Source organism: Bacillus kalamii (assembly GCF_047238185.1).
GTDB lineage: Bacteria > Bacillota > Bacilli > Bacillales > DSM-1321 > Bacillus_AD.
Window position 1 is genome coordinate 1,267,284 of sequence record NZ_JBDFMI010000001.1, and the last position, 57,671, is coordinate 1,324,954.

Here is a 57,671-nt window from a genome sequence, read left to right on the forward strand (position 1 = left end):
TCGACCGATCTCGCCAAAGCCATCATGCAGGCAAATCCAGATTTGAAAGGGTTTTTCGGAGCAAATGAAGGATCTGCTATAGGAATTGTAAATGCCATCAAAGAAATGAAGAAAGAAGGGGAAATAACTGTTGTCGGTTTTGATTCAGGCAAGCAGCAAATTGATGCTATTGAAGATGGTTCCATGTCAGGGGCAATTACTCAAAATCCTGTAAGTATCGGCTATGAAACAGTGAAAGCCGCAGTCCAAGCCATTAAAGGAGAAAAAGTGGAAAAACAATTGGATACAGGTTTTTATTGGTATGATAAATCAAATATTGACAGTGATGAAATCAAAGCAGCCATATACGAATAAATAAAATCGGCAGGCTGCCTTTAAATGGCAGCCTCCAGTTTGTAATAGATAAAGGGAGGGGAAAATCTATGTCCATGGTGATCAAAGAACTTAAAAAATATGCAAATAAAGTTGTCGACACAGGGCTAGTTGTCGGTGCAGGAGGCAATTTAAGTATGCGCGAAGGGGATACCATGTATATTTCGCCTAGCGGCTATGATTTAAAGGAAATTGAAGATCATGAATGGGTAAAGGTTTCTATAGAAACAGGAAAGGTTTTAGATGAATTGAAACCATCTTCGGAAATCCTTATGCATTTAGAGTGCTATCGGACCCGACCAGGAATTGAAGCCGTTCTACATGCTCATCCTAGCTATTCTGTTGGAGTAACGAGTACAGGAAAGGATATTCCGATGTTGTTTCCTGATATGGCTGCAATGGTAAGAAAAGTTGCCTATTTAGATTACATAATCCCCACAACAGATATATTATCTGATGCTGTAGCCGAAGTAATTGCAGACTGTGATGTGGTCGTCATGCGCAATCATGGGGTACTGACCATCGGAAGGACGATGAAGGAGGCATATTTCTTTATGCAATTAATTGAAGAGTCAGCCAAAGTATTTACTATAGCTTCCACTGTTGGAACTCCTAGAAATCTGACTGATCAGGAATGCAGAGATTTGCGCAATTTATCATCAGAAAAATATCGTTCTAAATTATTGACTGATTCGTAAATATACTCAATAGCCTATTGAAGGAGGTATAGTATATATGAGAAAATTGTGGGCTTTCGATCTCGGTGCATCTAATGGGAGGTTAATGGTCTGTAAATTTGATGGAGAGCGCATGGACTTGGAAGAAACACATCGTTTTGAAAATTCAGCTATACATAAGAATAAAGATTTACATTGGAATATCCCTAAAATAATCCAAGAAATGAAATATGGGATGGAAAAAAGCAAAGGAATGGGGCATTCCAAAATTGACAGTATGGGTATTGATACGTGGGGAGTTGATTTCGGGTTACTTTCCAATAAAGGAGTGTTGTTAGGAAATCCATATTGTTATCGTGATCCCTCATTTTCTGAGGGAATGAAGAGGATGTTATCTAAGAAATCAAAAGAAGAATTATTTTTCAGAACCGGAATTGAACCTTCACACATAAATACCTTAACACAATTGTTTACATTGAATGCAGACAATCCTTCATTGATGGAAAAGGCTAAAACACTTTTATTTATTCCTAATCTATTGAACTATCTATTTACAGGAATTGCTGTAAATGAATTTACCATTAGTAGTACTTCTCAGATGCTAGACCTTAGGAACAGGAGGTGGGACTCATCTCTTTTGAATGAATTAAATATACCTTTATCAATTCTGACTGAAGTAGTTGAGTCTTGTTCTATTCTAGGAAAGACCTTACCATCCATTAATAGTGAACTTTTTATGGAAGGCGTTACTGTAATCAATGCGTCCGGTCATGATACTGCATGTGCCGTAGCTGCTTTGCCTATGAAGGAAAAAAGCTCATTATTCATGAGTTGTGGTACCTGGACATTAATGGGCCTGCAAGTTCCGCATCCAATTATAACGAAAGAATCCTTTGAATACGGATTGACAAACGAAGGAACCATGGATGGAGAGTATCGTCTTCAAAAAAATAATATGGGTTTATGGCTTATACAGCAATGTAGATCTATTTGGAAAACAGAAGGGAAGGCACCGACATTTGAGGAAGAAAGGTTGTTATTAAATAATGTATCTCCCTTTCGTAGCTTCATCGACCCAGATGATGATTTGTTTTTTAACCCTGATAATATGGTTGAGGCAATCCGTTTGTATTGCAAAAAGACGAATCAAAAAATCCCTGCAACGAAAGGCGAATTAATTGCCTGTATTATAGAAAGCCTTGTTTTTAAGCATCGTCTTATTGCAGATCAATTGGAGGAAGTTGCGGGGTATGAATGTGAAAAAATTTATATTGGCGGGGGCGGTAGTAATAATCATCTGTATTGCCAATTTATTGCCAACGTTACGAACAAACCTGTTCATGCGGGACCGGTTGAAGCAAGTGCCATAGGAAATTCTATTTCCCAATTGATAGCACTGGGAGAAATAGCGTCACTTCATCAAGCTAGAGAAATTGTAGAGAGTTCTTTCAAAACTGTAATATTCGAGCCGGAAAATCATCAAATGTGGCAAGAGGGTTTTGAAAGATTTTTGCAAGTAATTCAAATGATTAGGGGAGGAAATTAAAATGACAGGAAATAACAGATATTTAGGAATGATGCCTAAAATAGGGATACGGCCAACGATTGACGGAAGAAGAAAGGGAGTCAGGGAGTCTCTAGAGGAAACAACTATGAATCTTGCTAAGGCGGTAGCTTCTTTGCTATCGGAAAACATCCGACATTCGAATGGGGATGCTGTTGAATGTGTGATTGCTGATACATGTATTGGCGGGGTTGCTGAAGCTGCACAGGCTGCTGAGAAATTCGCTAGAGAGGGTGTAGGGGTTTCTATTACTGTTACTCCGTGCTGGTGTTATGGATCTGAGACAATGGATATAAATGCGGAGATACCAAAGGCGATTTGGGGTTTTAATGGCACTGAAAGACCGGGGGCTGTCTATTTAGCTGCTGTCTTAGCTGCACATAACCAAAAAGGGTTGCCGGCATATGGAATTTATGGAAAGGATGTTCAAGATGTAAACGATTCCAAAATTCCACCTGATGTAAAAGAAAAACTAATCCGGTTCACTAAGGCAGGATTAGCGGTAGCTGAGATGAAAGGAAAATCCTATCTTTCTATGGGGTCTGTATCCATGGGAATTGCAGGAAGTATGATTCAAGAAGATTTCTTTCAGACATATCTTGGGATGAGAAATGAATATATTGATCTATCAGAATTCGTAAGGAGGATAGACCAACAAATCTATGATAAATATGAGTTTGATCAAGCTTTAAAATGGGTGAAGGAATTTTGTCTTCAAGGAGAAGACAAAAATCATGAAAATGTAAAACGTACTAAAGAAGAACAAAAAAGTGATTGGGAAATATGTGTAAAAATGACCCTGATTGCCCGTGATTTAATGATTGGCAACCCTATATTGAAAGAATTAGGATATGAGGAAGAAGCTCTTGGACGCAATGCTATCGCTGCCGGATTCCAGGGGCAACGTCAATGGACAGATCATTTTCCAAACGGAGATTTTATGGAGGCAATTCTTAACTCTTCCTTTGATTGGAATGGCATCCGCGAACCGTATATTTTGGCAACAGAGAATGATAGCTTGAATGGTGTAACTATGCTGTTCGGCCATTTATTGACCAATTCGGCTCAGCTATTTGCAGATGTACGGACATATTGGAGTCCTGAAGCTGTTCATAGAGTTACAGGTCATAGATTATCCGGCAGGGCAGAAAATGGAGTTATCCATCTAATAAATTCTGGCCCAGCTGCTCTTGATGGAACAGGGCAGCAGAATCAGGATGGTAAACCAGCGATGAAACCTTTTTGGGATATTTCTGAGAAAGAGGTAAGGGATTGTTTGGAGGCAACATGCTGGAGACCTGCAAACACTGAATATTTTCGAGGTGGAGGGTTTTCAACAGATTTCCTGACAAAAGGGGAAATGCCAGTAACAATCGCTCGATTGAACCTTGTGAAAGGGTTGGGTCCTGTTCTACAAATTGCTGAAGGATATACAGTCGATTTACCGAAGGAAGTTCATGACACATTGGATGAAAGAACTGATTCTACATGGCCGACAACGTGGTTTGTACCGAATCTAACACAAAAAGGTTGTTTTAAGGATGTTTATTCCGTTATGAATAATTGGGGAGCCAACCATTGTGCTATGAGTTATGGCCATATCGGTGCAGACTTAATCACGTTAGCTTCTATGCTCCGTATCCCAGTAAATATGCATAATGTTCCTGAAAAGCAGATTTTTAGGCCAAGTGCTTGGAGTATGTTCGGGACTAATGATCTGGAAGCTGCCGACTTCAGAGCTTGTCAGGCATATGGGGCCCTGTATAAATAATCCGATTGAAATAGAGGGATGCAATTTGGATCGAAAGTATACAATAGGAGTCGATTTTGGTACTGAATCAGCTAGGGCGCTACTCGTGGATGTTATTACGGGGCAAGAAGTTGCATTTTCAGTAGCTTCTTTTGAGCATGGAGTCATGGATAAAAGATTACAGAACGGCATTAAACTTGGTAATGAATGGGCTCTTCAGGATCCGCAGGATTACCTCGATGCTTTATGCCTTTCTATAACGGCACTTGGGAGGAAGGCAAAGATAGACATGGATAAAATTATTGGTATTGGAATCGATTTTACATCAAGTACGATTCTTCCTTTGGACCAATCTGGTAATCCGTTGTGCTTTCAACCTGAGTACCGCGAAAACCCGCATAGTTGGGTGAAATTATGGAAACATCATTCTTCGCAGGCTGAAGCAACGTTTATGACGAAAATAGCGGAGAAAAGAAATGAACCATTCCTTCGTCAATATGGTGGAAAAATCTCTTCTGAATGGATGTTTCCAAAAATATTGGAAATCCTGAAAGATGCCCCAGAAATATTCCTGGCTACAGACATTTTTATGGAAGCAGGAGATTGGTTAACCTATAAACTTACAGGAAATCTAATAAGAAGCGCTAATTCATCGGGATTTAAGGCGCTTTGGAGTAAAAAAGAAGGCTATCCTTCCAACTTGTACTTCAAGTCATTAGATCCATTGTTGGGTAATATAATCGATACAAAAATGAGAGGTAAAATTATGGATATTGGTTCAGAAGCTGGCCTTTTATCTGATGAAATGGCCGTAAAGCTAAATCTTCCTCCCGGGATCAGCGTGGCTGTTGCTTGTATTGACGCTCACGCGGGAGTACCGGCAGTTGGATCAGTTGATGAGGGGCAGCTTGTTATGACTATGGGTACCTCGACTTGCCATATGGTACTTTCTAAAAGAGAAGTAGATATCCAGGGAATCTGTGGAATGGTTGAAGATGGAATCGTTCCTGGATATTATAGTTATGAAACGGGGCAAGCAGCAGTGGGAGATTTATTCAACTGGTTTGTTGAACGGATTACCCCGTTAGAAATAAAGGATGAAGCAGAAAAAAAAGGACAATCAATACACAGTATTTTAGAAGAAAAAGTGGCTCATTATGCACCTGGAGAAACAGGACTTGTTGCGCTTGACTGGTGGAACGGAAACAGATCTGTGTTAGTTGATGCCGATTTGTCTGGAATGATTATTGGTCTTACGCTGGACAGTAAACCGTTAGAAATATTTCGAGCATTGCTAGAATCGACCGCATATGGAACTCGCAGAATTATTGAGGCGTTTATTAAATCCGGTATTGAAATTAAAGAAATTGTTGCGAGTGGAGGAATCCCCCAACGAAACCAAACATTGATGCAAATGTACGCAGATATAACTCAGAAGGAAATAAAAATAGGTGGGTCTGAGCAACCTATGGCACTGGGATCTGCTATATATGCCGCAGTTGCCGCAGGTACAGGCAAAGGAGGATATGGATCATTAGAAGAAGCAAGCAAACAAATGTCTAGTATAAGTGTGCAAAGGTTTGTGCCTAATCCAAATTATGTGCCAGTGTATGATCAAATTTATAAGGTATATTTAAAGTTACATGACTATTTTGGAATAAATCAGAAAGATGTAATGCATACATTAAAAAAATTAAAAGGAATTACAAACCATAATATGTTATTTTAATAGATATTTATAGGTGGAGCCATAATTAGGCTCTATTTTGTTTTTTGCTAAAAACCAATTTTTGCAGTATTGGTAATACTTAAAATTATCTATGTAAGGCTACGAAAGGAACCTATAATTATGGTATTTAAATCGATAAGATGGATAGTTAAAAATCAAAAAATAAAAAATATTATAAATACTAAAGGTAAATTACAATTCCAGTCGATGAATCAAGGATTTGAAGCAGAAGTAGTAAAAATAACAACAGATCAGCATGAGATGGTTTTGAAAATATGGAATAAGGAATCCAAACCGGATATTGCCTGCCAATTTCAATTGCTTACAGCCTTGCAAAAGGCAAGCATGCCGGTATCGATTCCATATGGATGGGGAATTGATCAATATGGTCATTCTGTTTTGCTCACTAGTTATGATGGGGAGCACGCTTCCGTATATTCGAGACAGAGTATGGAAATGTTAGCGGAAACCATGGTTAAATTGCACTTGGCTAATAATGATGCTTTGCTCTTTATCGATATACCTTCATATGATCTTGCTTCTTATTTTTTCCCAGGCATTCAAGAATATCCGGATCTTCATGTTACATTGGAGCAATTAATCGGGTTTTCTGATAAAACAAATACATGTCCAATCCATGGCGATTTACACTGGGGAAATATGGTGCAAAGGAATGGGGAATTGACGATCATCGATTGGACGAATATCCAAATGGGAGATCGCCGTTACGATTTTGCATGGACGTATTTATTGATGCGTGTGTATCCATGCTATTCTTCATATATTGATTGTTTTTCTCAGGCATATTTAGGCTCTTATCCGATTCCAGCAGAAGAATTGGCTATTTTTGAAGCAATTGCTTGCTTAAGATGGATACTCCTATCACGCAGGAAGGGAGTGCCTAGGGAAAAAGATACGTTGTCGAACATCAAACAAATCATTACTAATAATGTTCATATACCCAATGGTTTGATTATATAGCTTCATATGGTTCGGACCATGATAAGATAAGCGAATGGATAATGATTATTTTTTCTACATTTTCTTATTGCCTCAACTGCCTTAATCTGTAAGTAAGCAGTAAGGAAGGATGATGTATATGAGAGCAATCATTGTCAGTAAGCATGGCGGCCCTGAGGTATTAGTATTAAACAGTGACGTTCCGGTGCCGGATATAATGCCAAAGGAGGTGCTGATTCACGTACATAAATGTTCAGTCAATTATGCAGATATCAAAACAAGGAGGGGTACAAAAGGTGACAATCGTTTTCCTTATACGCCAGGAATTGATGCTGCCGGGATTATTGTAAAAAAAGGGTCCGATGTAACGGAATTTGAAGTGGGGCAAGAAGTAATTGCCTTTCCTAAACAGGGATCTTATGCAGAGTATGTGGCAGCAAATGAAGATTTATGCTACGCCATTCCAGATGGGATAAGCATGGAACAGGCCGCCGCGTGCCCTACAGTGGCTTTCCTTGCTTATGCATTGTTGACAGAAGTTGTTAAACTACAAAAGAAATCGACTGTATTGATACATAGTGCTGCCGGAGGGGTTGGTACAACTGCCATTCAAATAGCCCGTTATTTAGGTGCCTCCCAAATTATCGGGACAGTAAGCAGTCCTAGGAAAGAGCAGGTTGTAATTGATGCCGGGGCTGATGCAGTAGTTTGGTCAAGGGATAAAGGATTTGCAGAAACGGTGAAAGAATGTACAAATGGTCTGGGAGTAGATTACGTTCTTGATTCAGTAGGAGGCAGGGTATCTGAAGAAAGTCTTCTTTGTCTGAAAGAGTATGGCACTTTGCTGCAATTCGGCAACAGCAGCGGCCAGGAAGGATTCATTTCTACTAATGATCTACATGCGAGCTGCAGGTCTATACGAGGCTTTTCTCTCGGAACGACACGCAAGAAAAAGCCATCCATGTTAAAGCCTATAGCAAGCAAGGTGTTTTCACTTATGGAAAGCGGAGCCCTCCGCATTCATGTGGGAGCCGAATACAAATTAGAACAGGCAGCAGATGCACATGCTTATTTGGAAAGCAGGCGAAGCACCGGTAAAATCATTTTGGATACCTCAGTGTAAGGGATAAAGGATATTATAGAAAAAAAATATACTCAAGATGTTGGTTTTCTATAGGAATCGCGTGGATTAAGCGTATTTGTGCAAAAACTCCTTATGCACCGCTTGTATATTTATTTAAATTTATTACAATAGAATAGAGAGCTGTTATTGTAGTGAAAATAGGAATGGGACTCTATGAGAATGTATAAAGGTTATTTCTCTTTTATCACTTTTTATATATAATGAAAGAGTTGAAACCGTACACGATATCTGTTTTTACTGCATTTATGCATGATCTGTGAAATTCCATTATGAATTTATATGCAAACAGGGGAGGCAATTAGATGGACAGCGAAATAAAAATTTTAGTGGTGGATGATGAAGAACGCATCCGCAGACTATTAAAAATGTATTTAGAGAGAGAAGATTATGTGATCGACGAAGCTGAAGACGGAACGGAAGCCTTGGCTAAGGCAGTAGCGAATGATTATGATCTCATTCTGCTTGATATTATGATGCCGGGCAAGGATGGCATAGAAGTATGCCGTGAGCTTCGCGAAAAAAAATCGACTCCTGTCATAATGCTTACAGCGAAGGGTGAAGAAATTAACCGTGTCCAAGGTTTTGAAGTGGGGACTGATGATTATATCGTTAAGCCTTTCAGCCCTCGCGAGGTCGTGTTGCGCGTTAAGGCCTTGCTGAGACGCTCATCTAAAACAAGCTATATCCAGGCAGATACGACGACCAAGGACGTTATTGTGCTTCCTCATTTAACGATCGATAATGATGCGCACCGAGTAATGGCCGACCAGAAAGAAGTGTCGTTGACACCTAAGGAATATGAGCTATTATACTTCTTGGCAAAAGCCCCGGATAAAGTATTTGACCGAGAACAGCTTTTGAAAGAGGTGTGGCATTACGAATTTTTCGGAGATCTTCGTACGGTTGATACGCATGTGAAGCGTCTGAGAGAAAAACTGAACCGAGTGTCTGAAGAAGCGGCAAAAATGATTGTGACCGTTTGGGGAGTAGGATACAAATTTGAGGTCGTGAATGAATAATGATATTTCTAAGGAGCGTCGTAGGTAAGCTCTGGCTTACTATTCTGCTGTTAGTATCTTTTGTACTGCTCATTTTGACGGTGCTCCTTCTGGAGTTTTTTCAAAATTTTCAGGTTCATCAAGTGGAGGATGACTTGCTTGTAACGGCCAACCGCATTGTACAGATCCTTGATGATCACGAAGATCCGCGCTATACCTTAGAAATATCATCACAATTATTGGGGCGGTCAAAAAAGATCATGATCGTCGACAATAAAGACCATATCTATTTTTCTGACTCTACTGATAAGCAACTGCAGTTGTCATTACATACGATTAAAAATGATAAACAACTTTCGTCTGTTTTCAAGGGCGGAAAAACCGTAAAAAAAGAAATAGTGCTGAACAAATCAACGGATAAAGAAATGCCGGTCATGATCGTCGGGGTTCCTTTGGAATCTGGCGATAAACAAGAGGGTGTCGTGTTTGTATTCCAATCGCTTGACACGATGAGAGCCACCATACAATCTACGACGAAATTCATTATTCTTGCTGCAGGCGTAGCAATCATACTGACAACCATTTTCGCCTTCTTTTTATCGACGCGTATAACGGCTCCTCTCCGGAAAATGAGGGAGGCTGTTTTCGAAGTGGCTAAGGGTAAATTCGATACAAAAGTACCGAGCCCATCTAATGATGAAATCGGTGAATTGGCGCAGGCATTCAATAAAATGGGTAAGCAGTTGAAGTTCAATATGGATGCCCTCAGCCAGGAAAAGGAAAATCTGTCAAGTATTCTTAGTTCGATGGCGGATGGTGTTTTGACTATACATATAGACGGCACCATTTTGGCTACCAATCCGCCTGCTGATAGCTTTCTGTCCTATTGGGGAAAAAGTGAGTCCAAGTCTGTGCATTCAATCAATGAAGCGCCAGAGGAATTGAAGCTCTTGTTCCAGCAGACTGTCGAGCATGAAACAGAGCAAATTGGGGAAATCAAATTATCCGACCATTATTGGGTTATGATTGTCAGCCCGTTGTATAACAATAGGAATATCCGTGGCGCAGTTGCTGTTCTTCGGGATATGACTGAAGACAGAAAGCTGAATAAAATGAGAAATGATTTCATCGCCAACGTATCTCATGAATTGAGAACACCGATTTCGATGCTTCAAGGGTACAGTGAAGCAATCATTGATGATATTGCCCAGACAGATGATGAAAAGAAAGAGATGGCAAGGGTAATTTATGATGAATCATTGCGGATGGGCCGTCTTGTGAATGATTTATTGGATCTTGCCCGTATGGAAGCCGGTTATATCAATCTGAATTATGAAGAAGTGGAACTTGAAGATTATTTGAACCGGATTGCATCCAAATTTTTTGGCTTGGCTAAAGAAAAAGGGATAACTGTTGCAACGGAGCTGCACGATTCTAATTATGTGTGGGTAATGGATCCTGACCGTATTGAACAGGTCCTTACCAATCTGATTGATAATGCAATCCGCCATACACCGCAATCCGGCAAGGTCACGGTTGAGCAGGATATTGTCAACGACCGATTAATGATTCAGGTAAAAGACACCGGTTCAGGAATTCCTGATGAGGATTTGCCGTTTGTGTTTGAACGTTTCTATAAAGCGGATAAAGCAAGAACAAGGGGACGTTCCGGTACAGGGCTAGGCTTAGCAATCGCCCAAAATATTATCAAAGCACATGACGGGGACATAACTGTCGAAAGCAAGCAAGGCGAGGGTACGACATTTACATTTATTATTCCGCAAAGTATGATCGTTTTAGATAAAGACTGAAAGATTTTGCCGAATAATATTGTTACATGGGGAACTTCGTAATAAGGCAAATAAATAGAGATAGGTCGCCATAGACCTCTTTCATGGAACCAGCATGGAGTCAGAAGAGATCGAGATAACATTTTCTCGATCTCTTCTTTTTTGTGTGAATGTACATAACAAAGCCCAATATTCGTACTATTCAACAATATTTTTAACAGAATTAAGAACATTTCAAATGTAGAGTTTATTATTGATGTATATACTGTATAGTTAAATTGACCTATATCAGACTAGCCGGGAGATGTTCTATGAAAAAACTTAAGATGATGCTAAAAGTTAGGATACTCCGTTATTATAGAACTCTGCTCACTTTATTGTTTGCGGAGGGGCATTTAAAAGAAGATGAAAAAAAGTTGATACAGATAAATATTCAAAATTCCAACTTTGAGAGAAGTCTTCCACTTTTCTTTCTTTTTTTCACTGTACAAATAATCAATATAGTGGATGCACTCGGTATGGCCGCAAAAGGAGAAAATGGCTATTTTTGTCTTGTGCTTGTATTTAGCATTTCCTTTATTAGTGTCCTTTGTTTATGGTTTGCTGGATTGATTTATGTAGTAATCACTGAAAAGAAGGGGATGAACGTAAAAAGAATTCTTTCATCCGTCTTTTGGGGGGCTTCCTTTTTATTTGTTCTTTGTTTTTCAATCAGAGAATTGATGTATTCAGGAGGACTGTTGAACTTTACTACGCTTGTGTTCATATATGCTTTTATTCCCTTGTTATCAAGGACATGTGTTCTTTTGGTTGCCGGTGTAAGCACGATTGTGATGGTCAGTTCCATCATTATGTTAAAATTGCCTGACATGTTGCTATATCAGGTAATAACCTCGAATATTGCGTTTATTATCGTATCCATCATCAAGAGAGCGCAATACATATCTTCTGTTTTATTAGTTGCCAAATTAGAAGCGACTAACCAGGAGCTGAAATCTTTGAATGAAAAATTGGAGCTGTTAAGTGAGTCTGACCCTCTAACCAAATTGCTGAACAGGAGGGGAGCGAGGCATCGGATCGATCAACTATGGGAACAATTTGCCTGCCAGGGAAAACAAATTGGCTTAATTGTATTAGATATTGATTTTTTCAAACATTACAATGATCGGTTCGGGCATGCCCAAGGAGACAATTGCTTAGTTGCTGTAGCTCAATGCCTGCAGGCAGTCACCGAAGAAGGTGATATTGTCGGCAGATATGGAGGGGAAGAGTTCTGTTTAGTCATGCAGGCCGACTTTATTGAACAAGTGTTGAAGAAAGCTATATCCCTTCAAATTGAATTGAAGAAAATGAACCTGGAAGCCGGAACAGATAAGGTGTCAAAGAAGGTTACGGTTAGCCAGGGCCTAGGGTTGATTCAGCCTACTACTAGCAACACGTTCGAATCCTTATTCGAACAGGGTGATGAAAATCTCTATAAAGCTAAATCCTTAGGCCGTAATTGCATTGTCTATGATGGGCAAGTATATACAAGTGATATTTCTTTGTGACTGAATATGTAAAAGAGGCGCTCCGGAATAAATCCGGGGCGTTTGTTCTAGAAAAAGGGAGGGGTTATCGGCTGATTAATTATGGTAAACTGTTAACTGAATAGGTTAGTATTGTAACGTGAAGAGTATTTTAATGGGAAAAATGATTATTTTACATCTCTCACAGAGGAAAGCAAGAGAATTCATTATTTGTCGTAAGTGTAACTTTTTTCATTTGAAATACGACAAAGTAGTGACGGAGGAGGAAGAAGACATGGACTCCGTTTTTCAGGATTTATATGAAAAATATCACCAGGAACTGTTCCAGTTCTTATTCTATATGGTAAAAGACAGGCATACAGCAGAAGACCTTATGCAAGAGGTATATATTAAGGTTCTGCAGTCTTATCATCGATTTGAAAAAAAGAGCAGCGAAAAGACATGGCTTTATTCGATTGCCAGGAATACAGCCATCGATTATTTCAGAAAACAAAAAAGCTGGAAACAGCGATTGCTGGAAAATTTCGATTGGAGCAGAGACAGCATCGCTGATGATCAGCCATTGCCCGAAGAATTGGCAGAGGCTAATGAAGATACACAGCTGATCTATTCCTGTTTAGGCCATTGTACAAATGATCAACGGCTCGTTATTGTTCTGCGCTATATTCAGGGGCTATCCATCGCTGAAAGTGCGGAAGCGCTCGGGTGGACTGCTGCCAAGGTTAAAACAACGCAGCATAGAGCGCTTAAAATGCTGAAAAAGGTGATGGAGCAAGAACGGAGAAAGGAGGTAGAAGAGGATGGGAAATCAACAATGGAGTGAGTCTGATATTGAAGACAGCTTGGCCAATATGCCAAAAATCAGCGATAAGCGCGATCCTGAATGGATCTATGCAAAAGTGAAGCGTGTTAGCATTAAAAAAAAGAAACGCCGGAAATGGATTCCGGTTACCATTTCTTCAATGACCTTCATTTGCATCGCCACTCTTGCAACTGTTTCGTTCATACAAAATTCTCCTTCTGAATCGAAAATGGAAAACAGCTCGGGAAAACAATTGGCAACAGAACAAAGAACAGATCGTCCGGCGACGAAAAAAAGGGAAGCCGCCCAAACTGAACAGTCAACCTCCAATCAATCTAATCCTCCTATTAACGAAAAGGTTGAAAAAAAGCCCGCAGACCCCGGAAATAAAGTAGCGATCGCAGGGGAAAACGATGTGTCTAAGGACAAAGACATATCTGGTTCAAGTAGGGAGGGATATGTGACGATTGCATTCCCATTAAAAGAACAAGGTCTGGTTGTTCCGATTACAGTTCCGGTTGAAGAAAATACGATTGAGGCCAAATTGAAGGCTTTTTTGAATAAGCCAACAGAAGGAGAGTGGAGTTCTTTCGGTTTGAATAACGAAGGCATTTCTATCTCTTCATTGTCTTATGTGCCTTCTGAGCAGGCAGTAGAATGGCAACAGGAAAAAACGGATAATGAAAATCTTGAACAGCAGCAATTATGGAAGGATTCATTGGTTGAAACACTCAGGTATTTGGGCATACCAAAATTGATTATTAATCAAGAGGATGGACGCCAGGGCGAAACGATTCCGGTTGATCCGCATCCCAAAAGGGCAATCATGGTCTATGATAAAGGAATGACGTCATCTTCTTTATTTGTACCGACCAGTGAAAGTTATCCTGATTTGAAAAGCGCGGTTGAAACAATGAAAATAAGCAGCTCTGTTGATGGTATTTCTCCTAGTATCCCAGAAGATGCCCAACTTCGAATCAGCGAGGAAGGGAAAACAGCTGTCGTCACATATTTGAACGATTATCAATTTCAAAATGATGAGCAGGGAATGACAGCAGTAGATGCCATTTTGATGGCCGCACATGAATTTGGATTCGATTTTGTGCAATTCCGCAATAGTACGGTGGATCAAATGGGAGAGTACCGTTTAAACGAAAAAATAGAAGTTCCCGATTCCCCAAATGTAATCAATTAAATCAGCTGCCCTTATTTCAATAAATGAATCTTTTTTTGCCATGCATCCTCTCCTTTTGGAGAGGATGAAACGCTTTTCACAAGAAAATTAGCCTAAAAGGCAGAACGGTCTTTTTGTATATTTTTACTGATATTGAGAACGATAGTAAACATGGTTAATCAGTTGCAAAGTTTTCCAATTGGTGAATGAGCAGTTCTATTTCATTTCCCGCGTGCATACGATAGGGAGGAATGATTTCGGTAGGAGGCACACGTATTTTATGCTTGATTATGGAAAAAGATTGTTGATTGTTTTGATCGTTGCCGCTTTTATCGGCATGTTGTTTATTGGAGGCACAGCCAGCAGAGCGGCGGGAATCGACATGCCAAAAGATTGGATTTGGCCTGCCAATGGTGAAATCAGTGACCATTTTGGTTCCAGGGACGGGGCACATAAAGGAGTGGACATAGCCGGTGAATATCTTTCACCGGTCGTGGCTGCAGAGGCAGGCATTGTATCGAAATCCTATAGTTCGGATACTTATGGACAGGTCATTTTTATTCGGCATACAGGAGAAGCTTATGAAACGGTTTATGCCCATCTCCAAAATCGATTAGTCGGAGAAGGGCAGAAGATTAAGAAGGGGCAATTGATTGGGAAAATGGGCAATACTGGTGATTCGGATGGAGTGCATTTGCATTTTGAACTCCATAAAAAACAATGGACCTTTGATAAGAAAAATGCGGTGGATCCTTTGCTCGTATTGGATACAGGACAGTTGGAAGACCAAACAATCGCTGTCATGAAACAACAAGAAGAAACAAGCCCGAAAACATATATTGTCCGTGAAGGTGATACACTTGGATCTATAAGCAGGAAATTCAGTACATCTGTGGACAAACTTGTTTCTTTAAATCGATTAAAATCGGATTTAATCCATGCCAATCAAGTGCTTCTTTTGAGATAAGCCCTATAATTAGATTCATTTAATAAAAAAATGGACCAATATTGTTTATTGAAAGATAAGAAAATAAATGTAGAGACTTATATTAAAGGAAAGACGGTTTTAACAGGGGGAAAAGTTGGGTGCCTAATTCAGCTACCAGATGCAATAACTCGAAAGGAAGGCTGCTTAATGGGCAGTCTTTTTTTGTGTGTGCCAGGCACGGCAATTATCTAGGTTGGTGAAAGTCCACTGTGGGGGTACACATCGACCAACCACTAAGGAAGCGCAAGGTACTTATTGTGAAGTAAGGGCTGGAGGAAGCGTGGAATAAAATCTTGGCTCGACGAACAGAAATCTGATACAAAGGCTTTATAAAGGGATAAGACTACACGACAAGTTAAAGTCCAAAAGATGTGCGCAACTTTATAAAGTAAATCAGGCGAGTAAAAGAGGAAAGATAGTTGTCTTACCCTGGGAGGTCTTGCAGATGTACACCCGTACAGTCGAAAAAGGGTAGTCGCAAGAAGTCGGCAGAAGCCATAGTAGTGAAAAAAATCACGAAGGGCTGAACAATTTATAGTGTTTCAACGCCACGAATGCGTAAGTGAATTACTCCGAATGTGTTAATGGGGAAAGTATGAGCGTATCTCAAATGATAACCAAAAAGGAAGCTATCACTTACTACGTGAGAGGAAAGGAGAAACGAGTGTGGAACTTTTAGAGCGAATTTTAAGCGATCGAAATATGAATGAAGCCTACTTGCGTGTTTATAAGAATAAAGGTGCAAGTGGGGTCGATGGAATAACTGTCGATGAATTAAAACAATATCTGAAAGAGAATAAGGATGAGTTGCGTCAGCGCATCCGAACAAGGAAATACCAACCACAAGCTGCCTTACGAGTGGAAATCTCAAAAGAAAATGGTAAGATGCGCAAGTTGGGAATACCAACAGTAGTGGATCGGGTTGTTCAACAAGCTATTCATCAAGTTCTCAGTCCGATATTTGAAGAGAAGTCCAGTGAATTCAGTTACGGTTTTAGACCCAAACGAAGTTGTGAAATGGCTATTATGAAGAGCTTGGAATTTCTGAATGATGGATACGATTGGGTAGTAGATGTCGACCTTGAAAGATTCTTTGATACAGTTCATCACGATAAACTAATGCGAATCATATCTAATACCATAAAAGATGGAGACATGATTTCTTTAATTAGAAAATTCTTAGTTAGTGGAGTGATGGTGAACGGAAAATATGAAGCTACTCCAATTGGAACTCCACAAGGGGGTAATCTCAGTCCGCTACTAAGTAATATTATGCTAAATGAATTGGATAAAGAATTAGAAGGTAGAGAACTTCCATTCGTGAGATACGCTGATGACGCTCTTATCTTTGTCAGGAGTGAAAAAGCCGCAAACAGAGGATGGCATCAATCGTAAGACAGGCTTATTATACGTTTGGCTTTGCTGAAGGTGGCAAGATCGTTTCTGGAAAACCACTGCCATACGCTTTTTATGTATTTACCGATGGTACTTATGTATTTAGTTATGAAGATAAAGATAACATTTTATCACAAAAAACGTGGGTTACAATCAAAAAACACAAAGACTTGTTCAATGAGATGAAAAAACAATTAAAAGTGGATTTTTAAGAAAAACCTAATAAACAAAAACAGATGTTATTGGTTTGTAAAGAAAGGTGCTTAAAATAAATGGTATGTTCGTTCATCAAGAAAATCATTAACAAAGCCAAGTTGCATTGTAGCAATAAAGGTCGCGAAAGTTTATAGGAAGCAATAAAAGCCTCAATACGTCCATTGACAGGTAAAAAAAAGTAGAAATATACACAGAAAATAGGCGTATCAACACTTTGGCTGATACGCCGGGAGTATAAATAATTTTGTGTAATTAGTTTTAAGCTAAATCCTCTAGAAAGGCTTTACATGGAGTGGCGGGCATGATAGGCTTGGCTGCCGAGCGATACCGCATTCACCAGAAGGTATCGCTTTCATCGCTTCCATCATGCCCGTAGAGGCTCCATGTCAAGCCGGCTCCTATTTATGGTATCGATGTTACAAATACGCTTCAAGCCTTTCCCCATACAGAATGACAAGCTGTGATATACATTCTGTCCAACCCCTGACTGGCATAGACCATTTCTTTGATATTTCCATGGTGGCTAAATAAATGATTTTACGCAGGGCATCATCTGTTGGATAGGCGGTCTTTGTTTTGGTCACCTTCCGTAATTGGCGATGGTATCCTTCAATTGTATTGGTCGTATAGATGAGCCTTCTTATTTCAGCTGGATAACTGAAATAAGCCGTCAATTCAAGCCAATTCGCTTCCCATGATTTAATGATAATCGGGTGTTTCTTGCCCCATTTTTCCTTAAATTTGGAGAAAGCCAGTTCAGCTTCCTCAAGTGTCAGTGCCTGATAGACTTTCTTCAAATCAGCCATGACAGCCTTCTGTTCCTTGTAGGAAACAAACTTCATGGAATTACGGATTTGATGGATCACACATAGTTGGATCGTCGTCCTTGGAAAGACGCTTTCAATGGCGTCCGAAAAGCCAGAAAGCCCGTCCTTACAGGCAATTAAGAGATCTTGGACTCCACGGTTTTTAAGGTCATTACAAACGCTAAGCCAAAAGCTCGCACTCTCATTTTCTCCAATCCAGATGCCGAGGATTTCCTTGTGTCCAGAGACGTTAATACCCAAAACACTGTATGCAGCCTTATTGATGACCTTGTTTTCCTGTCTCACTTTAAAGTGGATGGCATCCAAAAAGACAATGGGATAGACGGGATCCAAGGGGCGTGTCTGCCATTCGATAATCAGAGGCATCAGCTTATCGGTAATCTTACTGACCATGGTTGGTGATACATCTATTCCATACAAATCTTGCATATGATCTTCAATATCCCGTGTGGACATGCCTTTTGCGTAAAGGCCAATAATTTGATCCTCCAACCCGTTGGCTGTCGTTTCATATTTTTTGATGATGGCAGGCGCGAATTCTCCTTTGCGGTCACGAGGGACTTGGAGCTCTGCCTTTCCATATTTGGTTTTCACCGTTTTCGAACTATAACCGTTGCGGCTGTTCCCTGAATGATCGCCTAGATTATCATGTTTTTGATAGCCAAGATGGGTATCGATTTCTGCTTCAAATACTTGTTGGATCGTATCTTTGAATAAATGTTTCAACTTTTCCTGAATGTCTTCCACTGTACGGCAATCCTTTGCCAATTCTTCTGCCAACCAGTTTCTTTCGTTTTGCATAAAAGATCATCTCCTTATTGGTAAGTATGACCAATTACACAAAACTTTTTACATTCTCGATACGCCTTAAGATTATTACATGATTAAACAACCTATGCCGTCATGCGGTGATACAAACATTTTTAAAACCATATAAACCGCAGTCTTTTTTGTTTGATTATTAAATGGAGATTCGGTGCATGGAACTAATATCATCCATTTCAAGCATTTTCGTGAAGATATCATCTTTCAAAGGTTTATCAAAAGAGAGAACCATAATAGCTTCTCCTCCTGCTTGTTTACGGCCAACCTGCATGGTGGCAATGTTAATGTTATTATCGCCAAGCACCTTACCTACACGGCCTACTACACCTGGACGGTCTGTATGCTGGATGTAGAGAAGCTGCCCTTCCGGAACAAAATCAATGCTGAACCCATTCAAGCTGACGATGCGTGGACCGTAGTGGTCGATATAAGTTCCTTTGATTTCAAGCTGCGTTTTTTCTCCTTTGACACTCACTGAAATGATATTACTGTAACCGGAGGTATTCTGGGAAATTTTTTCTCCGACAGTAATACTGCGTTCCTTGGCAACCAGCATAGCATTGACTTCATTCACCGAATGGTCGATGCGCTCATTAAGGAAACCGGATAAGAGACTTTTGGTCAACAAGCTTGTATCGAATTCCAGCACATTCCCTGCATATGTAACAGAGATTTCGTTTACGCCTTCCTTGACCGCCTGTGAGGAAATGCTCCCCAACTGTTTTGCCAGGCTATAGAAAGGCTGTATTTTCTCGAATACTTCCTTGCTGATCGCCGGCAAGTTGATGGAATTGGAAACTGGGTTTCCTTGAAGGTAGGTCAGAACTTCCTGGGCGACCTGCGTAGCAACGTTTAATTGGGCTTCTTTCGTTGAAGCGCCCAAATGTGGTGTTGCAATAACTGAATCGAGTTCCAGGAGTTTATTGTTGACAGCGGGTTCCTCGACAAAGACATCCAATGCCGCTCCTGCGACTTGGCCTTGAACAATGCATTCGTATAAATCGTCTTCATTGATAATACCGCCGCGTGCACAGTTTAATACATACAATCCTTTTTGTGCTTTCATGAGTAAGTCTTTATTGATCAAGCCTTTCGTTTCCGCAGTTAAAGGAGTGTGGACGGTAATGATATTCGCTTTGGCGACCAGGTCTTCTAAAGAAAGCTGGATGATATTCATTTGTTTGGCTCTTTCCGCAGTTAAAAATGGATCGTATACAACCACGTTCATACCAAACGCTTTCGCTCTTTTTGTTATTTCACCGCCAATTCTTCCCATGCCGATGATTCCAAGTGTCTTTCCGTTCAATTCGGTTCCAACAAAGGAAGAACGTTTCCATTCCCCTCTTTTGATGGATGAATACGCTTGGGGAATATGCCTCATCAGGGAAGCCATCATAGCAAAGGTATGTTCAGCGGTGGAAATGGTATTGCCATCTGGTGCATTCACAACCACGATCCCTTTCATAGTGGCGGCAGGAATGTCCACATTATCCACGCCGACGCCTGCACGGGCAATAATTTTTAAATTTGGCATGGCTTGTATGAGTTCCTCAGTCACTTTTGTAGCACTTCTGACGAGAATTGCATCCATTTCATGCAGTTGATCAGCTGCTTCTTCAACCGTTTGCTGAATTAATTCAATCTCGGAAGAATGAAGAAGAGGGGTCAGTCCTTCAGGTTTTATTGCATCAGCCACCAATATTTTATACACCGCTAAACACCATCCTAAATAGTTTTAAAATTTTAATAATTAGGTTAATTCTACAGGCGAAAAAAGCAACTGTCAATTTAGCGAGGACAATGAAAGCGCTTAATTAAAGATATTTTTCAAAAATATTTTTAAGGTGAAAGCGTAATTATAAATAATGAAAACACTTACAATATACTGAAAAAATCTTAAGAATATATTTATCAGATATACCTAACATAATAATCTGATAAGTTTAATTTCTTGTTTTTTAATAGAGAGTACGATAAAATTTAATCAACCATTAAGAACAGAAAGAAATATCTCTATTTGGAAAGACAGAGAAGAAAAATGGAAAAACCTTTTTCTATTTCTTGAATAGTCTAGATAGTGGTTTTCACGTTTTGCCTTAAGGTTAAAAATACAATTAAATGATCTACTTTCGGGGCAGGGTGAAATTCCCGACCGGCGGTGAAGAATGGATTATTCTTATTCTAAGCCCGCGAACTTTGAACTTGTTTTTTGGTTCTTGGTTGATTTGGTGAAATTCCAAAGCCGACAGTATAGTCTGGATGGGAGAAGGTGGAGGTTCGGGCGTTTTACTTTTTTTGTTTTTTGAGAAAAAAGGAACGTTTATTTGACCTTGGAATTTTTCTCCCTTTAGCTCTATTCGCTAAAGGGTTTTTTAATGCCATCGTCAGAGCCTATCCTCTTTTCGTGAATAGATCAGAAAAGAAGGAGATAGTAAAATGAAAGACAAGAATTTGAAGAAGTTTGTTGCAATTGCCATGTTTAGCAGTATCGCTTATATTCTTATGCTGCTGAATTTCCCGATGCCGGGATTCCCGCCTTTTTTGAATATCGATTTCAGTGACATTCCAGCGCTGCTTGCGGCTGTTATTTTTGGCCCATTGGCAGGAATCGTCGTGGAACTCATTAAAAACATTTTGGATTATGCAATGACTGGCAGTGAAACAGGCATACCTATCGGCCATATGGCTAATTTTATCGCAGGAGTAGCATTTGTGCTTCCTTCATATTATATTTATAATAAATTTACCAATAAAAAAGGATTGGTCGTCGGCCTTTCAGTCGCAACCATTTTTATGGCTGTACTAATGGCGATGCTGAATTATTTCGTTATCCTGCCGGCATACACTGTGTTCGCCCATTGGGACGTGATGTCTTCAGCAGAGACAAGATCATTGGTAACAACCGCCATCCTTCCATTCAATATTATAAAAGGCATCTTAATGACATGCATAACGCTGTTGCTGTTCGGTAAACTTCAATCATGGCTCGCCAAAATATCGCCGATGTATCAGCTCCATAAATAAGGAAAATAAAAAAACGAACCAAATGATTGATATGGTTCGTTTTTTTATTTTGGGCGTAAAAGACAACCTTTTAAAACCGTAAGCAAGTCGGGTCTAACAGCCGCTTTCCGCTTTTCTATTTGTCCAGCTGCAAGCGCGGCAGTCCCTCGAGGTCTTAAGCCAAACCCCATCAAAGGCAAAAGCTGCCTGTGAGTGGTGTTCGTCTTAAGCTTGTCGGGACTAACAACCGCTTTCCGCTTTTCTATTTGTCCAGCTGCAAGCGGCAGTCCCTCGAGGTCTTAAGCCAAACCCCATCAAAGGCAAAAGCGGCCTTTGAGTGGTGTTCGTCTTAAGCTTGTCGGGACTAACAGCCGCTTTCCGCTTTTCTATTTCATTCGTATTTGAATGGGTCTCCGTCGAATGGCTGATCTGCTATTTTGATCGATTCTGTCGGGCATCCTTCAAAGGCATCCATCATGTCTTCTTCCAGTACTTCTGGGATGATTTCTGTTCCTTGATTATCGTCCAGGATGTTGAAAGCAATCCCTTCGTCATCATAATCGTATATATCCGGCGCTGCAGCACCGCATGCGCCACAAGCGATACAAGTATCTTTATCAACAATGGTATACTTAGCCATGATCTTACCTCCTAATCTATGTACATTCATCGTACTGATATAATAATTTAGTCACGTTTACTATTGTATATGTGAGGTTGTAACTTTTCAATAGTATTTGCTTGGTTTAAAGGGAATCATACTGGTATTGACTAGAAATTGACCCTAAATTTTCATGGAATGTCCAAAAAATGTTTTTCAGCAAATTACGCTAAATTCTGATAAGATAAAAGTAGTAAGACGACAAAGTACGGGGTTGTGAGAAAGCATGATTCATTCATATCTAGAAGCCATTATCATGGATTGCCTTTTGCGTATAGGAGGGGAACGGACCGTATATTCTGTTTATCATATCCTTTATGGAAAAAAGTCATCACAGACAATTCAAGATAGTCGCTTTTTTTATATAGAAAAATATTTCAGGACTCTCCCTTCCCTTGAACGGGGACATTTCCAGCAATGCATCGATAAGCTGAATGAGAATGGATTCATTCATGTTTTGAATGAAAAGGGGAATTATAGGATTGAGGAAAAAGGAAGGGAAATAATGCGGCATTATGTTGAAAAAAATCCTTTTCCGTCCTACATGAATGGATTTGCCTTTCATATGGTGGCGATGCCTTTTTGGAGAAGGTTGTCTTTTCTTTTTCAAGTTGTGTCGAATGGAGTCCATAAAAATTCATCTTATTATTGTATCGAGCATGATGAATTTATTCAAAAATGGGTTAAAAAAATAGTATTCAAATATAACGATATGCAAGAACTAGCAAACGCTCTTCATCAAGAACTTCAACGCATCCTATCCACACGCCCTGATGATGCCGCGAGCATTTTTGTATTGAAACTGACCGGTTTCCATCGAGCAGGATATAACAATCGCCAAATCGGCAATCGCTTCGGGGTAGACGAGTATTATGTACATTTCATGTTTTTAGACACCCTACACCTGATCCTGCAGCATTCAACAGAGGAGCATACTGTCCTAACCGAAATTTCGGAAGATCTATTTAAAAACAGGCAGTCACCTATTACACAGAGCAGTTTGTCTACTCTGTCCTTTTTAAAAAAAGGATATTCGATCAGTGAGATAGCAGTAGTAAGGCAATTGAAGGAAAGCACGATTGAAGACCATATTGTTGAATTGGCCCTTCATACTTCCGAGGTACAATTAACCAGATTTGTAGACGAATCACTCGCAGATGAGATCAGATTGATTGCCGAAGAAAGCCAAACAAAGCAATTGAAAAATATTAAAGGCCGATTGTCTAAAGAAGCTACTTATTTTCAAATCCGGCTTGTTCTGGCGGAAAGGAGGGGATAATATGCACATAAAAAAGGCTTTGAAGACTTATTTTGGATATGATTCGTTTCGTCCGGGCCAGGAGGAGACGGTGAGATCCATCATTGAAGGCCGTCATACAATAGCCACTTTGGCAACTGGAACAGGAAAGTCATTATGTTACCAGCTGCCTACTTATATGTCAGGAAAAACGACATTGATTGTATCTCCTTTGCTTTCCCTTATGCAGGATCAAGTAGATCAATTAAAAATGAAGGGCGAGAAAAGGGCAATTGCATTAACTTCCTTTTTAAAATATCGGGAAAAAGCCGATATATTAAAAAGTATAGGAGATTACCGATTTATTTTCCTCTCCCCGGAGATGTTAAGCATTCCTTCTGTCGTTAAGTCTTTAGCTACTTTGGATATCGGTTTGTTCACAGTTGATGAAGCGCACTGTATCTCCCAATGGGGTTATGATTTCCGTCCGGATTATTTGAGGCTGGGTGAAGTGAGAGAGCAGCTTGGAAATCCGCTGACGCTTGCCCTTACGGCAACAGCCACTGAAGAAGTCCGCCAAGATATTCGGCATTATCTGAATCTGGCCCAGGCTGAAGAAGTGGTCAGCTCTATTGATCGTGAAAATATTGGTTTATTTGTAGAACAGTGTTCTTCCCATAAAGAAAAAGAAGAAAGGCTCTTTCATTTGGCCCAATCTCTTAAAAAGCCTGGGATTATCTATTTTTCTTCAAAAAAACAAGCGGAAAGCATGGCTTTGTTTCTGGAGGAAAAAGGAATCGGAGGCGTCGGGTACTATCATGCAGGAATGGAACAGGAACAGCGCATATTGATTCAGCAGCAGTTTCTGCAGAATCAGCTTCAGGTTATTTGTGCGACAAATGCTTTTGGAATGGGTATCAATAAAGATAATGTCCGTTTTGTTATTCACTACCATATGCCATCCAGTATGGAAGCTTATCTGCAGGAAATTGGTAGGGCTGGGAGGGATGGAAAGAAAAGTGTTGCCATTCTTTTGTATTGTCCTGGAGATGAATCGCTGCCTCTGTTTTTAATAGACAGCGAGCGCCCTTCGGATATGCAGCTTGATGCCTTCTTTGCTTTTATGGATGGAAAGTATGGAGAAAACATAGCTTTTCTAACGAGCGAGCAGCTTAAAGAAGGTTTCTCCCATGTTCAATTCACGGAGGTGCAGGAAAGGATTGTCATGCACTATCTAACTAATAGAACAATGCCGTTTAAGGCTGCAATCGATAAGCTCAAATCAGTAATGGAGGCTGTTTCTGAAAAAAAGAAGTGGAAATGGACGTCTTACTATCATTGGTTGATGGATACAACATCCTGTTATAGAGAGGGCATTAAGGAATACTTTCAGGAAGAGAAGAGCAACCAGAAACCGTTTCCCTGTTGTACGAATTGCAATGCTGATATTTCTTTCTATTATTCACTTGAAAAAGAGGAAGGGAGAGGCAGGTTAGAAGGGCTTGAAATGGATTGGAAAAAAGAGCTTGCCTATTTCTTGAAGGCAGAGAGGGAAAGCTATGAACAATAAGCAGGCTCAACTCATAAAAGATGTACCGGATAGAGTACTGATAATGAATGTCTGGTTAACACAAGGAATTGTCCTGTTGATTGCAGTGGTATTAACTTTTTTTTTGTTTGATAAAATAAGAGATTTTCAAAGCCTTTTTCAATGGATGGATCCAAACATTCTGTTTATCGGCTTTTTGGTGGGCTTGGTGGTTGTGTTCATCGATTTGTTAATGATGAGGGTCTTACCGCCAAGTTATTATGATGATGGCGGCATTAATGAACGAATATTCAGCTGCCTTTCCTATGTACATATCTTTTTTTTGACAGCCGCGGTGTCTATATGCGAGGAGCTATTGTTCAGGGGAGCTATTCAAACATATACAACAATCTGGATAGCGAGCGCTATTTTTGCATTAGTGCATTATCGATATCTATTTCATCCTTACTTATTTATAAATGTGGTGCTGTTAAGCTTCCTATTTGGTTGGATCTACGAATATACAGGCAATTTGCTTGTGACGATATCAATGCATTTTACAATCGATTTTCTTCTGGGTTTATACATAAAATGGATGTCAACCAAACAAAAGCAAGACACACAGAATGATTATTCGGAAAGTGAGTGATTCAACACATGCCTAAACAAGATTTTACTAAAAATGACCAAGCTGACCGCCTGAGAGATCAGGTTAAAAGCGATCAGGAGGAATTTGGTTTCAGCACATCTTCACTTCCATCAAGGAAAGAAGTGCATGGCCGCAAAAAGCAGAAGGTAAAAATGAAAATCAAATTTCCGCTTGTCAAATTTTTGGCCTTCTTTTTCATCCTTTTAATTGTCACGACCTTTGCTATTTATTCTTTTATAACAAAAGATGATGAGCCTGTTGCGAAAAAAGAAAGCAGCAGTAAAGAGCCATATTCTGAGAGTATAAACATCGACAATAGTTCTGCTGAAGCAAGCACTTCAAATGATAAGAAAAAAGAAGCAGAGAACAAAGCGCTGACTACCAAAGCGGAAGAGAAGAAGCAGAAAGAGAAGCAGGCTGAAGCTGAGAAAGCGGCAGCGAAAAAAGAATCCGAACAAAAGAAAGCGGAAGCTGCCAAAAAAGCCGCCGCTGCTAAAAAAGAAGCGGAAGCCAAGAAAGAAGAAGCCGCCAAAAAAGAAGCTGAAGAAAAAGCCCATAATGAGAGTAATTCATCTGTGCAGAATTCCAACCAACATAATAATGGTAGCTCCCAATCTGAAAAAAAGCCGGCTTCGAATTCTGGAAATGAGAATTATACGATAGAAAATGGGTATAAGATTTATAGACATACTGTTCAGCCAAGTGAAACTGTTTTTAGGATTGCTATGAAGTACTACGGTTCCCTTGACGGCATTGATTTGATCAATCGTTGGAATGGCATCTCCAATAATAATATCTCAGTAGGTCAAGTACTGAAAATACCTGTAAAACAATAAAGGTAGGTCTGAAAAGGCCGTTTTTCGCATATACTCCTCCTATAACGTGAGGAGTGTGAGTGAAATGGATCCAGCCATTATCCAATTGGATGATTCAATTACCGATCAAGCAACGAAGAGGATGCTTCAAAACGTGATAGAACGGAAGAAAAAGTTTGATTATCTGAAGAAAAAACACTTTAGGACAACTCTTGTTACGCTCTTGCTAGGATTCCTGTTAATCCTGTATGTATATGTCTTTTACGTAAAGCCCTTTTCTTTTTCCTATTTGGACATGCTTACTAGATTCGTAGGTCATAGCACTTCCTTATTGTATTGTGCAGCAGCGTTTGGCGCTTATGGGTATATGCTAGTGTTAAAGAAGAAAAAGGATAAGGCAGAAAAGGAATTCCATGCTTTGCGTTGTGAAATTGTCGACCGCAGCAAGGATTTATGGAAGCCGGAAGCTGCCTGGAAGGACCGGCATAAAATATTTCAATTAATGAAAGATCAATACGATATTAATCTATTTCATCAGAATAAGTAGATTGTATGGTTGCGCAAGGTTTTAAAATTGAAAGGAGATGTTCACCATGTTTGTAAAAAGTATCATGAAGCCAAGACATGATTGCTATACAGTCAAAAGCACTGATTCCCTTCAGACAGCTATGGATGTCCTGTCAAAAAACGGTGTTGATGCTGTACCCGTACTTAATGGCAATAAATATGCAGGTATTTTGACACAGTATACGATTTACGAGGGATATTTCAAGAACGGGGGAAGCAGGGACGAATTTCTGCAGCAAAAAACTGCGGGTGAATTGGCTGGTTACAGCGATGAATTTCTTAGGGGCGATGAAATTTTTGAACACACCGTAATCAAAATGAAGAAATTCCCTTTGTTGCCTGTTTTGGATGGTAAGGGCGAGTTTTATGGAATTGTAACCAGATATGATGTTCTTGACCAATTTCAAAGTGCTTTCGGTATGCAGAAGAAGGGGATAAGAATTGCGTTTACATCTGTGGAAACAGAAGGCCGCCTGGCTAAGTTTACGGATATTGCCCATCAGTATCATGAACATATCATTTCACTTGTTACATTTGATGAAGGAGATCCGCTCGTACGCCGGATTGTCATGAAAATTGAGCCGACGGCCAATTTGGAAAAATTCACGAAAAAGCTGGAAGAATCCGGTTTCCGAATTTTGAGCATAACTGAAGAAGTATAATGTATATGCCCTTTCCGATTCATGGAAAGGGTTTTCCCTTTTCTTGAAAGAGTCTTAAGCTTGTCGGGGGTAAATAGTCGCTTTCCGCTTTTGTTTCATCCAGCTGCAAGCGCCACCCCCTCGAGGTCTTAAGCCGTGCCTCTGTCAAAGGCGAAGGACAGCCTTTGTCAGCGCCCCGTCTTAAGCTTGTCGGGGGTAAATAGTCGCTTTCCGCTTTTGTTTCATCCAGCTGCAAGCGCCATCCCCTCGAGGTCTTAAGCCGTGCCTCTGTCAAAGGCGAAGGGCGGCCTTTGTCAGTGCCCCGCCTTAAGCTTGTCGGGGATAAACGGCGCTTTCCGCTTTTGTTTCATCCAGCTGCAGGGACCAGCCACTAGTGAACTTCCCCCTCATCTTCTACGATAAGTCAACATCGAATCGCTTCGCTCTTCGTGTTTCCTATATCTCAAGAATGAGTGGTCCAGTTCATACGTGGCTAAACGGTCCCTTCCGCTTTTGTTTATCAATTTGGTTCTTAAGTGCTGAGCTGATGTCATATAATTATAAGGTTATTTATGGTATGATTCGGTTAGGTTTTTGTAAATTTTTTCGGGAGACAAGGAGTTCTTATGGAATATGTGTTAGTGGCTGTTGCCGTTATTGTTGCTACGGCAGTTGCTTTGTTGCTATATATGTGGAAGTTGGCCCATGAAAACAATGTGTTGGAGCATCATTTATCCTTCGCGGATTTTCCTGCCGAGTTCGGTAAAGCCTCCTTCTTTTTTATTTCGGATATCCATAAACGGCATGTCCATAAAAGCATCATAGAAAACGTGAAGGGAAAAGCCGAATGTGTCATTATTGGCGGCGATTTAGCTGAAGGCGGAGTTTCATTAGGTGTCATAGAAGAGAATATACAATTATTAAAATCTATTGGCCCTGTTTTTTTTGTATGGGGAAATAATGATTATGAAATTGATTATCATGAGCTGGATGCATTGCTTAACAGCATGGGTGTGAAGATTTTGGACAATACAGCTGTTGCCCTTGAATCGCATAATGGCGGTTCGCTGTCATTGATGGGGATCGATTATTATGATGGAGGAAGGGCAAGGCTGGATCTGGCTCTTCAAGATAGTGAAAAAGACAGTTTTAAAATTCTTGTCAGTCACAGTCCGAGTATCATTAGAAGAATTAAACCGGAGGATGGAATATCATTAATCCTCGCGGGCCATACGCACGGTGGGCAGATACGGATTTTTGGGCTGGGCCGGTATGCACATGGCGGCATTACCCATAAGGGAGATACAGTAATGCTAACATCTAATGGTTACGGCACTTCGCTCCTGCCCCTGAGACTAGGCGCTAAATCGCAAACACATATTGTTCACATTACCTCACAAATAGAACGCTGAAGGGAACCTTTCCTGCTGAAGGGTTCCTTTTTGTCGTATGAAAAAGGAGGGAATAGGATATGCACAGCCATAGCAGCCATTCATATGATGATGTAGGAATTCAATTTTATTTCAGCGGCCGCACTGTTTTTCCACGCTGAAAGGATTTATATTATGTACGGGAGGCTTGTACGTGAAGGTTGAACGAATGGATCTATATACATTGAAGATCTTTCTCACACTGGATGATTTGTTTGAGAACGGTTTGGACTTGGAAGATATAAAAAGCAATAGCCTGAAGGTGCATGCCATTATTAAAGGAATGATTGAAACAGTCTGCCTAGAAGAAAACTTTCCCTTCAAAGGATATATGGAAATTGAAATTTTTTCACTGCATGCGCACGGTGTTTTGATGATAATTAGCCGGGAAGATGATCTTAGCTGTGATGAAGACGATGACCTATTTGATTTGCGTTTATATAATACGGAAGAGAAAGAATTTTTATATTATTTCCATTCCTTTGAGTGTTTGATTCAACTAGCCATTATTCTTCGCCGAAAAGAAGCGAAAGCTGAAAGCTCCATTTATTATTATGAAAATAGATATTATATTTATATAGATAATAGGTCGATTAATTGCTGTGAAGAAATCGTCTCTATTGTCTCTGAATTTGGTTTTCCGAGCACGATGGCCCTGTGCCGCCTTCAAGAATATGGGAAGGTGATTTGCATGAAGAATGGAATTGAAGAGATATGTCGATATTTTTGCTGAATAATGGCTGGACAGACGTTTCCTCCACTTAGGTGACAGGTAATAAAAAAGGATGTTTTAGACAACAAAAAGAAAGGAATAGTATATTGTTTCTATTGATTCTGAATATTTTTGTAATAGCTTGATTAAAAAGTCTTTAGGTGTATACTAACACTGTATGTAGATGTTTATCTTACTAAGAAAAGACTTTCTAGGAGGTCCTTACATGGCAGCTCAAAATGAAGCAGAGCATACTCAACAGACAGATGTGAAAGAAAATGATGTATTGTTATCAACCCAAACAGTGATTCATAAGGCACTGGATAAGCTTGGCTATCCTGAAGAAGTATACGAGCTTCTAAAGGAGCCTTTGCGTATGTTGACAGTAAAAATCCCGGTCAAAATGGACGATGGAACTGTCAAAATATTTACCGGCTACCGTGCGCAGCATAATGATGCTGTAGGTCCGACAAAGGGTGGAATCCGTTTTCATCCGGGTGTGACCGAACGTGAAGTCAAAGCGCTTTCCATATGGATGAGCTTGAAATGCGGCATTGTCGATTTACCATATGGTGGCGGAAAGGGAGGTATAATCTGTGATCCGCGGACTATGTCATTCGGGGAGCTTGAACGGCTTAGCCGTGCCTATGTGCGCGCTATTTCCCAAATTGTCGGTCCGACAAAAGATATACCTGCTCCAGATGTTTTCACCAACTCACAGATTATGGCATGGATGATGGATGAATACAGCCGAATTGACGAATTCAATTCGCCAGGGTTCATTACCGGTAAACCAATTGTTTTAGGTGGTTCCCATGGACGTGAGTCCGCTACTGCCAAAGGCGTAACCATTGTCATACGCGAAGCGGCCAAAAAAAAGGGGATTGATCTGAAAGGAGCAAGAGTTGTTGTACAGGGATTCGGCAATGCCGGAAGCTTCTTGTCAAAATTCATGCACGATGCAGGCGCAAAAATAGTAGGCATTTCTGATGCATATGGCGCTTTGCATGATCCAGATGGATTGGATATTGATTATTTGCTGGACCGCAGGGATAGTTATGGTACAGTTACCAATCTATTTGATAATACAATAACCAATAAAGAATTGCTGGAACTTGAGTGTGATATATTAGTGCCTGCTGCCATAGAGAACCAAATCACCGAAGAAAATGCACATAATATAGCTGCGAAAATTGTAGTTGAAGCCGCTAATGGGCCAACTACACTTGAGGGAACACAGATATTGACTGACCGCGGGATTCTGTTGGTGCCGGACGTACTTGCATCTGCCGGAGGCGTTACGGTCTCGTACTTTGAATGGGTGCAGAACAATCAAGGGTATTACTGGACAGAGGAAGAAGTAGATGAAAAGCTGGAGAAGATACTAGTGAAATCATTTGAAGCGATCTATGAAACAGCCCAGACAAGACGAGTGGATATGAGGCTGGCCGCTTATATGATCGGCGTCAGAAAAATGGCCGAGGCGTCCCGTTTTAGAGGGTGGATTTAATAAATTCGGTATAAGGAATGTAATTTCTTGAATTATTGTAGAAAAACTTCTATCTTTAAAGATAGGAGTTTTTATTTATGGCAGTAAGCAGTCTATCCGCAGATATGCCATATGAGGAGTGGTAATTTTGTTAACGAAAGAGGCAGTTATTATTGGCGGTGGCCCATGTGGATTGGCAGCGGCTATTGCATTGCAGGAAATCGGCATGAAGCCGTTAGTGATTGAAAAAGGAAATATTGTCAATTCCATCTATCATTATCCGACCCATCAAACTTTTTTCAGTTCAAGTGACCGGCTGGAAATTGGAGATGTAGCTTTTATCACAGAAAACAGGAAGCCTGTCCGCAACCAGGCGTTAGCCTATTATCGTGAAGTCGTGAAACGGAAAGAAATTATGGTAAATCCATTTGAAAAAGTTCAGCATGTCACAAAGGGCGAGGATGAGAAATTCACTGTCAAAACAGATAAAGCTGAATATCATACGCCTTATGTCATCGTAGCAACCGGTTATTATGATCAACCTAACTTACTGAATATACCAGGTGAAAACCTTCCGCATGTCTATCATTATTTTAAAGAAGCACATCCCTACTTTGATTGCGATGTAACGGTGATCGGAGGGAAAAACTCAAGTGTAGATGCCGCCTTGGAGTTGGTGAAAGCGGGCGCAAGGGTTACAGTCCTATACCGTGGCAGTGTGTATTCGCCAAGTGTCAAACCGTGGATTTTGCCTGAGTTCGATGCCCTTGTTAGAAATGGAACAATCAAGATGGAGTTCAATTCCTCCATTAAAGCCATTACTGCTGATAGCGTACAATATGTGGTTGACGGAACAGAATTAAAAAGGACTAAAGCCGACTATGTTTTCGCTATGATCGGTTATCATCCGGACCATGCCTTCCTGAAAGAAATGGGGGTTAAAGAGGAAGAAGAAAGCGGAAGACCTCTTTTTAATCCGGAAACAATGGAAACTAACGTGAAAAATCTATTTATTGCAGGTGTGATAGCGGCCGGAAACAATGCCAATGAAATATTTATTGAGAACGGCCGTTTCCATGGACCGCAAATTGCAGCATATATACAAAGCGAGAGAGAGAACGGATAACCTTCGTTCTCTTTTTCTGTCCTCAATCAATACAAAAGGTTTATGTGAACAAGACTTCCGCTTTTCCTGTCAAATATAGTATGATAATGTGGAGGTGTCGATATGAAAACAAAAAAAATTACGTTAATCACTACCGGCGGGACAATCGCAAGTAAGGAAATAAATAAAGGCCTGCTTGATTCAGGTGCAATAAGCGGTGAAGAATTGGCATCGCTTTGTGATTTGCCTGATGGCTACGACATACATATAGTCGATATTATGCAAGTTCCTTCCATGCATATAAATTTTTCTAAAATGGATTTAATCAGAAAAGCCATTGAAAATGAACTCAAGGATGATAGTGTAAGCGGAGTGGTTGTTACCCATGGAACGGATAGCCTGGAAGAAACTGCTTATTTTCTGGATATAACCATTAATGACCACCGTCCAATCGTAGTGACGGGTTCTCAGCGTTCACCACAGGAAGTGGGGACAGATGTGTTTTCAAATTTAAAGAATTCGATTTACACAGCTTCCAGCGAGCTGTTGCACAATGTGGGCGTAGTGGTTGTTTTCAATGAACGCATCTATTCCGCCAAATATGTAAAAAAAGTACATGCCTCCAATCTTCAGGGGTTTGAATCATTTGGTTATGGATATCTTGGGATCATTGATAATGACATTGTGTCCATTTACCAAAAGCCTGTGAGAAAAGAAAGCTATGAATTAACTAAACCATTGGGAAGGGTGGACATTATTAAATGCCATACCGGACAGGATGGGCTCTTTATTGATGCTTCGGTTGCTGCGGATGCTGAAGGAATTGTATTGGAAGGCGTCGGGCGTGGACAAGTAACACCGATGATGATCGATTCCATACAGAATGCTTTGGATAAAGGCGTTGCCGTGGTCATGACGACAAGTGCTGAAGAAGGCAAGGTGTATCCTTCATATGGCTATGAAGGCAGTGCGCATGATTTAAAACAGAGAGGCGTTCTTTTGGGGGAGGATTACGACAGTAAAAAAGCCCGTATTAAATTGGCTGTATTGCTGGCCTCCAAGGATAAAGTCACGCAATCTGATTTTACTTACTAATAAATGAATAATATTGTAGTTGTGCCATTTACTAGTATAGCAACAGGATGGAACTTCATAGAATAAGTAAAGAAGAAGCGGCCGGCCGGCCGCTTTTTCTTTGATGTGTCCCAAAAAGAAAGCCGCAAGGAACGATTACTGATTTTTTACTAAGAACATGGTACGATAAGACAAAATAAGTAAAGAAATGAGGTCGGCGGATGCTGGTCATTTTTACAGCCGGTTTAGCACCTGGACTGGCATTGCTCAGTTATTTCTATTTGAAAGATTATTATGGAACTGAACCGATCTTTGTAGTTATAAGGACTTTTTTATTTGGTGCCTTACTTGTGTTCCCCATTATGTTTATCCAATATGTGCTTCAAACGGAGCATTTGATTTCGAATGATGCGGTTTATTCTTTCTTCGCTACTGGGTTTCTTGAAGAGTTTGTAAAATGGTTTATTTTGATTTATACCATTTATTCCCATGTGTCGTTTGATGAACCGTACGATGGGATTGTCTATGGTTCGGCAGTTTCGCTAGGGTTTGCAAGTGCAGAGAATATTTTTTATTTGATTGCCAATGGAGTCGAATTCGCTTTTGGACGAGCCTTGCTCCCGGTTTCAAGCCATGCGCTTTTTGGTGTTATTATGGGCTATTATTTAGGGAAGGGGAAGTTTGCCAGCGACAGGGAGAGATCATTTATGCTTTATGCTTTCCTCGTGCCATTCTTTTTACACGGTCTCTATGATTATATCTTACTAAAAGAAACACTTTGGATTTATACGATTGCTCCTTTCATGATTTTTCTTTGGTGGTTCGGATTGCGAAAAATCAAGAAAGCAAGGAAGCTATCGGATATTTATGCAGCAGAAATATCCCAGCAATGAAAGCACGCCTATACGAGCGTGCTTTTTAACGTTCCGGAATGATCTTTGAACCGTTATGCTTGAATAATAGAAGAGTCATGTGTATTCTATAAAACATAGCATTTTAATGGGAATTAAATGATCCATTGAACAAAGAAAGGGTGGTATCATCAAGAAAAAGCATACTGTATTACTTGTATCTGTTTCTATTATTGCACTATTTATTATTTGGGGGCTGCTTCCTGGAAATATAGCAGGAAAATTTTCACTTGAAAGGACTATGTCCGCTGGAAATTCTTTTTTGCTTGAAAAATTCGGATGGTTTTATAGTCTATTGATGACGTCAATTGTTATCCTAGCCATCTATTTTTCTGTATCCAAATACGGAAAAATCCGGCTGGGGAAAGATGAAGACCGCCCAGAGTTTGGATATGTTACGTGGCTTTCCATGCTGTTTGCTGCGGGCATGGGTATTGGCTTGGTTTTTTATGGAATATCTGAACCGATTGCGCACATGGACTCGCCTTTAACGGATGGCCAAAGCGAAGCCGATAAAATGCGGTTTGCTATGCGGTATTCCTTTTTGAATTGGGGAATCCATCCTTGGGCGATATATGCAATAGCTGCCATGATTATTGCTTACTTTACATTCAGGAAAGGCAAATCTGGCACTATTTCATCTACAGTTACTCCTTTATTTAAGACATCTTCTTCTTCTGTAATTGGCCGTATTGTTGATATACTGTCTGTATTGGCCATTGTTTTTGGAGTAATTCCGACTATAGGAATCGGAGCACAGCAAATTGCTGGAGGTCTGAGTTACCTCATTCCGAGTATCCATAATACAACTGGATTTCAAGTCATCTTAATTGGAGTTTTTACAGTTGTATTCCTTCTGTCAGCTCAAACAGGGATAAAAAGAGGGATTAAATATTTGAGTAACTTCAACATTATGTTGGCTGCATTGTTGTTATTTTTTGTTTTGTTTGCAGGGCCGACATTATTTATCCTTGATTTTTTTACGACAAGTCTCGGAAAGTATATCCAGACATTGCCGGAAATGTCGTTGAAATTGAATCCATTGAATCATGACGAATCCTCCTATATCCGTAGTTGGACCATTTTCTATTGGGGTTGGTGGATTTCCTGGACTCCGTTTGTGGCCAATTTTATTGCCCGTATCAGTAAAGGGCGTACGATTCGTGAATTTATTAGCGGCGTTGTTCTTGTGCCGGCGTTGATCGGTACATTTTGGTTTGCTGTTTTTGGAGGCACTTCTCTGCATCTTGATATGTTCAGCGGAGGGAATATCGCATCTGAAATTGCCTCCAACGGTCCGGAAGTCGGGTTATTTGCATTGCTAGGCCAATTGCCGTTTGCTCAAATTACTCAGGCGCTGGGCGTGGTTTTAGTGGCAGCTTTCTTTATTACATCTGCCGATTCAGCTACTTATGTCGTTGCCATGCAAACGTCAAACGGTTCCCTTAATCCGTCAAACCGTCTGAAATTAAGCTGGGGAATCATCATTTCCGCACTTTCAATGATTTTATTAGGTGCGGGCGGATTGGATGCTCTGCAAACGACTGCTCTTGTCGGCGCTTTTCCGTTTGCATTTGTGATTGTACTGATGATCGCTTCCTTTATGAGAGAGATAAAGAAAGAAAAGATAGACTGAAAAAAGGAGTGTCCGTTTTGAACGGAGGCTCCTTTTTTGTGTAGGAACGGTTACCTGGTCGGATTTCAGAGGCTTTGCCACGCTATGCTTGCACGAATCTTACATTCCTTCGTGTAGCCCTTTGCCTAATATAAAGCTATCTGGGACTCCCTCTTTTTAACGAGATGGCTCTATGGATAATTAAGCGCATAAAATAACCTTTCATTGAAAAAAATAGGATTACTTCCATTCATAATTATAGTTAGGAGTGTTCTTCGTGAGAATGACAATGTGGCAACAGATTAGTTTAGCGTGCATTATGCTGATTTCGGTTATTTTATTTGATCAGCCAAAATCGGCAAATGCTTTTTCCGAACAGGTCATCCAGCAAGGGGCAACAGGGGATGATGTAGTCGAATTACAGGCAAGGCTGCAAAACATTGGTTTCTACCATGGGAAAATCGATGGTGTTTTTGGCTGGGGTACATATTGGGCTCTGCGCAATTTTCAAAGCGATTTCGGTCTTCCAATTGACGGCTTGGCCGGGCAATCCACTAAAAATAAATTAGTGAAAGCTTCGAATTTCAATAAGAAATTTGTGCATGAGCAAATCAATAAAGGCAATACATTTACGTATTACGGAAATGTGCCGATCGAAAAGCAGGTAAAACCGAATAAACAGTCAAATACCGGTACTAACAAAGGAAAACAAGAGGGAGCTGCCAGCAATCAGACAGCTTCCAAGAAAGGGAATATCCCTGCCGGTTTTTCGGAGAACGACATCAATCTATTGGCTTCAGCAGTATATGGGGAATCAAGAGGAGAACCATATGAGGGGCAAGTGGCGGTCGCAGCCGTTATATTGAACAGAATGGAAAGTCCGTCCTTTCCCAATACCATCTCCCAAATTATTTTTGAACCGCTGGCTTTTACAGCTGTAGCAGATGGCCAAATATATATGGAACCAAATGAAACAGCTAAAAAAGCCGTCATTGATGCAATAAACGGCATGGATCCTTCAGGAAACGCGACGTATTACTTTAATCCTGAGACTGCAACCAGCAAATGGATATGGTCCCGTCCGCAAATCAAAAAAATCGGAAAGCATATATTCTGTAAGTAAAGAGGTGCATCTTTAATGGCAAAAAATATTATTATTGCTCTCCTGGCAGTCGCTGTAGCGGGAACAAGCTATTACGGCTTTAAGGAACACAGAGATAAAAACAATGTGATCATTCAGGCTGAGAACAATTACCAACGAGCATTCCATGATTTGTCCTATCAAATGGACCTGTTAAATGATAAGTTGGGAACAACATTGGCGATGAATACCCGGAAATCATTATCGCCTGCATTGACTGATGTTTGGAGAATTACTTCCGAAGCACAAGGAGATGTAGGGCAGCTTCCATTAGCGCTGATGACATTCAACCAAACTGAGGAGTTTTTAAATAATATAGGAAACTTCAGCTATCGAACAGCTGTTAGGGACCTTGAAAAAGAGCCTCTTTCAGATGAGGAATACAGCATGCTACAGCGTTTATACAAACAATCGAAAGAAATCCAGAATGATTTAAGGCAAGTGCAGCATACCATCATGGCTAAAAATCTGCGTTGGTCGGATGTCCAGCAATCGATGGCGAGCGGGAATTCTCCAAAGGACAATTCAATCGTGGACGGCTTTAATATGGTTGAGAAAAAAGTAGGCGGATACGCAGAAGCTTCACAATTTGGACCAAGCTTTGTATCCCATGAACAAAAGGATGATCAGTATCGGCAAATAAAGGGGAAAGAAATTACAAAAGCGGAAGCGGAGGCAATTGCACGCAAATTTGTCCCTTATAGCCCGTCTGCTAAGGCAACTGTGATTGAGAGCCGTAAAGGTTCAGATTTTCCCTTCTACAGTGTAACGTTAAAAGATAGCGATTCAGACCGTATGATATCAGTCGATTTAACGAAAAAGGTTGGCTATCCGATTATTTATATGAATAACCGAGAAGTAAAGGAAGCGAAAATCAGTTTAAACGAAGCCGCGAAAAAAGCGAAAGAATTACTGGATAAGCAACATTATACATCGATGGAACTATTCGAAAGCTCGCAATATGATTCGGTCGGAGTTTTTAATTTTGTCCATGTTGAAAACGGTGTCAGAGTATATACTGATTCAATCAAGGTAAAAGTGGCACTCGATAATGGAGGCATTATCGGCTATTCAGCCGAAGATTATCTTAAGACGAATAAAGAAAGACAACTATCGAAACCGAAGTTAACGCTAGAGGAAGCCAAAAAGAAAATAAACAGTAAAGTGAAGATCATGGAAAACCGCTTGGCCATTATCACGGATACAGGCGGCAAAGAGGTTCTATGCTATGAGTTCATGGGCGTATTAGATAATGAAACATACCGCCTTTTCATCAATGCCGACAATGGCGATGAAGAACTTGTAGAAAAAATGTCTGAAAAAGAACCGGGTTATCGGAATTCTATTTAATCCAAAAAGGAAAAGTATTTCAATACTTTTCCTTTTTTAAATTTTCTGCCATAATATAGATGGATAATTTGAACTAATACTTAATACTCTAGGGGAAGTGTGGAGAAACAAATGAAGATCGGTAACCGGCTTGTATTAGAGTCTAAAGGCTCAGGTAGTTATGAGAAATACCAATCGAAAATTTTAGAAATGTCCAATGGCTGCGTTTATATAGATTACCCGCAAAATATGGCTACGAAAAAGACGGCTTTTTTGCCGGACGGCATAACATTGAAAGCGTCATATGTGGATGAAACAGAGAATGCATTTTGGTTTCAGACAGAGGTACTAGGGAAAAGAAAATCAACTATTCCGATGATCCAATTATCTTTGCCGCCAAAGGAAACGCATAATAAAATTCAAAGGCGTGAATTTGTCCGGATCGAGACGAATATCGATGCAGCAGTACATAGCCCTAACCATGCTTTTCCTCCCTTCACTACCGTTACGGAGGATATAAGTGCAGGCGGAGCTGCCATTCTGGTCCCTAAGGAAATCAAAGTCGAGGAAAACAGCCGAGCAACTATATGGCTTGTCCTTCCGGCGAAGGGAGGAAGCATCCATTACGTAAAGGTCGACAGCCAGGTGGTGAGGCTGATCGAACAGCCTGCTGGAAGGTACAATGTGATGACCATGCAGTTTAATGAAATACCTGACAAAGAACGCCAACAATTAATCCGCTTCTGTTTCGAGAAACAATTGGAGCAACGGAAGGTTAGGGATTAATGTATGTTTCATGTCGATCCCGTCGATGCTATATCATAAAAAAGGGGCAACGGCATGGAAAAAATAGAAAGGCTTTTGGTGAAGCTGGTTCTTATCCAATTGGCATTCTTATTGTTTTGCCAATTCATTTTTCACCGTCCGGATGCATTCGCCGAATGGAAAAAATGGGCACGATATGAAGGTGTTTACTTGGATAACTACGATAGGATTGCCGATGTTTTGAAAGAGCAATCTTCCCTTTATATGGAACAAGAGTAAACCCGGCGCTGTAAAGGATGCCGGGTTTACTCTTTATCTATAGTCGTTATACAACAAAAAATATAAAACGTATTGGCAATCGGACTGATGGTGGACTGCTTTTTATGATAAAATAAAGAATGCATGTTTATTTACGTTGTAAAAGCCACAGGAGGAATTATGGACAAGAAAAACATATCAATAGCAATAGACGGGCCTGCCGCTGCAGGAAAGAGCACTGTAGCCAAAATTGTAGCTGAACATTTTTCATATGTTTATGTCGATACCGGGGCCATGTATAGAGCTTTAACTTTAAAAGCCATTTCAAACCATATAGATATTGAAGACGAGCAAGGGCTGTATAAAGTGCTTATGAATAGTGAAATTGTATTAAAGCCGGGAAAAGACGGGCAGCTAGTCTTTCTGGATGGAGAAGACGTATCCGAAAGAATCCGTACGGCTGAAGTGACAAACTCGGTGTCTGCTGTTTCCAAGCATGCTTCTGTCCGCAAAGAAATGGTAGCCAAGCAGCAAGCGATGGCTGCGGCTGGCGGCATTGTAATGGACGGACGGGATATTGGGACGCATGTTTTACCGAATGCTGAATTAAAGCTGTTTTTGATTGCCTCCGTTGAGGAGCGGGCACAAAGAAGGCATGCTGAGAACATGGCAAAAGGGTTCCCTTCCGATCTGGAAACACTAAAGGCGGAAATCGCAGCACGTGACCGTTATGATTCAGAAAGGGAAGTTTCTCCTTTGAAGAAAGCGGAAGATGCCATTGAAATTGATACGACATCTTTGAATATAGAAGAAACAGCAGATCGGATTATATCTCTTGTAAAAGAAAGGGCTTTGTGAATGAGCTTCTATAATTTTGCGAAAAATGTTGTCTATGTATTGTTAAAGCCGGTATATCGGTTTGAGGTTATCGGAAGAGATAATATTCCGAAGGAAGGCGGAGTACTGCTGTGCTCCAATCATATAGAAAATTTGGATCCTCCGGTTGTAGGGGCGAATGCCCCGCGGCCGGTCCATTTCATGGCGAAAGAGGAACTGTTTTCAGTGCCGGTCCTAAAGAAGATTTTGCCGCATGTCAATGCATTCCCTGTTAAGCGCGGAATGAGCGACCGCGATGCGTTAAGGACAGCCCTTAAGCTATTGAAGGATGGAAAAGTGGTTGGCCTATTTCCTGAAGGAACGAGAAGCAAAACCGGCGAGTTGGGCAAAGGACTTGCTGGGGCAGGATTTTTTGCTCTACGGTCGGATGCCGCTGTTGTGCCCTGTGCGATTATTGGACCCTATAAGCGTTTTAAACGGTTGAAAGTTGTCTATGGGAAACCGATCGATTTTTCCAAATATAAGGAAGAAGGTACAAAAATGCATGCGGAACAGGCGACAGAAATCATTATGGAACATATTTCTAAGCTTATTAGGGATAATAAATAAGGCGTATCCCTTGACAAAAAGAGTAAATTATAAGAATTTTAGTGTGAGGATATTTATTCCTAACAAATTATGACCGCTTCCAAAGTGAAGATGTGGTGGCTATTAATAAATGCATATTTTTAGGTTTGAAGCTAACAAAAAAAGGATATAGCATGGTTAATAGTAGTATTTTATACTTTCAGCAGTCATGGGTAAGGAGGAGTACATATGATTGAAGAAGAATATGAAGTAAAAGGTTATAAAGTTGGAGACCAGGTGAAAGGGATCGTTACGAAGGTCGAAGACAAACAGGTTTATGTGGATGTTGCCAATAGTAAAATTGACGGAATCATTCCGATTAGTGAGCTAAGCAGCTTACATGTAGAAAAAGCATCCGACGTTGTATCCGAAGGTGAAGAGCTTGAATTGGAAGTGACTAAGGTTGAGGAAGAGAGCCTTATTCTCTCAAAGCGCAAGGTGGAAGCCCATAATGCTTGGGAAAGATTATATAAACAATTTGAAGATGGAGACATCATTGAAGCAGAAATCAAGGACGTCGTAAAGGGCGGTTTGGTTGTGGACTTAGGCGTTCGCGGATTTGTGCCGGCTTCATTGGTTGAGGATTATTATGTGGAAGATTTCTCTGACTATAAGGGGAAAACACTTACTTTTAAAATTGTTGAAATCGACCAGGAAAATAATCGTTTAATCCTTTCCCATAGAGCAGTCGTCCAGGATGAAAAAAGCAAGAATAAACAGAGCCGCCTAGAAGAAATCGAGCAGGGCCAAACGTTGAAAGGTATTGTCCAACGTTTAACTGACTTCGGTGCATTTGTGGATATCGGCGGCATTGACGGCTTGGTGCACGTTTCCCAGCTATCCCATGAGCATGTGAATAAACCGTCTGATGTAGTCAGCGAAGGCGATGAAGTGGAAGTAAAAGTCCTTTCAGTCGACCGTGACAATGAACGTATTTCATTATCCATTAAAGAAACATTGCCTGGACCTTGGAATAACATTGCTGAAAAGGCCCCAAAGGGTTCTATTCAGGAAGGGATTGTTCGCCGTCTAGTATCATTCGGCGCGTTCGTTGAAATCTTCCCTGGTGTGGAAGGATTAGTCCATATTTCCCAAATTTCCAATAAGCACATCGGCACACCGCATGAAGTGCTGTCGGAAGGGGAAAAAGTGCAAGTGAAAGTATTGGATGTCCATGAAGATGAACAACGATTGTCTTTAAGCATCAAAGAATTGCTTGAGAAAGAACCTCAAGATGCTGATTATGAATTGCCTGAAGAAACAACTGGATTCTCATTCAGCGATGTAATCGGCGACCAGCTGAAAAAATTTAAGAATTAATACGGTGATGTCATTTGTCAAGAACGAAAAGAAAATTAGAACATATAGAATATGCGCTAAAGACTGGCCAAAGCAGACAGACAGGGCTGGATGATGTATCATTTGTCCATGTTAGCTTGCCGGGTATATCTCTTGACGAAGCCTCTCTCCATACAAAAATTGGCGAACTTTCTTTAAGTTCGCCAATTTTTATAAATGCCATGACTGGAGGAGGCGGACCCGAGACTGAAATAATCAACAGAAATATGGCGATTGCAGCTAGAGAAACAGGTGTGGCCATGTCTGTCGGATCCCAAATGGCAGCATTAAAGGATGTCGATCAACGTTCTTCTTATCGAATAGTTCGCAAAGAAAACCCAAAAGGAATCATCTTTGGCAACATAGGGGCTGAGGCAACAGTTGAACAAGCGTTGCAAGCGGTTGAAATGCTGGAAGCGGATGCCTTGCAGATCCATTTGAATGTAATTCAGGAACTGGTCATGCCTGAAGGGGACCGTGATTTTAGTCGAGTATTGCCTACTATCGAAGCTATTTGCTGCCGTCTAGATGTTCCTGTCATTGTGAAAGAAGTCGGTTTCGGAATGAGTAAGGAGACCGTGTCCACGTTAGCGTCTGTTGGTGTCAGCATTGCTGATGTAGGAGGATTTGGCGGAACGAACTTTGCCCAGATAGAGAATGAGAGAAGAAGCAGGATGCTCCACTATTTTAATGATTGGGGCATCCCTACCGCTGTTTCTGTCATCGAGGCATCATCAGTACCGAATATCGAAATTCTTGCTTCAGGAGGAATCCAGAATGCGATGGACGCAGCTAAATGCTTGGCTTTGGGAGCAAGAGGGGTAGGTGTCGCTGGTTATTTCCTGAAAGTATGCAAGGAACAGGGCGTTGAAGCCTTGATTAAAAGCATCGAGGAATTTCATTTTGATTTGGCCGTCATCATGACGGCTTTAGGCGCGAGGACAGTAGAGGAGCTTAGAGAAGCTGATACGGTCCTTTCCGGCGAAACTCTTCAATGGATTAAACAGCGTATGCTTTGAAAAGTCCTTTCTTTTTTTCGATGGGTAAGGACTGGTTGCTTATAGTAGAAATATGGTTGGTTAAAAAAGAACCCATTGCCATTGGCGAGGGTTCTTTTGCTGTTATTAATTATGTTGGTTCGTTTTCCTGGCTTCCTCGGGTGTGTCCAGTACGGTTGCTCCATCATGATGAAGAGACTGGTCCCGGTCGGATTCTACTCTTTTGCTTTTCTTTAATTTCTTTTCTTGGCGATCTCTGCCCATTTTGCTGCACCTCCTCTTACTACTTTCTCATATCCTTCTTAAAATATTCGGCGGATTTTATACGCTTATTGTTTTAGTATGTAAAAATCTGACCATAATGGGTGTGAAAGGTGTTGAAATGATGGAAGGGCTTATCTTTATTTGGAGCAGTTGGCTTTTGATACTTGTATTCTTTTTTTTCTTCTATAAAAAAATTCCGCATCTATTTACAATTTTATTACTCTGCCTCTTATTTATGTCGCAATTCACCATCAAAGCCGGATCAATGCCGATCAATATGGGTGCCATCGGTGTCATATTAATAGCGTGCGTGTATATGTCATCCTTACGGTGGAAGGATCAATTCTGGGTAGGTATTTCTTCGTTTACTATAGCGCTATGCCTGGGAAGCTATGAGTTTTTTTCCTCGATGGAGCCGATTGGTTTTCTTTGGCTGCCTGACTGGTCTGTATATGGAATAATTGTGCTTCTTAGTATTCTCCTGATGAAGAGTAAAGGCCAGAGAATCATCGCCCTAACCATGGGAATGGTGATTCACGACCTCCTTTTTTTAATTATTTATTTCCGTTTTGGCATTCTTTATCCGATTTTGTCACTTGCTTGGCTTGACCATTTGGCTATTGTGACTCTGTTCCATATAGGCTTTTCTGCTTTGCAAATGATAACAATTGGCTATTTGACAAATAATAAAGTCATTCAACATAAGAAAGAGGTATAAGCAGATGCATGATTATTTTTGGCCAATAACAATCGGAACCTTATCGGGTATCCTTACCCGTTTATTTATGCTAAAGAGTGATTATCGCCAATATCCTACATATTTGCATGGGAAAATCATACATTTAGCGCTTGGTGTAATTGCGGCAGGGCTTGGGAGTATTGTAGTGCCTGCTTTATTGCTTCAGGAGTATACAGCGATTACGTTTCTTACAGTGGCTGCATCCCAATTTAGAGAAGTACGGAATATGGAGCGGAATACACTGACAGGCTTAGATGAATATGAGTTGGTAAAAAGAGGAAATACCTATATTGAAGGGATTGCTATTGCGTTTGAAGGAAGAAATTATTTAGTGATTTTCACATCGATGCTCGTAACGGCGGCCTATCTATTTGTTAATATTTGGGCTTCTTTGGCAGCGATCATCATTTGTATCATTTTATCGAAGAAATTAATGTCAGGCGCAACATTGAAGGATTTGGTTGACATTGAATATTGTGAATTAAGGTTTGATGGTGCCGGTTTATATATTGATAATATCTACATTATGAATATTGGTTTGCCTGCACGGCAGGAGGAAATCTTGAGGCATGGACTAGGCTTTATTTTGAAACCTAAAAGCTTTAATGTCCGCACTACCATTGCAAACCTTGGCCAAAGGCAAGCCATTCTGCATGATTGTTCGGTTGCTCTAGGCGTATATAGAGATTCCGGAACGCCTGCACTAGTGCCGCTTGCCAAAAGGGATTTGGATGACGGCAGGATCGGAGTCTTTATTTTGCCGCAGGAAAGGGATATCGAAAAGGCGATGAAAGTGATCGGTAACGTGCCCGCATTGGAAAATGCCATTCGTCTTCCAAGTAAGATAGATAGTGATGAGAAGGGACTGCTGTAAATGGTCATAGAAAAATTCATTTTGGCTGTTGTGACTACTGATAAAGAAAAGGTGCCTGTTGCACAGACTGTTTTCCATTGTGGTACAATAGAGGAAATGGATACGTTTGCGGTTAATCTGGAAGCGATTCTCGATGGAATTGCACACAAATTATCAGAAGATGTATACATAATCGTCAAGCATTAACGTCTGTGTTTGCGATAACACTAGTGATGTTATTGTTACATACCAAAAAATTTGGTACTATAGGATAGTTGCACCCTTCTTATTATAAGAAGGGTTGTTTTGCAGAGCAGGAAGTTAAATGAAAAGAAATATGTGTTTTCTAAAACTGTATTAATAATCATTTCCTTCAAAAAAAGAAAATTGTGTATAGATGAAACGAAAGGATGATGATCATGCCGAAACCTGTTGTTGCAATAGTGGGTAGACCGAATGTCGGGAAATCAACTATTTTCAACCGTATAGTGGGAGAGAGAGTATCGATTGTTGAAGATATTCCAGGAGTGACCAGAGACCGGATATATAGCTCCGGAGAGTGGCTAAATCATGATTTTAATATAATTGATACAGGCGGTATCGACTTAGGGGATGAACCTTTCCTGGAACAAATCCGCCAGCAAGCTGAAATTGCGATTGATGAAGCCGATGTCATTATTTTTATGACAAATGGACGTGAAGGAGTAACATCAGCTGATGAAGAAGTGGCCAAAATCCTCTATCGTTCCAAGAAACCAGTCGTTCTTGCAGTCAATAAAGTGGACAATCCTGAAATGAGAGACCAAATTTTTGATTTTTATTCTTTGGGATTTGGAGAACCTTTCCCGATTTCGGGTACACATGGATTGGGGCTTGGTGACCTGTTGGATGAGGCGGCCAAGCATTTCCCTGCACATGGCGAGCAGGAATACGATGACAGTGTTATCAAGTTTTCTTTGATCGGCCGTCCGAATGTCGGCAAATCTTCCTTAGTGAATGCATTGCTAGGGGAAGAAAGAGTCATAGTCAGCGATATCGAAGGGACTACCCGTGATGCTATCGATTCTCCATATAAGTTCAATGGAAAAGAATATGTCATCATTGATACAGCCGGAATGCGCAAAAAGGGAAAAGTGTACGAAAGTACCGAGAAATACAGTGTGCTACGAGCTCTTCGCGCCATTGAACGATCCGACGTTGTGTTAGTTGTCCTTAATGTGGAGGAAGGTATTCGCGAACAGGACAAGAAAATTGCCGGATATGCCCATGAAGCCGGCCGTGGTGTCATAATTGTTGTGAATAAATGGGATGCTATCGAAAAAGATGAGAAAACGATGAAGGAATTTGAACAGCAAATAAGGGACCATTTCTTGTTCCTTGATTATGCTCCAATTATTTTCTTGTCTGCCAAAACAAAGAAACGGATCCATACATTAATTCCAGTGATTGACAAAGTGAGTGAAAATCATTCATTACGGGTACAGACTAACATCCTGAATGAAATCATCATGGATGCTGTAGCGATGAATCCGACACCGACCCATAAAGGCCAGCGCCTGAAGATTTATTATACGACTCAAGTGGCTGTGAAGCCGCCGACATTTGTTGTATTTGTTAACGATCCAGAACTGCTGCATTTCTCATATTCGAGATTTCTTGAAAATCGAATCCGTGATGCTTTTGATTTCGAAGGTACACCGATTAAAATCTATGCAAGAAAAAGAAAATAAGAAAGTAGTGATGAACATGGAGAAACAACAAAAAGTGGCAGTTGCCGGAGCAGGTAGCTGGGGAACTGCACTGGCGATGGTTCTTGCTGATAATAGCTGCGATGTAAGGCTTTGGGGAAACAAGCCAGCCCAAATTGAAGAAATCAATGAAAAGCATACAAACGGAGCTTATCTGCCAGGCATTTCGTTGCCGGAGGGCATTAAAGGGTTTGCTGATCTTAAAAAAGCGCTAGATGGGGTAGGCACTGTTATTCTTGCTGTTCCTACAAAGGCCATCAGAGAAGTGGTCAAACAGATCAATGAAACTGCCCAAGAGCCATTGACTGTTGTCCATGTAAGCAAAGGGATTGAACCTGGTACACTTATGAGAATCTCTGAAATGATCGAAGAAGAAGCCGATGCGTCTATTGTGAAGGATGTAGTCGTATTGGCAGGGCCTAGCCATGCGGAGGAGGTAAGCTTGCGCCATCCTACAACCGTAACAGTTTCTTCTAAAAATATGAAGGCGGCTAAGGAAGTTCAAGATCTGTTCATTAACCATAATTTTAGAGTGTACACAAACCCTGATTTAATAGGGGTAGAAATAGGTACAGCACTAAAAAATATTATTGCACTTGCAGCAGGTATTACAGATGGCCTCGGCTATGGGGACAATGCAAAAGCCGCCCTTATGACTAGAGGGTTGGCTGAGATTGCCCGCCTGGGAACTGTCATGGGGGCCAACCCATTGACATTTGCTGGATTGACTGGTGTCGGTGATTTGATCGTTACATGTACAAGTGTCCATTCACGGAACTGGCGTGCAGGCAATATGCTTGGAAAGGGCCAAAAGCTTGAGGATGTTCTGGACAACATGGGAATGGTCGTTGAAGGTGTGCGGACAACCAAGGCAGCCTACCAATTGGCAGAGAAGTATAATGTAAAAATGCCAATCACGATGGCATTGTATGGTGTTTTGTTTGATGGGAAGAATGTACGTGACGCAGTGGATTCTCTGATGTCGCGCGATAAGACCTCTGAGATGGAGGACCTTGTCAACATTCTGGAGGCCAGCAAATAAGCGATTAGTTGTTTTCTGCATAGTTTGGCGGCACCTGATGGAATCGCTTCGCATATGATGCAATGTAATAGAACAAGACTCGACAGACCTGTGTGGGATGTGGATTTTAGTCAAAAGCAGGAGGTAGCCAGTGGCTACCTCCTGCTTTTTTGATATTTAGGAAAATATATAATGGTTCATTGGTGGATAACTGTTGATCCTATAGCTGCAAGCGCCACCCCCTCGAGGTCTTAAGCTGTGCCACTGTCAAAGGCGAAGAACAGCCTTTGTCAGAGCCCCTGCTTAAGTTTGTCGGGGGTAAACAGGAGCTTTCCGCTTTTGGTTTCATCCAGCTGCAAGCGCCACCCCCTCGAGGTCTTAAGCTGTGCCACTGTCAAAGGCGAAGAGCAGCCTTTGTCAGAGCCCCTGCTTAAGCTTGTCGGGGGTAAACAGGAGCTTTCCGCTTTTGGTGCCGTTTAACATTCATCTTTATGGCTTGGGATACGCGGTTCTATGGGGAATGCTGCTATAAATTCATTTTTCTTGTTCATTATGGAAAAGTTTGTACTATAATGGAATGGAACATGTGTATTTTTATGGATGTACAGTAATTATTTGGGGAGTGACTAAAAGATGACACCAGGATTGCAAAAAATGTGGATATCGTTCATAGCTATGGGCTTTATGATCATTTCACTGTTCAGCATTTATTTCAGCCGGTATAAACTGAAAGGCTTTTTTAAGGCTGTAACAGCTATTGTAGCGTACATACTGATGATATTGGCGGGAATTATAATTGCGGTGGTCGTATTGAGCGGGCCGACAAACTGAGGGAAGTTGGAGTTATGCATATGAAGAAAACATACATTGCGGCAATACTGATTATTGTTATGGCTGCTTTAACAGGATGCATGTATCCCCAAAGCGAAAAGACAGAGAATAAGATTGGATATGAGGACCAGGTTTCATCTGTCCAAAAAGCTGTTGATCAATTCAGGGCTGACCAGGGGGGGCTTTTGCCCATAAAAAATATGGATGCAACAGTTCCATATTACCAAAAATATCCAATTGATTTCAGTAAATTAAAAGCAAAGTATTTGGCGGAGCCTCCCGGCAATGCATTTGAAAGCGGAGGGGTTTTTCAATATGTGCTGGTGGATGTTGAAAAGCAGCCAAAAGTAAAAATTTATGATTTGCGGATTGCTGAAGCCATTCAGGATTATAATATGAGATTGAGGATGTACTTGGATGAACATAAATACCCGCCGTATAAGGAAACGCTTGCAAATTCTGTTTATGTACTCGATTATAAAAAATTGGGCTATGAAGAAGCCCCAGTTGTTGAGAGTCCCTATAGCCATACTAAATTAGGCATCATTTACGATGCTAAAGGTGGTTTGTATGTCGATTATACGCCTGATTTATTGAATGTACTTGAGAAGAATAAACACACTTTCAAAAGCGGGGAGGACATCCGCCCGGCTTTAATGGGGAATTCTTTTTACGCACCTGCCTTTTCCCTTCCTTATACAGTCAATGATAAAAACCAGCCGATTTTTCTCATAAAGTAGGAATAACCCTTTTTCTGCAAAATATATTGTAGGAGAAGGGTTTTTTTTATAGAAATTACGAGTAACATGCGGACATAGTACCTTATCATACAGCAATAAGCCGATATAGCTATACTTTATATGACATTTGTTAATTGGTGTTCCGAATAATTCATTTTGGTTTTCGCTGGTGTTGGCATATAACCTAGTTTGTAGTCGGTATGCAGGTGAATGCCATTCATTTTTAAGTGGAGGGGGAAAAAAGAAGCATAATTCTATAGGACAACGTCATAGATATATACTGTTTTAACTAATACATCTGGATAGTATATTCCAAGCATTCTAATATCGGGAGGGAATCTCGTGGAAAAAGTAGATATTTTTAAAGATATAGCCGAACGCACCGGGGGGGACATTTATCTTGGCGTTGTTGGTGCAGTTCGGACAGGTAAATCAACTTTCATAAAGAAATTTATGGAATTGGTCGTCATACCGAATATGGAAAATGAAGCTGACAGGGCAAGGGCAATGGATGAGCTTCCTCAAAGCGCTGCCGGAAAAACGATCATGACGACAGAGCCGAAATTTGTTCCGAACGCCGCTGCCAGCATCCGTGTGGAAGAGGGACTGGAGGTCAATATCAGGCTGGTGGATTGTGTCGGCTATACAGTGCCAGGCGCTAAGGGGTATGAGGACGAAAATGGGCCGAGGATGATCAATACACCGTGGTATGAGGATCCTATCCCTTTCCATGAAGCGGCTGAAATCGGCACCAGAAAAGTGATTCAGGACCATTCCACGCTTGGGGTGGTTGTGACAACAGATGGGACAATAGGAGAAATACCGCGAAAGGACTATCTGGAAGCTGAAGAACGTGTTATCGAAGAATTAAAAGAGGTAGGAAAACCCTTCATCATTATCATCAATTCAGTACAGCCTTTTCATCCCGATACCGAGGCTTTAAGGGTGAAATTGGAGGAAAAATACAATATTCCCGTCTTGGCGATGAGTGTAGAAAGCATGCGTGAATCAGATGTCATGAATGTATTGAGGGAAGCCTTGTACGAATTCCCAGTTTTAGAAGTAAATGTCAATTTGCCGAGCTGGGTCATGGTGCTTCGGGAAAATCATTGGCTGCGGGAAAGTTATCAGGAAGCAGTCAAAGAAACGGTAAAAGACATCAAGCGGCTGCGTGATGTGGATCGTGTAGTTCATCAATTCATCGACTTTGAATTCATAGAAAATGCTAGCCTTGCAGGGATGGAAATGGGCCAGGGCGTTGCAGAGATTGATTTGTACGCGCCTGATGAGTTATACGATTCCATTTTAAAGGAAATTGTCGGCGTCGAAATCCGCGGAAAGGATCATTTACTGGAATTGATGCAGGATTTCTCCCATGCAAAAGCTGAATATGATCAAATTGCGGATGCATTGAAGATGGTCAAACAGACGGGATATGGAATTGCTGCTCCTTCATTGGTCGATATGAGCCTGGATGAACCAGAAATAATCCGTCAGGGACCACGGTTCGGCGTTCGGCTAAAAGCGGTCGCGCCTTCCATCCATATGATCAAAGTGGATGTGCAATCTGAATTTGCGCCAATTATTGGCACGGAAAAACAAAGCGAGGAACTTGTCCGTTATTTAATGCAAGATTTTGAGGATGATCCGCTTTCCATTTGGAACTCCGATATATTTGGAAGAAGTTTGAGCAGCATTGTGCGGGAAGGCATCCAGGCAAAACTTTCACTAATGCCGGAAAATGCGCGCTATAAACTGAAAGAAACCTTGGAACGAATCATAAATGAGGGATCGGGTGGATTGATCGCCATTATCCTTTAATGAAATGTATAGGCTGATCCATGTAAAATCGGATCAGCCTTTTAGCTGTTTTTGACTGAAAAAGAGTTGAATCTGCGGAGGATATTTTGGCTTCCAAAACCACGTGCAGCCTGAATTTTTAGGGATATGTGTCTTGTGTGGGGATGTAAAACTATTTTGTCACAAAATAGTAATAAAAAGGGTTAATGACCCCTTTTTTGGGGAAGAATGGCATATTAACGTTGGAATTCAGAAATTATTGCAACAAATCCTTAAAAGATTACCATTATTTATTGAATTCTCTTGATAACGAGAAATGATTATGATAATCTACATACAGTAAATCAGTTAAGGCGTTGCCATTCTTGGGTTTTACTTCGTTTTTTAACTTTCTGGACAGGTTGTCAAATGAGAATTGCCACTTGATTTCTTTTCGGAGATAGAGTAGGATAAAAGTCGAATTTTGACACGATCCTATGTTCGGAAGTTATTAATAAATTATTAACTTAAAATGTAAACCTTCATTGTACAACATGGGTAGTGTTATATGAATGTTGAAAATGAAATTCCTTTTGGGAGGAGGTGAATGGCATGAACAAGACAGAACTAATTAATGCAGTTGCAGAAGCTAGCGAACTTTCTAAGAAAGATGCAACAAAAGCTGTTGATGCTGTTTTTGATACAATCTTGGACGCTTTGAAATCTGGCGATAAAGTACAACTTATCGGATTCGGTAACTTTGAAGTACGTGAGCGTGCTGCGCGTAAAGGTCGTAACCCACAAACTGGTGAAGAGATCGAAATCGCTGCAAGCAAGGTACCTGCTTTCAAACCAGGTAAAGCACTTAAAGATGCTGTAAAATAAGGTACATATAGCTATTTGAATATGTATAGTGAAAAAAGGGCCGCGATATGTGGCCCTTTTTTTGATTGTGTTTTCCTATCTGTGCTAATATGTTAATATGAATTTTTATAAAGATAAATTAATATAAAAGGGAAAACCTTTGCCAATTGGATAAAGAAGGACCCTATAGAAAATAGATGATAATCAGTATGCATATAGAGTACACTCAAAAGCGTGCGTATAGATGGTCTCAGTGATGGAGGAAGAAGAGAGAATGACAAAAGTAGATCATGCCAAGATTGAACAGGCAATAACGATGATTCTTGAAGCTGTGGGGGAAGATCCATCCAGAGAGGGTTTGGTTGATACTCCGAAGCGTGTAGCAAGGATGTATGAGGAGATTTTTTCCGGTTTGCAAGAAGACCCGAAGGAATATTTCCAAACGATTTTTGGTGAAGAGCATGAAGAATTGGTACTCGTGAAGGATATCCCATTTTACTCCGTATGCGAGCACCACTTGGTCCCTTTTTACGGCCATGCCCATGTGGCATATATTCCGCGCAATGGAAAAGTAACCGGATTGAGCAAATTGGCGAGGGCAGTAGAATCCGTATCCAAAAGGCCTCAACTTCAAGAACGGATTACATCAACGATCGCTGACAGTATTTTGGAAAGCCTTGAACCTCATGGAGTTATGGTGGTTGTGGAAGCAGAGCATATGTGCATGACGATGAGAGGGGTCAAAAAACCCGGTGCAAAGACAATCACTTCAGCAGTCAGAGGGATTTTTGCTTCGGATGCAAGGTCGCGTTCAGAGGTGCTTTCATTAATTAAATAAGCTTTCTATACAGCATAATGGATTGGAGGAGTATTAAATGGGCGAAAAGAATGAAGAATTTATCATTATAAAGGCGAAAGAAGATGGAGTGAATGTGATCGGATTGACTAGAGGATCTGATACGCGATTTCATCATTCTGAAAAGCTGGACAGCGGCGAGGTAATGATTGCCCAGTTCACAGAGCATACTTCGGCCATAAAGGTCCGCGGCCATGCCCAGATATTAACAGCATTCGGTGAAGTGGAAAGCGAAAAAAAATAAGAGGAAGAAGCTGTATTTCCTTTTTTAGGTCATGATAAAAACTGCTTGAAAGCAAGAATGCTAAAAGGTTTTATGGTATAATGACAATGGCTTTTCGGATGAAAAGCCGGATCATATGAGAGTAAGTGATTGCTGTTATATGGAAATCAGGGTACAAGGGTGATAATAATGGAAAATCTTGTTTCGTATAGTAAAGAATTGCGTGATTATATCCTATCAAAAGCATATCATCCATACTTGCGCCGCTACTTGAATGAGCCATTCATTGACGAACAAAAAATTCTGTTGCTCTTATTGATTCTGGACGGGCTTAAACTTTCCAGTGAAGAAAAAAAACAATATATTTGTGCAACTTTATTGGTCCAATCTGCATTGGATGTACATAATGATGTGACCTCCTTTGAAGGGCAAGCTGAAGAAGATGCTTTGAAATTAAGACAACTTACTGTATTGGCAGCAGATTATTACAGTGGACTATACTACAGCATCCTTTCTGATATGGAGAATAATGACCTTATTCAATCTCTTTCAGAAGGAATTATGGATATCAACGAAAAAAAAATCGTTTTATATGAGAAGCACTATACGGATGTATCCTCCTTGCTGGAAACAGTCAAATGGATTGAAGCGTCCTTGCTTATAAAAGTGGAAGAATGCTTTACAATCCCCCGGTACAAAGGTTTTCTTGGGAATATCCTACTGTTGGAACGATTGATGAGGGAACAACAGTCATTCATCAAAGAGAAAGAATCTCCTGTTTACCAAGCGTTCTCGAGATTGCTTTTTTCAAAGGATACAAAAGTGTTGTCTTCAGATGAAAGGCATCGATTGATGGAACAAGTGGATAATCAAATGCAGGAAATCTATGCTGCCTGTGTTAATGAGTTGCAGCAAAATTCTTTGCAGGATTCGCCGTTAACCGTCTTTTACAGAAAACAATTGCAGCATGAACGATATAAGATGAAGTCATACGTGGAAGAAGGGTAATTATGCAATCATCAAAGGAAGAAAAAGTACATAAAGTCTTCGAGAATATTTCGCAAAATTACGATAAGATGAATTCGGTCATTTCTTTTCAGCAGCATATCAAATGGCGGAATGCGACGATGAAAATCATGGATGTTAAACCTGGCTCAAAAGCACTGGATGTCTGTTGCGGAACGGCTGATTGGACGATCGCTTTGTCAAATGCGGTAGGTGAAGAAGGCCATGTGACCGGTCTTGATTTCAGCGAAAATATGCTCAGTGTCGGACAAGAGAAAGTGAAGGAATTAAACCTGCATAATGTGAAGCTGATTCATGGGAACGCTATGAGCCTTCCTTTTGAGGACAACAGCTTTGATTATGTGACAATCGGATTCGGCCTCCGCAATGTTCCCGATTACCAAACAGTGCTGAATGAAATGAACCGGGTCCTAAAGCCAGGAGGGATGGCAGTTTGCTTAGAAACATCACAGCCAACCATGCCTGTTTTCCGGCAAGGATATTATTTTTATTTTAAGCATATTATGCCTTTATTCGGTAAGCTATTTGCCAAAAGCTATAACGAATATTCATGGCTTCAGGAATCGGCATCTGAGTTTCCCGGCATGAAAGAGCTTGCCGATATGTTCAGAAAGGCCGGCTTCATGAATGTTTCCTATAAAGGGCATACAGGCGGTGTTGCCGCAACCCATATTGGTTATAAAAGCAAGTAAAGAAAGCAATTGATGAAATTAAAGCTGGGTGGTTCGTATGAAATATAAAATGTTGTCCTCCTTTTTAAATGGAGATTTACAAACGATAGAAAAAGAGTTGGCAAACAGCATCCAGGCAAGTGATCCTCTGTTGCAAGAAGCTTCCCTCCACTTGCTGCAGGCTGGAGGGAAACGGATTCGCCCAATTTTCGTGCTGGTGGCTGCGAAATTCGGTCAGTATGATATCCATGTCGTAAAAAAGGTTGCAATGGCATTGGAATTAATCCATATGGCTTCATTGGTGCATGATGACGTCATAGATGAGTCGCTGATGCGAAGAGGTGCGCCTACTGTCCAGGCGAAATGGAATAATCGTGTAGCCATGTATACCGGCGACTATATTTTTGCCAGATCGTTAGAATTAATGACGGAAGTAAAAAATCCGGAAGCCCATAAGCTTTTATCCAATACGATTGTAGAAGTTTGCTTGGGTGAAATAGAACAAATCCGCGATAAGTACATATTTGACCAAACTGTTTCTAATTATTTCCGCAGGATTAAAAGGAAAACCGCCCTTCTTATAGCCACCAGCTGCCAGCTTGGAGGCATTGTTTCCGGGGTCGAGGAAAGCATGCATAAAACGCTATTTAAATTTGGGTATAATGTCGGCATGTCCTATCAAATCATGGATGATATTCTTGATTTCACTGCTTCCGAGAAAGTATTGGGAAAGCCTGCAGGCAGCGATTTGAAACAGGGCAACATTACTATGCCTGTTTTGTTCGCCATGCAGCATGAACAATTGAGGGAAAAAATCGTCACTGTCCACGAAGGAATCTCTGATGGTGAAATGAAGGAGATCATCGAGGATATTAAGGCATCCGGGGCTATTGAACAGTCGATTGATATTAGCGACCGTTTTTTACAAAAGGCTTTTGATGAATTAAAAAAATTGCCGAATGTAAGGGCACGTAAAAATATGCAGGATATTGCCAAATTCATAGGTAAACGAAAATTTTAAGAGAAAAATGTTCAACGAAATGCGCAATCGTTGAACATTTTTTTTATTGGAAAAGAGCAAGCCGCAGCGGCTAGGCCCTCGAGGATCGGGCCTGATCAAGCCCCCTCCGCTTTTCTTCACTGTCCAGCCTTGTGCCTGGCATGCTCGGAAATAAGCCCATCCATTTCGGAAGCAAGGGGAACGCTTCCTGTATGGCTTGTCTTATTTCTGCCGCATCCCTGATTCTTTTTCTTGAGGAAAAAGAATCACCGGTACCGGCTTTTCTCTTGTCTAGCTGCAGTCGCTAGGCCCTCGAGGTCTCAAGCCGAGAATAGTCAAAGGCAAAAATCAACCTTTGAGCTATTCCCGTCTTAAGCTTGTCGGGCCTGATCAAGCCTCCTCTGCTTTTCTTCACTGTCCAGCCTTGTGCCTGGCATGCTCGGAAATAAGCCCATCCATTTCGGAAGCAAGGGGAACGCTTCCTGTATGGCTTGTCTTATTTCTGCCGCATCCCTGATTCTTTTTCTTGAGGAAAAAGAATCACCGGTACCGGCTTTTCTTTAATAGTTGCTAAAATTCTGATTAAGTGATACTATTTGTTAGGATTGTCCAATTTGTGCAATCTGACATACATATTTGAAGGAGTGAAAGAAGATGGAAAAAACATTTTTAATGGTTAAACCTGATGGCGTTCAACGTCAATTGATTGGAGATATAGTTTCACGTTTTGAAAGTAAGGGCTTTCAATTAGTAGGCGCTAAATTGATGCAGATTCCGACTGAATTAGCGGAGAAGCATTATGGCGAACATAAAGAGAGACCTTTCTTTGGCGAATTGGTAGATTTTATCACTTCCGGACCAGTTTTCGCTATGGTTTGGCAAGGAGAAAATGTCATTTCTGCAGCACGCACAATGATGGGCGCTACAAACCCTAAGGATTCTCAACCTGGCACAATCAGAGGCGATTATGCTGTGACAGTCGCTAAAAACATTATTCACGGTTCTGATTCACCGGAAAGTGCCGAAAGAGAAATCGGTTTGTTCTTCAAACAAGAAGAGCTTGTGGAATATACTAAACTAATCAATGATTGGGTTTATTGATTCTTCAATTGCTTATTGTTTAGTTTGAATGGAAATCCTGCGAAGCATCGCAGGATTTTTTTAAATACTTTTACTTTTTTTCGGTAAACCATTTTTTGTGATGGATGAATTCGTTATACTAGATACAAGAATTTCAGCCAGATAGGGAGCAGGGGTGCAAATGCCAAATGATTTTAAAGAGTTTATTATACATATTAAACAGTTGACCGGTATTGATTTGCATTTATATAAAGAAGCACAAATGAAAAGAAGGCTGACATCACTATATGAGAAACGCGGTTTTTCTTCATTCATGGACTATTACCGCCATATTAAGGGCAATCAAAAAGCCTTGGATGAATTTTTGGACCGTATGACAATCAATGTCTCTGAGTTTTATAGGAACGGGAAGAGATGGGATGTCCTCGACCGAAAAATATTGCCTCGGCTTATGAAAGAGAACCGAAAGCTGAAAATTTGGAGTGCAGCTTGTTCAACAGGGGATG

Annotated in this window: 57 protein-coding genes and 1 riboswitch (2 of these 58 cut by a window edge); of the genes, 53 read left to right on the forward strand and 4 right to left on the reverse strand. The window is 40.6% G+C overall.

Annotation, left to right across the window (positions count from 1 at the left end; translation table 11 throughout):
• From ABC357_RS06340 to ABC357_RS06410, 15 genes are all read left to right on the forward strand, one after another.
• On the forward strand, positions 1-354 hold the end of the coding sequence (locus ABC357_RS06340) for an ABC transporter substrate-binding protein (protein WP_412886688.1). 633 nt of this gene lie to the left of the window's left edge; the window shows 354 of its 987 coding nt (coding positions 634-987); its start codon lies off the left edge, out of view; its stop codon occupies positions 352-354.
• A 68-nt stretch (positions 355-422) separates the two neighbouring features.
• Complete coding sequence (locus tag ABC357_RS06345) at positions 423-1,070, forward strand: class II aldolase/adducin family protein (protein ID WP_412886689.1); 648 nt, start codon at positions 423-425, stop codon at positions 1,068-1,070.
• Between the two features lie 37 nt (positions 1,071-1,107).
• Positions 1,108-2,595, forward strand: a complete 1,488-nt coding sequence (locus ABC357_RS06350; protein ID WP_412886690.1) for a rhamnulokinase — start codon at positions 1,108-1,110, stop codon at positions 2,593-2,595.
• Position 2,596: 1 nt separating this feature from the next.
• The gene (locus ABC357_RS06355) at positions 2,597-4,384 is read left to right on the forward strand and encodes an L-fucose isomerase (protein WP_412886691.1); all 1,788 of its coding nucleotides are present in this window, start codon (positions 2,597-2,599) and stop codon (positions 4,382-4,384) included.
• 25 nt (positions 4,385-4,409) lie between these two features.
• Positions 4,410-6,092: a ribulokinase gene (locus ABC357_RS06360; RefSeq protein WP_412886692.1), complete on the forward strand. Its 1,683-nt coding sequence runs from the start codon at positions 4,410-4,412 to the stop codon at positions 6,090-6,092.
• Positions 6,093-6,212: 120 nt separating this feature from the next.
• On the forward strand, positions 6,213-7,073 hold the full coding sequence (locus ABC357_RS06365) for an aminoglycoside phosphotransferase family protein (RefSeq protein ID WP_412886693.1): 861 nt from the start codon (positions 6,213-6,215) through the stop codon (positions 7,071-7,073).
• 118 nt (positions 7,074-7,191) lie between these two features.
• Positions 7,192-8,175 carry a quinone oxidoreductase family protein gene (locus tag ABC357_RS06370; RefSeq protein ID WP_412886694.1) on the forward strand — a complete coding sequence of 328 codons (984 nt, stop codon included), beginning with the start codon at positions 7,192-7,194 and terminating at the stop codon, positions 8,173-8,175.
• 323 nt (positions 8,176-8,498) lie between these two features.
• Positions 8,499-9,215, forward strand: a complete 717-nt coding sequence (locus ABC357_RS06375) for a response regulator transcription factor (protein WP_412886695.1) — start codon at positions 8,499-8,501, stop codon at positions 9,213-9,215.
• The gene (locus tag ABC357_RS06380; RefSeq protein ID WP_412886696.1) at positions 9,215-11,005 is read left to right on the forward strand and encodes an ATP-binding protein; all 1,791 of its coding nucleotides are present in this window, start codon (positions 9,215-9,217) and stop codon (positions 11,003-11,005) included. Before ABC357_RS06375 ends, ABC357_RS06380 begins: the two co-directional genes overlap by 1 nt.
• 290 nt (positions 11,006-11,295) lie before the next feature.
• On the forward strand, positions 11,296-12,534 hold the full coding sequence (locus ABC357_RS06385) for a GGDEF domain-containing protein (protein WP_412886697.1): 1,239 nt from the start codon (positions 11,296-11,298) through the stop codon (positions 12,532-12,534).
• Positions 12,535-12,787: 253 nt separating this feature from the next.
• A complete protein-coding gene (sigX, locus tag ABC357_RS06390) occupies positions 12,788-13,336 on the forward strand; it encodes an RNA polymerase sigma factor SigX (protein WP_412886698.1) in 549 nt (182 codons plus the stop codon).
• Positions 13,314-14,510: a hypothetical protein gene (locus ABC357_RS06395; protein WP_412886699.1), complete on the forward strand. Its 1,197-nt coding sequence runs from the start codon at positions 13,314-13,316 to the stop codon at positions 14,508-14,510. Before sigX ends, ABC357_RS06395 begins: the two co-directional genes overlap by 23 nt.
• A gap of 259 nt (positions 14,511-14,769) precedes the next feature.
• Positions 14,770-15,456: a peptidoglycan DD-metalloendopeptidase family protein gene (locus tag ABC357_RS06400; protein WP_412886700.1), complete on the forward strand. Its 687-nt coding sequence runs from the start codon at positions 14,770-14,772 to the stop codon at positions 15,454-15,456.
• A gap of 687 nt (positions 15,457-16,143) precedes the next feature.
• Positions 16,144-16,872: a group II intron reverse transcriptase/maturase gene (ltrA, locus tag ABC357_RS06405; protein ID WP_412886701.1), complete on the forward strand. Its 729-nt coding sequence runs from the start codon at positions 16,144-16,146 to the stop codon at positions 16,870-16,872.
• The gene (locus tag ABC357_RS06410; RefSeq protein ID WP_412886702.1) at positions 16,857-17,084 is read left to right on the forward strand and encodes a hypothetical protein; all 228 of its coding nucleotides are present in this window, start codon (positions 16,857-16,859) and stop codon (positions 17,082-17,084) included. Before ltrA ends, ABC357_RS06410 begins: the two co-directional genes overlap by 16 nt.
• Positions 17,085-17,504: 420 nt before the next feature.
• Here ABC357_RS06410 and ABC357_RS06415 read toward each other — a convergent pair whose 3' ends face one another.
• On the reverse strand, positions 17,505-18,716 hold the full coding sequence (locus ABC357_RS06415) for an IS256 family transposase (RefSeq protein WP_412886703.1): 1,212 nt from the start codon (positions 18,714-18,716) through the stop codon (positions 17,505-17,507).
• 160 nt (positions 18,717-18,876) lie between these two features.
• Positions 18,877-20,451: a phosphoglycerate dehydrogenase gene (gene serA, locus ABC357_RS06420; RefSeq protein WP_412886704.1), complete on the reverse strand. Its 1,575-nt coding sequence runs from the start codon at positions 20,449-20,451 to the stop codon at positions 18,877-18,879.
• 410 nt (positions 20,452-20,861) lie between these two features.
• A riboswitch (FMN riboswitch) is annotated at positions 20,862-21,015 on the forward strand.
• A 161-nt stretch (positions 21,016-21,176) separates the two neighbouring features.
• On the opposite strand from serA, the gene ABC357_RS06425 reads away from it, so the two are divergent.
• The gene (locus tag ABC357_RS06425; protein ID WP_412886705.1) at positions 21,177-21,764 is read left to right on the forward strand and encodes an ECF transporter S component; all 588 of its coding nucleotides are present in this window, start codon (positions 21,177-21,179) and stop codon (positions 21,762-21,764) included.
• A 370-nt stretch (positions 21,765-22,134) separates the two neighbouring features.
• Here the strand turns inward: ABC357_RS06425 and ABC357_RS06430 are convergent, their stop codons facing one another.
• Positions 22,135-22,383 (reverse strand): ferredoxin, encoded by a 249-nt coding sequence (locus tag ABC357_RS06430; RefSeq protein WP_412886706.1) that lies wholly within the window; start codon positions 22,381-22,383, stop codon positions 22,135-22,137.
• A 247-nt stretch (positions 22,384-22,630) separates the two neighbouring features.
• Between ABC357_RS06430 and ABC357_RS06435 the strand changes: the two genes are divergently transcribed.
• The 21 genes from ABC357_RS06435 to fni all read left to right on the forward strand — a co-directional run bounded on the left by ABC357_RS06435 (position 22,631) and on the right by fni (position 43,491).
• A complete protein-coding gene (locus tag ABC357_RS06435) occupies positions 22,631-23,683 on the forward strand; it encodes a YpbB family protein (RefSeq protein ID WP_412886707.1) in 1,053 nt (350 codons plus the stop codon).
• Between the two features lies 1 nt (position 23,684).
• Entirely contained in the window at positions 23,685-25,211 is a 1,527-nt protein-coding gene (locus ABC357_RS06440) for a RecQ family ATP-dependent DNA helicase (RefSeq protein WP_412886708.1), read from the forward strand.
• Positions 25,201-25,818, forward strand: coding sequence for a CPBP family glutamic-type intramembrane protease (locus ABC357_RS06445; RefSeq protein WP_412886709.1), 618 nt, complete (start codon positions 25,201-25,203; stop codon positions 25,816-25,818). Before ABC357_RS06440 ends, ABC357_RS06445 begins: the two co-directional genes overlap by 11 nt.
• A gap of 8 nt (positions 25,819-25,826) precedes the next feature.
• Positions 25,827-26,654, forward strand: a complete 828-nt coding sequence (locus ABC357_RS06450) for a LysM peptidoglycan-binding domain-containing protein (RefSeq protein WP_412886710.1) — start codon at positions 25,827-25,829, stop codon at positions 26,652-26,654.
• A 64-nt stretch (positions 26,655-26,718) separates the two neighbouring features.
• The gene (locus tag ABC357_RS06455) at positions 26,719-27,180 is read left to right on the forward strand and encodes a DUF2663 family protein (RefSeq protein ID WP_412886711.1); all 462 of its coding nucleotides are present in this window, start codon (positions 26,719-26,721) and stop codon (positions 27,178-27,180) included.
• A 46-nt stretch (positions 27,181-27,226) separates the two neighbouring features.
• Positions 27,227-27,862: a CBS domain-containing protein gene (locus ABC357_RS06460; RefSeq protein WP_412886712.1), complete on the forward strand. Its 636-nt coding sequence runs from the start codon at positions 27,227-27,229 to the stop codon at positions 27,860-27,862.
• 605 nt (positions 27,863-28,467) lie between these two features.
• Entirely contained in the window at positions 28,468-29,253 is a 786-nt protein-coding gene (locus tag ABC357_RS06465; protein ID WP_412886713.1) for a metallophosphoesterase, read from the forward strand.
• A gap of 172 nt (positions 29,254-29,425) precedes the next feature.
• Positions 29,426-30,004 carry an adaptor protein MecA gene (locus ABC357_RS06470; RefSeq protein WP_412886714.1) on the forward strand — a complete coding sequence of 193 codons (579 nt, stop codon included), beginning with the start codon at positions 29,426-29,428 and terminating at the stop codon, positions 30,002-30,004.
• A gap of 205 nt (positions 30,005-30,209) precedes the next feature.
• Entirely contained in the window at positions 30,210-31,493 is a 1,284-nt protein-coding gene (locus ABC357_RS06475) for a Glu/Leu/Phe/Val family dehydrogenase (RefSeq protein WP_412886715.1), read from the forward strand.
• A 127-nt stretch (positions 31,494-31,620) separates the two neighbouring features.
• On the forward strand, positions 31,621-32,598 hold the full coding sequence (locus ABC357_RS06480) for a YpdA family putative bacillithiol disulfide reductase (protein ID WP_412886716.1): 978 nt from the start codon (positions 31,621-31,623) through the stop codon (positions 32,596-32,598).
• Positions 32,599-32,700: 102 nt separating this feature from the next.
• Entirely contained in the window at positions 32,701-33,672 is a 972-nt protein-coding gene (locus ABC357_RS06485; RefSeq protein ID WP_412886717.1) for an asparaginase, read from the forward strand.
• A gap of 200 nt (positions 33,673-33,872) precedes the next feature.
• Positions 33,873-34,544, forward strand: coding sequence for a glutamic-type intramembrane protease PrsW (gene prsW, locus ABC357_RS06490; protein ID WP_412886718.1), 672 nt, complete (start codon positions 33,873-33,875; stop codon positions 34,542-34,544).
• A gap of 145 nt (positions 34,545-34,689) precedes the next feature.
• The gene (locus tag ABC357_RS06495) at positions 34,690-36,198 is read left to right on the forward strand and encodes a BCCT family transporter (protein WP_412888597.1); all 1,509 of its coding nucleotides are present in this window, start codon (positions 34,690-34,692) and stop codon (positions 36,196-36,198) included.
• A 298-nt stretch (positions 36,199-36,496) separates the two neighbouring features.
• Positions 36,497-37,300, forward strand: a complete 804-nt coding sequence (sleB, locus tag ABC357_RS06500) for a spore cortex-lytic enzyme (RefSeq protein ID WP_412888598.1) — start codon at positions 36,497-36,499, stop codon at positions 37,298-37,300.
• 15 nt (positions 37,301-37,315) lie between these two features.
• Entirely contained in the window at positions 37,316-38,668 is a 1,353-nt protein-coding gene (ypeB, locus tag ABC357_RS06505; RefSeq protein WP_412886719.1) for a germination protein YpeB, read from the forward strand.
• Between the two features lie 111 nt (positions 38,669-38,779).
• The gene (locus ABC357_RS06510) at positions 38,780-39,433 is read left to right on the forward strand and encodes a flagellar brake protein (protein ID WP_412886720.1); all 654 of its coding nucleotides are present in this window, start codon (positions 38,780-38,782) and stop codon (positions 39,431-39,433) included.
• A 54-nt stretch (positions 39,434-39,487) separates the two neighbouring features.
• Positions 39,488-39,691: a DUF5359 family protein gene (locus tag ABC357_RS06515; RefSeq protein WP_412886721.1), complete on the forward strand. Its 204-nt coding sequence runs from the start codon at positions 39,488-39,490 to the stop codon at positions 39,689-39,691.
• A 159-nt stretch (positions 39,692-39,850) separates the two neighbouring features.
• Positions 39,851-40,528, forward strand: a complete 678-nt coding sequence (gene cmk / locus ABC357_RS06520; protein ID WP_412886722.1) for a (d)CMP kinase — start codon at positions 39,851-39,853, stop codon at positions 40,526-40,528.
• Complete coding sequence (locus tag ABC357_RS06525; RefSeq protein ID WP_412886723.1) at positions 40,529-41,116, forward strand: lysophospholipid acyltransferase family protein; 588 nt, start codon at positions 40,529-40,531, stop codon at positions 41,114-41,116.
• Positions 41,117-41,323: 207 nt separating this feature from the next.
• A complete protein-coding gene (gene rpsA, locus ABC357_RS06530; protein ID WP_412886724.1) occupies positions 41,324-42,454 on the forward strand; it encodes a 30S ribosomal protein S1 in 1,131 nt (376 codons plus the stop codon).
• Positions 42,455-42,468: 14 nt separating this feature from the next.
• Positions 42,469-43,491, forward strand: coding sequence for a type 2 isopentenyl-diphosphate Delta-isomerase (gene fni, locus ABC357_RS06535; RefSeq protein WP_412886725.1), 1,023 nt, complete (start codon positions 42,469-42,471; stop codon positions 43,489-43,491).
• 105 nt (positions 43,492-43,596) lie between these two features.
• On the opposite strand, the gene ABC357_RS06540 is transcribed toward fni, so the two are convergent.
• Positions 43,597-43,734, reverse strand: coding sequence for a YpzI family protein (locus tag ABC357_RS06540; RefSeq protein WP_412886726.1), 138 nt, complete (start codon positions 43,732-43,734; stop codon positions 43,597-43,599).
• 118 nt (positions 43,735-43,852) lie between these two features.
• Between ABC357_RS06540 and ABC357_RS06545 the strand changes: the two genes are divergently transcribed.
• From ABC357_RS06545 to ABC357_RS06620, 16 genes are all read left to right on the forward strand, one after another.
• Complete coding sequence (locus ABC357_RS06545; protein WP_412886727.1) at positions 43,853-44,452, forward strand: YphA family membrane protein; 600 nt, start codon at positions 43,853-43,855, stop codon at positions 44,450-44,452.
• Between the two features lie 4 nt (positions 44,453-44,456).
• Complete coding sequence (locus ABC357_RS06550; RefSeq protein WP_412886728.1) at positions 44,457-45,347, forward strand: YIEGIA family protein; 891 nt, start codon at positions 44,457-44,459, stop codon at positions 45,345-45,347.
• Positions 45,348-45,533 (forward strand): capping complex subunit for YIEGIA, encoded by a 186-nt coding sequence (locus tag ABC357_RS06555; protein ID WP_412886729.1) that lies wholly within the window; start codon positions 45,348-45,350, stop codon positions 45,531-45,533. It abuts the gene before it with no gap.
• Positions 45,534-45,745: 212 nt separating this feature from the next.
• Complete coding sequence (gene der / locus ABC357_RS06560) at positions 45,746-47,056, forward strand: ribosome biogenesis GTPase Der (RefSeq protein ID WP_412886730.1); 1,311 nt, start codon at positions 45,746-45,748, stop codon at positions 47,054-47,056.
• A gap of 16 nt (positions 47,057-47,072) precedes the next feature.
• Complete coding sequence (locus ABC357_RS06565) at positions 47,073-48,116, forward strand: NAD(P)H-dependent glycerol-3-phosphate dehydrogenase (RefSeq protein ID WP_412886731.1); 1,044 nt, start codon at positions 47,073-47,075, stop codon at positions 48,114-48,116.
• A gap of 612 nt (positions 48,117-48,728) precedes the next feature.
• Entirely contained in the window at positions 48,729-48,926 is a 198-nt protein-coding gene (locus ABC357_RS06570) for a DUF2768 domain-containing protein (protein ID WP_412886732.1), read from the forward strand.
• Between the two features lie 20 nt (positions 48,927-48,946).
• Positions 48,947-49,666, forward strand: a complete 720-nt coding sequence (locus ABC357_RS06575) for a hypothetical protein (RefSeq protein ID WP_412886733.1) — start codon at positions 48,947-48,949, stop codon at positions 49,664-49,666.
• Positions 49,667-50,008: 342 nt separating this feature from the next.
• A complete protein-coding gene (gene spoIVA / locus ABC357_RS06580; protein ID WP_412886734.1) occupies positions 50,009-51,487 on the forward strand; it encodes a stage IV sporulation protein A in 1,479 nt (492 codons plus the stop codon).
• Positions 51,488-52,057: 570 nt separating this feature from the next.
• Complete coding sequence (gene hbs / locus ABC357_RS06585) at positions 52,058-52,330, forward strand: non-specific DNA-binding protein Hbs (RefSeq protein WP_019242034.1); 273 nt, start codon at positions 52,058-52,060, stop codon at positions 52,328-52,330.
• A 253-nt stretch (positions 52,331-52,583) separates the two neighbouring features.
• Complete coding sequence (gene folE, locus ABC357_RS06590; RefSeq protein WP_412886735.1) at positions 52,584-53,147, forward strand: GTP cyclohydrolase I FolE; 564 nt, start codon at positions 52,584-52,586, stop codon at positions 53,145-53,147.
• Between the two features lie 37 nt (positions 53,148-53,184).
• Entirely contained in the window at positions 53,185-53,409 is a 225-nt protein-coding gene (gene mtrB / locus ABC357_RS06595; RefSeq protein WP_412886736.1) for a trp RNA-binding attenuation protein MtrB, read from the forward strand.
• Positions 53,410-53,577: 168 nt separating this feature from the next.
• The gene (locus ABC357_RS06600; RefSeq protein WP_412886737.1) at positions 53,578-54,396 is read left to right on the forward strand and encodes a heptaprenyl diphosphate synthase component 1; all 819 of its coding nucleotides are present in this window, start codon (positions 53,578-53,580) and stop codon (positions 54,394-54,396) included.
• Positions 54,397-54,398: 2 nt separating this feature from the next.
• Positions 54,399-55,106 (forward strand): demethylmenaquinone methyltransferase, encoded by a 708-nt coding sequence (locus ABC357_RS06605; RefSeq protein WP_412886738.1) that lies wholly within the window; start codon positions 54,399-54,401, stop codon positions 55,104-55,106.
• Positions 55,107-55,143: 37 nt separating this feature from the next.
• Positions 55,144-56,106, forward strand: a complete 963-nt coding sequence (hepT, locus tag ABC357_RS06610) for a heptaprenyl diphosphate synthase component II (protein WP_412886739.1) — start codon at positions 55,144-55,146, stop codon at positions 56,104-56,106.
• Positions 56,107-56,739: 633 nt separating this feature from the next.
• On the forward strand, positions 56,740-57,186 hold the full coding sequence (gene ndk, locus ABC357_RS06615; protein ID WP_412886740.1) for a nucleoside-diphosphate kinase: 447 nt from the start codon (positions 56,740-56,742) through the stop codon (positions 57,184-57,186).
• Positions 57,187-57,346: 160 nt separating this feature from the next.
• A protein-coding gene (locus ABC357_RS06620) for a CheR family methyltransferase (RefSeq protein WP_412886741.1) crosses the window boundary here: on the forward strand, positions 57,347-57,671 show its start. Its footprint extends 449 nt past the window's final position; 325 of the gene's 774 nt are visible here — the first part of the coding sequence; its start codon is at positions 57,347-57,349; its stop codon lies beyond the right edge, outside the window.

Bases quoted from the DNA above. Each gene is read 5' to 3' on its own strand.
- ABC357_RS06345 (WP_412886689.1), top strand. From the start codon at position 423: ATGTCCATGGTGATCAAAGAACTTAAAAAATATGCAAATAAAGTTGTC.
- ABC357_RS06350 (WP_412886690.1), top strand. From the start codon at position 1,108: ATGAGAAAATTGTGGGCTTTCGATCTCGGTGCATCTAATGGGAGGTTA.
- ABC357_RS06355 (WP_412886691.1), top strand. From the start codon at position 2,597: ATGACAGGAAATAACAGATATTTAGGAATGATGCCTAAAATAGGGATA.
- ABC357_RS06365 (WP_412886693.1), top strand. From the start codon at position 6,213: ATGGTATTTAAATCGATAAGATGGATAGTTAAAAATCAAAAAATAAAA.
- ABC357_RS06370 (WP_412886694.1), top strand. From the start codon at position 7,192: ATGAGAGCAATCATTGTCAGTAAGCATGGCGGCCCTGAGGTATTAGTA.
- ABC357_RS06375 (WP_412886695.1), top strand. From the start codon at position 8,499: ATGGACAGCGAAATAAAAATTTTAGTGGTGGATGATGAAGAACGCATC.
- ABC357_RS06380 (WP_412886696.1), top strand. From the start codon at position 9,215: ATGATATTTCTAAGGAGCGTCGTAGGTAAGCTCTGGCTTACTATTCTG.
- ABC357_RS06385 (WP_412886697.1), top strand. From the start codon at position 11,296: ATGAAAAAACTTAAGATGATGCTAAAAGTTAGGATACTCCGTTATTAT.
- sigX (WP_412886698.1), top strand. From the start codon at position 12,788: ATGGACTCCGTTTTTCAGGATTTATATGAAAAATATCACCAGGAACTG.
- ABC357_RS06395 (WP_412886699.1), top strand. From the start codon at position 13,314: ATGGGAAATCAACAATGGAGTGAGTCTGATATTGAAGACAGCTTGGCC.
- ABC357_RS06400 (WP_412886700.1), top strand. From the start codon at position 14,770: ATGCTTGATTATGGAAAAAGATTGTTGATTGTTTTGATCGTTGCCGCT.
- ABC357_RS06410 (WP_412886702.1), top strand. From the start codon at position 16,857: ATGGCATCAATCGTAAGACAGGCTTATTATACGTTTGGCTTTGCTGAA.
- ABC357_RS06415 (WP_412886703.1), bottom strand. From the start codon at position 18,716: ATGCAAAACGAAAGAAACTGGTTGGCAGAAGAATTGGCAAAGGATTGC.
- ABC357_RS06425 (WP_412886705.1), top strand. From the start codon at position 21,177: ATGAAAGACAAGAATTTGAAGAAGTTTGTTGCAATTGCCATGTTTAGC.
- ABC357_RS06430 (WP_412886706.1), bottom strand. From the start codon at position 22,383: ATGGCTAAGTATACCATTGTTGATAAAGATACTTGTATCGCTTGTGGC.
- ABC357_RS06435 (WP_412886707.1), top strand. From the start codon at position 22,631: ATGATTCATTCATATCTAGAAGCCATTATCATGGATTGCCTTTTGCGT.
- ABC357_RS06440 (WP_412886708.1), top strand. From the start codon at position 23,685: ATGCACATAAAAAAGGCTTTGAAGACTTATTTTGGATATGATTCGTTT.
- ABC357_RS06445 (WP_412886709.1), top strand. From the start codon at position 25,201: ATGAACAATAAGCAGGCTCAACTCATAAAAGATGTACCGGATAGAGTA.
- ABC357_RS06450 (WP_412886710.1), top strand. From the start codon at position 25,827: ATGCCTAAACAAGATTTTACTAAAAATGACCAAGCTGACCGCCTGAGA.
- ABC357_RS06455 (WP_412886711.1), top strand. From the start codon at position 26,719: ATGGATCCAGCCATTATCCAATTGGATGATTCAATTACCGATCAAGCA.
- ABC357_RS06460 (WP_412886712.1), top strand. From the start codon at position 27,227: ATGTTTGTAAAAAGTATCATGAAGCCAAGACATGATTGCTATACAGTC.
- ABC357_RS06465 (WP_412886713.1), top strand. From the start codon at position 28,468: ATGGAATATGTGTTAGTGGCTGTTGCCGTTATTGTTGCTACGGCAGTT.
- ABC357_RS06475 (WP_412886715.1), top strand. From the start codon at position 30,210: ATGGCAGCTCAAAATGAAGCAGAGCATACTCAACAGACAGATGTGAAA.
- ABC357_RS06485 (WP_412886717.1), top strand. From the start codon at position 32,701: ATGAAAACAAAAAAAATTACGTTAATCACTACCGGCGGGACAATCGCA.
- prsW (WP_412886718.1), top strand. From the start codon at position 33,873: ATGCTGGTCATTTTTACAGCCGGTTTAGCACCTGGACTGGCATTGCTC.
- sleB (WP_412888598.1), top strand. From the start codon at position 36,497: ATGCTGATTTCGGTTATTTTATTTGATCAGCCAAAATCGGCAAATGCT.
- ypeB (WP_412886719.1), top strand. From the start codon at position 37,316: ATGGCAAAAAATATTATTATTGCTCTCCTGGCAGTCGCTGTAGCGGGA.
- ABC357_RS06510 (WP_412886720.1), top strand. From the start codon at position 38,780: ATGAAGATCGGTAACCGGCTTGTATTAGAGTCTAAAGGCTCAGGTAGT.
- ABC357_RS06515 (WP_412886721.1), top strand. From the start codon at position 39,488: ATGGAAAAAATAGAAAGGCTTTTGGTGAAGCTGGTTCTTATCCAATTG.
- cmk (WP_412886722.1), top strand. From the start codon at position 39,851: ATGGACAAGAAAAACATATCAATAGCAATAGACGGGCCTGCCGCTGCA.
- ABC357_RS06525 (WP_412886723.1), top strand. From the start codon at position 40,529: ATGAGCTTCTATAATTTTGCGAAAAATGTTGTCTATGTATTGTTAAAG.
- rpsA (WP_412886724.1), top strand. From the start codon at position 41,324: ATGATTGAAGAAGAATATGAAGTAAAAGGTTATAAAGTTGGAGACCAG.
- ABC357_RS06540 (WP_412886726.1), bottom strand. From the start codon at position 43,734: ATGGGCAGAGATCGCCAAGAAAAGAAATTAAAGAAAAGCAAAAGAGTA.
- ABC357_RS06545 (WP_412886727.1), top strand. From the start codon at position 43,853: ATGATGGAAGGGCTTATCTTTATTTGGAGCAGTTGGCTTTTGATACTT.
- ABC357_RS06550 (WP_412886728.1), top strand. From the start codon at position 44,457: ATGCATGATTATTTTTGGCCAATAACAATCGGAACCTTATCGGGTATC.
- ABC357_RS06555 (WP_412886729.1), top strand. From the start codon at position 45,348: ATGGTCATAGAAAAATTCATTTTGGCTGTTGTGACTACTGATAAAGAA.
- der (WP_412886730.1), top strand. From the start codon at position 45,746: ATGCCGAAACCTGTTGTTGCAATAGTGGGTAGACCGAATGTCGGGAAA.
- ABC357_RS06565 (WP_412886731.1), top strand. From the start codon at position 47,073: ATGGAGAAACAACAAAAAGTGGCAGTTGCCGGAGCAGGTAGCTGGGGA.
- ABC357_RS06570 (WP_412886732.1), top strand. From the start codon at position 48,729: ATGACACCAGGATTGCAAAAAATGTGGATATCGTTCATAGCTATGGGC.
- ABC357_RS06575 (WP_412886733.1), top strand. From the start codon at position 48,947: ATGAAGAAAACATACATTGCGGCAATACTGATTATTGTTATGGCTGCT.
- hbs (WP_019242034.1), top strand. From the start codon at position 52,058: ATGAACAAGACAGAACTAATTAATGCAGTTGCAGAAGCTAGCGAACTT.
- folE (WP_412886735.1), top strand. From the start codon at position 52,584: ATGACAAAAGTAGATCATGCCAAGATTGAACAGGCAATAACGATGATT.
- mtrB (WP_412886736.1), top strand. From the start codon at position 53,185: ATGGGCGAAAAGAATGAAGAATTTATCATTATAAAGGCGAAAGAAGAT.
- ABC357_RS06600 (WP_412886737.1), top strand. From the start codon at position 53,578: ATGGAAAATCTTGTTTCGTATAGTAAAGAATTGCGTGATTATATCCTA.
- ABC357_RS06605 (WP_412886738.1), top strand. From the start codon at position 54,399: ATGCAATCATCAAAGGAAGAAAAAGTACATAAAGTCTTCGAGAATATT.
- hepT (WP_412886739.1), top strand. From the start codon at position 55,144: ATGAAATATAAAATGTTGTCCTCCTTTTTAAATGGAGATTTACAAACG.
- ndk (WP_412886740.1), top strand. From the start codon at position 56,740: ATGGAAAAAACATTTTTAATGGTTAAACCTGATGGCGTTCAACGTCAA.